Below are 55,494 nucleotides of genomic sequence, written 5' to 3' on the forward strand. Positions count from 1 at the left end.
ACCTCTGGTGTGCCAGTTGTCCTGCCAAGGGCACGGCTGGTTAGCTACGTTCGGAAGGGATAACCGCTGAAAGCATCTAAGCGGGAAGCCTGCTTCAAGATGAGGTATCCCACCCCACTTTGTGGGGGTAAGGCCCCCAGCTAGACGACTGGGTTGATAGGCCGGAAATGTAAGCCCGGTAACGGGTTCAGTTGACCGGTACTAATAGGCCGAGGACTTGACTACTAAGCTGCTACGCGTCCACTGTGCAACTCTGAACAAGCGAACACCCGTGAACGTGTGCCGGGTTTGTTTGATATGTTCATAGAGTTACGGCGGTCATGGCGGAGGGGAAACGCCCGGTTACATTCCGAACCCGGAAGCTAAGCCCTCCAGCGCCGATGGTACTGCACTCGTGAGGGTGTGGGAGAGTAGGACGCCGCCGGACAATCTTCCAGAAAGGGCCACCCCATCACGGGGTGGCCCTTTCTGCGTTACCCCCATCCGATGGTTGATCGACTCGGGAACACCGAAACCGCGGTATCCGGGGCCGCCTGACACCCCGAGTTCGCGAAAACCGAGTCGATCAACGCCGGGCTGGCTGAGGATCGCCATCGGGCTGCCTGAGGCTCGCCGCTACGCTCTGCGGTTGGGCGACGCGCTGATAGTCCTGGTCTTCTCCGGCTGCGTGGCAGGGATCCTGGGGATCCTGTGGTGGCTGGCGTCCCGGGTACGACGCCGCGGTATCGGTGGTGAGGTCATGGGCCCGTTCGAGGAGATGTGGCATCCGGCCGCACACCGTTTCCGTGCCGAGATCCGAGTGCAGGACACCCGGGTGGTGCCCATGCCACCGCAGGGTGGCCGGCGCCACGGCCAGGGCCGTGATGCCGGCGAGTAGACGTCAGAGCCGGTAAGACGTCAGCACCGGTGAGACCTCGGAGCGGGTAGGACGTCAGGAGGGCTTGGGCCCGCAGACGTAGCGGGGTTCCGCGTCGTAGCGCCAGGTGAACTTCTCCCGCTTGACCACCGCGCCGTCCTTCTTGATGACCCGGAAGGCGTCCTGGGTGAAGCCGTTGATGCCATTGGTCGCGATGCACGAGGCACCGGGTTCCAGGTGGATCAGCTTCGGCGTGGTGATGTTGCGACGCGGTCCGTACTCCGTTTTCACGCTGTCGTAGATCTTCGTGCTCCAGATCGACACGGTGATCGTGCTCGACGTGTACGAGGTGTCGATGAGGACGCCGTACTCCGTGTTGTTGCGGAATTTGAAGTCCAGGTCCGGCCAGAAGATCGTCGACTCGATGACCGCCGGGTAGCGGTCGAACCAGTACGAGTGGGGCTTGTGCTCGACGTCCTCCAGTCCGGCGTAGTAGGTCGCGTTGAACAGCGTGGTGGTGAACTGTGAGGTACCGCCGCCGACGCCCGGCACGAGCTTGCCGCCGAGGATGACCGGAGCGTCCCGGTAGCCCTGGGCGTAGCCGCGCTCGCCGGTGTGACCGTTCAACGAGAACGTCTTCCCGGGCAGGACGACAGTGCCGTCCACCTGCTTCGCGATGGTCGCGATGTTCTGGCTGCGCGACGAGGCCATACCGCCGGTGAAACGGGTGGTGAAGGTGGACACCCGCTCCTTGATGCCCAGGCCGGCCAGCTTCTCCGCGGTCAGCTCCGGTGGCGTCGGCTTCAGCTCGCCGGTCACCTCGCGGCCGTCCGCCTTCGGCAGGACCGCCAGCAGGTCCCGACCCAGGGTCGTGGTGTCCAGCTGCTGACCGGGTTGCCCATCCTTGGTGGTGGGCCGGCCACCGGCGATGGCCATCGTGGCGTTCTTTGGTGGCGCCTCGATGGCGGCCAGGCCGTCGCCGAGCGCCGCCCGCAACCGCTTGACGTCCACCGACGGAGTCAGCTTGCCGGCCTTGTCGGCGGTGAATCGCAGGCTCTTCGCGATGGCGGCGGGCGGGACCTGCACGGAACCCTTGTCGGTACGAAGGGTGACCGGTTTGGCGACCGCAGGCTTGGCCAACTCGGTGACCAGCCGGTCCAACTCCTCCGGGGTCGTCGCCGGGTGGCTCTCCACGAGTGGCACGGTGACCGGGGTGCCGGCCAGCCAGCCGGCGCGCACCACCTCGGCCGAGCGTTGCGGTTCCAGGCTCAGCCCCGGCTTGGGCTGCACGACCTTCGGCGTGGTGCCCTGGTAGGTGATGGCCGGCATCGTCATTCCCTGGGCCTGGTTGCCGAGCACCTTACGAAGCGCGTCGTCCAACCGGTCCACGTCGACGGTGACCACTGGGTCGACCGTGCGGGAGCCGACCAGGCGGCTGACCGCGTGCGCGTCGGCGGCGGCCGCAGCCGCGACGGTCGCCGGCACGTCGACCGCCAACCCCACCTCGGCCGGGTTGATCTCGGCGATCCGCCCGTCGATAGTGATCTTCAACGGACCGGCGAGAGCTGCCGCCCGCCGGTCCAGCTCGGCCCGCAACTCCCGGTCGGCGTCCGCGCGGCTCCGGCCGCCCAGTTCGGTGCCGAGCACGGTGGTGCCACGAGGAACGTCACCGGCGTACGCCCAGGCTCCGGCACCCGCCACGGCGGCGAGGACGCCACCGGTGACACCGGCGGCGAGCAGCATCCGTACCCGGCGGGGCCGGCTCGGGCCACCCTCCGGCTCGCCCGGGGCGGAGGTCGTCACCGAGCCGTCGTCCGGCCAGGTGACCGCGGTGACCTGCACGGTGGGCCGGTCGTCGGCGGGGGGACTGTTTTCGCCGTACAGCGTCACTGCAACCTCGATCGCCAGGGTGCCGCGGGAGGTACGCCCTCCCGGAGGCACCTACGGTAACCAATACCCGGCCGTCCCTGCGATTGCGCCCATCCGGTGCTGCTGGCGCGTGTCGCCCGGCGTGTCGTCGGCGCGCCGGGGGCGCTGCCGGCGGCCAACCGCAGACGTGGCACGGTGACCGGGTGGACACTGCGGAGCGGGTGTTGGCGTACGGCGGCGGTTGGTTGGACCGGGCGGGTCCCCTACGCACCGATCCGGCCCGGTTGAGCGCGCTGCTCGCCGAGTCGGGCACCGTGGTGGTGGCGCTGTGGCGGGACCGTTGTCTCGTCGACGCGGACGGGCCGGTCCGGCTCAGCGCGGAGCGGGCGTCGCTCGTCCGGTCCGCCGCGGGTGAGACGGTCTTCCTGGGGCTCGACGGTGACGTGGCCACGTTTGCCGTGGACCTGTCCGCACTCTCCGAGCGGGCCGCCGTCGAGATGGCCGGTGCGGCACGTTCCGTCGACGTGCGGGCACTGGTCGGGCGGCTCGAACCGGGTGACGCGGCCGTCCAGGCGTACGCCCGGGGTTTGTTGCACTGGCATCGGCAGCAGCGATACTGCGGGGCGTGCGGGTCGTCGGCCGTCGCGGACGGCGGCGGACACATGCGCACCTGCACCGGCGGTGACTGCGGGCGTCTCCTCTTCCCCCGGATCGAACCGGCGATCATCGTGCTGGTCGAGGCGCCCGGCCCACCGGGTCGGTGTCTGCTGGCCCGGCATGCGGGTGCGGCCGAGGACGCGTTCTCGACGCTGGCCGGCTTCGTGGAGGTCGGCGAGAGCCTGGAGGACGCGGTCCGTCGGGAGATGGCCGAGGAGGCGGGCGTGACCGTCACCGACGTGACCTACCAGGGGTCGCAGGCGTGGCCGTTCCCCGCCGGTCTGATGGTGGGCTTCCGGGCCACCGCCACGTCCGACGAGATACGCGTCGACGGTGAGGAGTTGCTGGAGGCGCGCTGGTTCACCCGGGCGGAGCTGCGGGAGCGGGTGGCCTCCGGCCGTACGCTCGGGCGGGTGGACGCCATCGACCACCGCCTTCTCGAGGACTGGTTGGCCGGGGTCTGAGCGGTTGGGCTGCTCCTGAGCCGCGCCAAACCGCCGGCCCTACCCTCGGCTGAACGGGCACGGCTCCAAGCGCCGGCGGTACGTCGTAACGCCGGCGCTTGGAGCCTTTGCTGGCTCAGAGCCGAGCCAGCGCCCGACGCAGCGGGTCGAGACCCAGCGCGCCCAGGTCCAGTGCCTGCCGGTGGAACTCCCGCAGGTCGAAATCGGCGCCCTTGCGGGCCTTGGCGTCCTCGCGGGCCTGGAGCCAGATCCGCTCACCCACCTTGTACGACGGCGCCTGCCCCGGCCAACCCAGGTAGCGGTTGAGCTCGAAGCGCAGATTCTCGTCCGGAACCCGGCAGTGCGCCCGCATGAACTCCCAGCCCAGCTCGGGCGTCCACCGCTCGCCCGGGTGGAAGCCGAACGGATTGTCCTTGGGAATCTCCAGCTCCAGGTGCATGCCGATGTCGACGATCACCCGTGCCGCGCGCATCGCCTGACCGTCGAGCATGCCCAGTTTGTCGCCCGGGTCCTCCAGGTAACCCAGCTCGTCCATCAGCCGCTCCGAGTAGAGAGCCCAGCCCTCGCCGTGCCCGGAGACCCAGCAGAGCAGCCGCTGCCAACGGTTGAGCAGGTCGGCGCGGACGGCGGTCTGCCCCACCTGAAGATGGTGACCGGGCACGCCCTCGTGGTAGACCGTGGTCACCTCTCGCCACGTCGAGAAGTCACTGATGCCCTGCGGCACCGCCCACCACATCCGACCCGGGCGGGAGAAGTCCTCACTGGGACCGGTGTAGTAGATCGCGCCGTCGCTGGTCGGGGCGAGGCAGCACTCGATGCGCCGGACCTGCTCCGGGATGTCGAAGTGGGTGCCGTGCAACTCGGTGATCGCCTTGTCGGCGAGGGCCTGCATCCAGTCCCGGAACGCCTCCTTGCCCTGGATGGTCCGCGCCGGGTCGGCGTCCAACCTGGCCACGGCCTCGTCGACGGTGGCACCGGAGCCCGCGATGCGTCCCGCGACGACCCGCATCTCCGCCTCCAGGCGGGCCAGCTCCGCGAAACCCCAGGCGTACGTCTCGTCCAGGTCGACCTTGGCACCGAGAAAGTACTGCGAGGCGAGCTCGTAGCGCTCCCGACCAGCGGCCTGCTTGTCCCGCCCGTGCGGGGCGAGTTCGGTACGCAGGAACTGGCCGAACTCGGCGGTCGCCGCAGTCGCCGCCGCCGCCCCCCGCCGTAGTTCCGCGCCGAGCGAGCCCTCGGCGCCCAGCCGCTCGACCAGCCCGTGGAAGAAGTTGTCGCCGGTCGGGTCGACCCAGACGTCGCACTGCTTGGCCACCTCGACCAGCTGCACCTTCGAGCTGACCTGACCGGAGGCGAGCGCCTTACGCAGGGTGGTCTTGTAGCCGTCCAGCGCGGCGCCGAAGCCGTTGAGCCGGGCGGCGATGTTCGCCCGATCGTCGCTGGTCGCGGTCGGCATCAGGTCGAACACCATGCGGATCTCGTGCAGTCCGCTTTCGATCACGCTGATGCCGCTTGTGGTCTCGCCGGAGTCGTACCGGGCCAGGTCCAGGCCGAGCCGTTCCTGCATGGCCTCCTTGGCGATCCGCTCGGACTCGGTCTGCGGCTCGGTCACCTCAAGCTCGGTAAGCGTCCGGCGGGTGAGGTCCGCGCGCGCCCGGTAACCCTCAGGTGAGAGATCGTCGAGTTGGTCTTCATGGCCGGCGATGCCGACGAAGGTCGCGCCGGTGGGGCTCAACGGCGCCCACTCGGCCACATAACGGTTGGCGATTTCATCGATTCGTCCCACGCTGCGACCCTACGTGACCACCCCGCCTTCGTGTCGACGACGTTTGGCGTGTTCAAACCACTGACGTGACGAGCGGCGCAACGGCCGAAAGGCGCGCGACTTTGTCGGAGGGGTCCGGCAGAGTGTCAGGGGTGACTGCGGATACCACTCCTGACAAGGCACCGGTTCGCGCCTGGCTGCCAGGCTTCGTCGCCCTCGCCGTGATCTGGGGTTCCAGCTTCCTGTTCATCAAGGTCGGGGTGGCCGAGCTGCACCCGGTCCAGCTCACCCTCTACCGGGTCGTCGCCGGCGCGTTGACCCTCCTGGTTGTCCTCGCCGTGCTGCGCGACCGACTGCCCCGCGAGCCCCGGATCTGGGCGCACCTGACCGTCGGCGCCGCGTTCGGCGTGGCCGTGCCGTTCACCCTGTTCGGCTACGGCGAGCAGCGGGTCGAGTCGATGCTCGCCGGGATCTGGAACGCCACCACGCCCCTGATCGTGCTGCCGCTGGCGGTGCTTGTCTTCCGCACCGAGCGGCTGACCGTGCGCCGCGCGATCGGGCTCGGGCTCGGCTTCCTCGGGGTGCTCGTGGTGCTGGGGGTCTGGGAAGGCATCGGCGGCGCGCACTTCACCGGGCAGTTGATGTGCTTCGGCGCGGCCGCCTGCTACGGCGTCGCCATCCCGTACCAGAAGCGGTTCGTCGCCGGCAGCTCCTACTCCGGCCTGTCGCTCTCCGCGGCGCAACTCCTGCTGGCCGGCGTGCAGCTGGCCATCGTCACCCCGTTCGTCGCCGGCCTGCCGCCGCTGCCCACCGAGTTGTCCGCCGGGGTGGTCGCCAGCGTGCTGACCCTCGGCGCGCTCGGCACGGGGCTCGCCTTCGTCATCAACATGCGCAACATCCGGGTGGCCGGCGCGAGCACCGCGTCCACCGTCACGTACCTGATCCCGATCTTCGCGGTGCTGATCGGAGCCATGGCGCTCGACGAGCGGCTCAACTGGCACCAGCCGGTCGGCGCGCTCATCGTGCTGCTGGGGGTCGCGGTCGCGCAGGGCGTGTTCGGGCGCCGGAAGTCCCGCCCGGTGGTCGGTGTCGGCGCTCCCGCCGCCCCAGCCGCCGAGCCCACCGCACCCGCCGCCACCCTCACCGCCGAGCCCGCCCGCCACTGACCGGCTCGGCTCGGCTCGGCCCGGCCCGGCCCGGCCCGGCTCGGCCCGGCGCGGCTCGGCTTCGCGCGGCGCGGCTCGGCTTCGCGCGGCGCGGCTCGGCTTCGCGCGGCGCGGCTCGGCTTCGCGCGGCTCGGCTCGGCTTCGCGCTGCTCGGCTTCGCGCGGCTCGGCGCGGCGCGGCTCGGCGCGGCGCGGCTCGGCTTCGCGCGGCTCGGCTTCGCGCGGCTCGGCTTCGCGCGGCTCGGCGCGGCGCGGCTCGGCGCGGCTTCGCGCGGCTCGGCTTCGCGCGGCTCGGCTCCGCGCGGCTCGGCTCCGCGCGGCTCGGCTCCGCGCGGCGCGCGGCGCGCGGCGCGCGGCGCGTGATCGACTCGGCTTTATTGAATTCGGGGTGTCCAAGGCAGTAGGACAGGCCGATTTCCTTGAAGTCGAGTCGATCAAGGCCGAGCGGCCGGTCGAGTCGATCAAGGCCGAGCGGCCGGTCGAGTCGATCAAGGCCGAGCGGCCGGTCGAGTCGATCAAGGCCGAGCGGCCGGTCGGGCGATCTGCGCCGAGCGGCCGGGTCGGGCGATCAAGGCCGAGCGGCCGAGCGGCCGGGTCGCCGGGCGAGCAGAGCCGCCGTGGTTGGACGCGACGTTGGTCAGGCTCGCTCGTGGGTCCAGGCGACCAACTGCTTGGCCGACCAGGTGTTGACCACCGAGTCGACGGGGACGCCGCAGAGGGCGGCCCGCTCACAGCCGAACCGCTGCCAGTCGAGTTGGCCGGGCGCGTGCGCGTCGGTGTTGATGGCGAACCGGCAGCCAGCCTCCAGCGCACGACGGATCAGGCGCTTCGGCGGATCCTGCCGTTCCGGTCGGGAGTTGATCTCGACGGCGGTGCCGTACTCGGCGCAGGCGGCGAAGACGGCATCCGCGTCGAAGTCGCTCTCCGCCCTGGTCCGGGCGCGGTGCCCCCGGTCACCCGGCCCGGTCACCCCGGCCGGGCGGGACGAGACCATCCGGCCGGTGACGTGACCGAGGATGTCCAGGTGCGGGTTGGCGACCGCGGTCAGCATGCGACGGGTCATCTTCGCCCGATCGTCCTTGAGGCCGCTGTGCACCGAGCCGACCACCACGTCCAGCCGGGCCAGCAGCTCGTCGTCCTGGTCGAGGGAGCCGTCGGCGAGGATGTCCACCTCGATGCCGGTGAGGATCCGGAAGCCCTCGGGCAGCGCCGCGTTCACCTGCGCCACGTGGTCGAGCTGCCGGCGCAGGCGGTCGGCGGTCAGCCCTCGGGCCACCGTCAGCCGTGGTGAGTGGTCGGTAAGCACCAGGTATTCGTGGCCCAACTCGACCGCGGCCAGCGCCATCTCCTCGATCGGCGAGCCGCCGTCGGACCAGTCCGAGTGGGTGTGGCAGTCGCCCTTCAGAGCGGCGCGCAGCGCCGTGGCCTCGGCGTCGAGGTCACTGCCCTCGGTTGCCACCAGTCGGCGCAGGTAGACCGGCTCCTCACCGGCCAGCGACTCCGCCACGCATCGGGCCGTCACGTCGCCGACCCCGGCCAACTCGGTGAGCGTGCCGTTGTCTGCCCGCGCGGCCACCTCGGTCGCCGGCAGACCCGCCAACGCCTTCGCCGCCGACCGGAACGCTCGAACCCGGTACGTCGCCTCGTTTGCCCGCTCCAGCAGGAAAGCGATGCGGCGCAGGTCGGCGATGGGGTCCCGGGCCTTCATCCCACCGAACCTAGTCGCTGCGGGACCGGTCAGGGAGCCTTCGGGCAGCCGTTTCTGCGCTGCCACGCGACGACCTCGGCGGCCGGTTCCCGATTGCCACCACCGCGCCAGGAATCCAGGTACCGAGCCGGCCAGAGCACTCCACGCCGGATCCACCAGCCGTCCTTGCCCTTGCACGGTGGCGAGATGCCGAAGTGCACGTGGCAGACGTTGTTGGCGTTGCCGGTGCGGCCCACCTTGCCGAGCTGCTGCCCGGCGCGGACCCGCACCCCGGCGTCGACGCCGCTGGACACGACGCTCAGGTGCGAACCGTAGTAACGCACCCCGTCGTCGCCCAGCAGGGAGACCGACAGGCCGCCGTTGTCCGGACCCTGCGGCCCGCCCTTCGTATACCTGTCGACGCGACTGACCTCGAGCACCGTCCCGTCGGTCACCGCGACGAACGGTTCACCGCAGTTGGCGAAGAGATCCGTGGCGGGGTACGCGCCGTGTGTCGGGTGGTAGTCCACGTTGCCGGCGCGTACCGGAAAGACATGCCGCACCCCGGCGCGGGGTGCCGTGGCTGACGGGCTGGCCGACGACGGCTTCGGGCGGGCCGGACCGGTCGCCGTCGGCGTGGCCTTCGGCGTGGCTGTCGGCGACACCGCCTGGTCGGCGGTCGCCCAGACCGCCGACGGCGTCGTCGGAGCGGCGTCGCTCGGCGCTCCCGGTCGGGTGGTCGCGCAGCCGGCGGCCAGCACCGGGGCGAGAAGCAGCAGGATCGGGTACACCGGACGCGCGCGGCGGCTGATCGTCGGCGAGGGCATCCGGTCATCCTTTCAGAGCCGGTACCGTGAGCACGAGTGGCGCGCGTGAGGGAGGGCAGCGACGGTGACCATCGCCCGACCCGATCCTGGCCCGGATCCCGGTGCCGCGCACCAGGCGGCGCGTATCCCGTCGGGGCTCTTCCCGGCCGGTCCCCCGTCCCGCCCCACCTACCGCGAGCCGCACCCGGTCACCGGCGGTGGCGTCGCCGCCGGCGGTGGCGCGGCGGCCACCTGGCTGCTGCTGTTCGGCCTGCTCGGCACCGATGTGACGAGCTACGCGTGGTGGACGGTGTTGGCGGGTCTGCTGGCGTGGGTGACCGCGTTGGTGCTGGTCCGCCACGGCGATCGTGGGGTCGCCACCGGGGTGGCCATCGTCACGGCGGGTGGCTGGAGCATCGCCGCTGCCGTGGTGGCGGTCCGCTGGGCCACCAGCGGCGACTGGCCGCTGTGGTGATCCGGAGGGCTGCGGACGGTTGCGCCGTGTGCCCGGTTGGCTGCGTAGCGAACGCTGTCTTGACGTAGCCGCCGAGACTCGGCACGCTCGGGGCCATGGCCTGGACCACACCGCGACAGGACCCCGATCGCAGTCGACGCCGCCTGCAGTTGCTTGCCGAGTTGGCGGGCGCCCGCGCGGTCCGTCAGCGCAGCCGACCCCAGCGGCAGCGCACCGAGCGTCTGCGCGAGCTCATCGCTACCCGCCGTCGAGTAACTGGCTGATCAGACTTTGTCAGGAATGACCGACCTCTCGGGGCGTTGACGAGTCGCCTGCCGACCCGACCGGCTAACGTGCACGCGTAACGAGTCGACGCTGTGTCGAGGGCTATTGGGGGGACCGTGTCGTACTTCGCTGCGGCCGTGGTGCGCGACGACAGTGGCTGGACCGCCGCCGAGGTCAGCCTGCGTGGCGCCACCGACATCGACGAGGTCGCCGAGCGGCTGCGTGACGTCGACCAGGAGGCCGACGTGTCGCTGCTCTTCGTCGAGGCCGATGACGCGTACCTGGTGATCCTGCGTCTCGACGAGGGCGAGGACCTGCGGGTGTTCGGTTCGGATTCCGCGTACGCCGAGGAGTCTCCGCTGGGCGCGCTGCTGGTCGGTGACCTGAAGACCTCGGTCACCGGGCTCGACGGCGACGAGGAGACACGCCCGGCGTCCACCGGTGACGAGGAGAGCGAGCTGCCCGCCGTCGATCCGGAGGCCGATCCGGTGGGTGAGGCCGATCTGCTGACCAACCTGGGCATCTCCGCGCAGAAGCTGCTGACCCTGTGCACGCACGAGGGGATGCTGCCGGCGGATGTCACCTCCGAGATCTGCCAGGTGCTCGGCTGCGCCGACGAGGTCGAGGAGCTGCGTGAGGTCTGAGCCGGCGGACGCCACCGACCCGGCACTGGAGATGATCCGACCGGGGCAACCGACTCCCGGTGTGGTGGGACGTGCCGGACCGGGCGCGCACGAGGGCCTGGCCGACCCGGGTGCGGTCGGCCGTCGCCAGCGGCACGAGCTGTGGATGCGCCGCGCCCTGCAGGTCGCCGTCACCGGCACCGCCGGCGCGGCGGCGGGCACCACCGACGTGGACGACGTGCCGGTGGGGGCGGTGCTCTACGGACCGGACGGGACCGAGTTGGCCATCGGGCGCAACGAACGGGAGCTGACCGGCGACCCCACCGCCCACGCCGAGGTGCTGGCCCTGCGCCGGGGTGCCGAGCGGACCGGCCGGTGGCGGCTGGACGGCTGCACCCTGGTGGTCACCCTGGAACCGTGCACCATGTGCGCGGGGGCGCTGGTGCTGGCCCGGGTCTCCACGGTCGTCTTCGGCGCGTGGGAGCCCAAGACCGGCGCGGCCGGATCGCTCTGGGACGTGCTCCGCGACCGCCGGCTCAACCACCGGCCCGAGGTCTACGGCGGGGTGCTGGAGACCGAGAGCGCGGCCGTCCTGCGCGCCTTCTTCCGCTGAGGTCGTCGGCTCAGGCCGCGGGCAGGGTGACCGTGACGATCAGGCCGCCCGCCGGGCGGGGCTGCGCCTCGACGGTGCCACCGTGTGCGCGGGCCACCGCGCGGACGATGGACAACCCCAATCCGAAGCCCCGCGCACCGGCGACCCGCTCCCGCGACAGCCGGCGGAACGGCTGGAACATCGGTTCGATGTCGTAGCCGGCGATCGCCGGACCGGTGTTGGTCACCGTCAGGGTGGCCTGGCCGTCGGTCCGGCCGGTGCGCACCTCGACCCAACCGTCGGCGCGCAGGTTGTGCCGCACCGCGTTCTCCACCAGGTTGACGGTGAGCCGTTCCACGAGCACCGGGTCACCGCTGACCGGGGCCGGTGCCAGCGACCGGCGTATCGGGACATCGGGTGCCTGCTTCTCAGCCTGGTCGATGACGTGCGCACAGACCTCGGCCAGGTCGATCGGCGTACGGTCGGTCAGCTCGTTCTCCGAGTCGGCAAGGGTCAGCAGGCCATCGATCAGCCGTTCGTGCCGCTCGTTGATCGCCAGCAACGACTCACCCAGCCGACACGTCTCCGCCGAGGCCTCCGGCCGACTGACCGCCAGCTCCACCAGGGCACGGTTGAGGGCCAGTGGGGTACGCAGCTCGTGCGAGGCGTTCGCCACGAACCGGCGCTGCCCGTCGAAGGAGCGGTCCAACCGTTCCAGCATCTCGTCGAACGTGTCGGCGAGTTCGCGTACCTCGTCGCGGGGGCCGGTGAGCGCGATCCGCTCGTGCAGACCACGGCCGGCGGTGTCCGCGCCGGCGATCCGCCGGGCCGTGTCGGTGACCTGGTGCAGCGGCTGCAACGCCCGGCCGGCGAGCAGCCAGCCGAAGGCGATCGCCACCGCCGACACCACGATCAACGCGATGCCACCCTGGGTGAGCAGGGACTCCAGGGCGTTGCGCTTGGCCTCGTCCTGCGCCTCCTGCAACAGGGCGCGCACATTGTCGATGTTCTGTCCGCTGGGCGTCGTGGGGGCGGTCTTCGGCAGGTCGCTCAGTTTCACCCCGAACGGCTGGGGCATCCGCTGATCCACGAGCACGTACGTGACGGCCAGCAGGACCACACCGGCCAGCAGGAAGAGCCCGCCGTAGATCAGGGTGAGTCGGGCGCGGATGGTCAGGCGCTTCATCGGATCTGATACCCCGCTCCGGGCACCGTCTCGATGACCGGCGGGTCGCCGAGCTTGCGGCGCAGCTTCATCACGGTGACCCGGACGACATTCGTGAACGGGTCGATGTGCTCGTCCCAGGCACGTTCCAGCAGGTCTTCGGCGGAAACCACGGCGCCGTCGGCGCGCAGCAACTCGACGAGCACCGCGAACTCCTTGCGGGACAGCGCCACGTGCCGGTCGTCGCGGCGTACCTCGTGCCGGGCCGGGTCGAGCTGGATACCGGCGCGACGCAGCGTCGGCGGGGCCGCCGGACGGGCGCGCCGGGTCAGCGCGTGCACCCGAGCCGACAACTCGACAAGGGCGAACGGCTTGGTCAGGTAGTCGTCGGCGCCGAGCGCCAACCCCGCCACCCGCTCCCGGACCGCTGCCGCCGCAGTCAGCATCAGGACCCGGGTCTCCCCGCCCGCGTCCACGATCGCCCGGCACACGTCGTCGCCGTGCACCACCGGCAGGTCCCGGTCCAGGACCACCACGGCGTACTCGTTGACGCCGAGCCGCTCCAGCGCGGCGTCACCGTCGTACGCCACGTCGACCGCGAACGACTCCCGACGCAGCCACTCCGCGATGGCGTCCGCCAGCACGGTCTCGTCCTCGACCACAAGCACTCTCACCCCTCCATGGTCCTCGGGGTGCGGTAACGGCGGCGTAACCGCTGACGGTAACGCCGGGGATACGTCCGCTGCCGTGCACTGGGTGCCGACTCCGACGAGTCGCGTCGGACCCACAGCGGAGGTGGACACCATGCGGCGACAGATGCTCGCGATACCCGTCCTGCTCGCCCTGGCGTTGGCCGGGTGCGGCGGGGGAGGCGACGACGGCGGCGGGGTGGCGACCGCCGGTGGGGCGACGACAAGCGCCACGGCGAGCGGCGCGCCGGTCAGCGACTCGGACAAACAGCTCGCCTTCGCCAGGTGCATGCGGGAGAACGGGGTGGACATGCCCGACCCGGAGGCGGGCGGCCGTCCGGGCTTCCGGTTCGGCGCGGACGTGGATCGGCAGAAGGTCCAGGCGGCCATGGAGAAGTGCCAGGACAAGCTGCCCAACGGTGGGCAGGGACCGCAGCTCAACCCCGAGCAGGCCGAGCAGATGCGCGCGCTTGCCAAGTGCATGCGGGAAAACGGGGTGCCGGACTTTCCGGACCCGGACGCCGACGGCAGGGTCCGCATCGGGCAGGGGGGCAACGCGATCGACATCAGCGACCCGGCCATGAAGGCCGCGATGGAGAAGTGCCGGCAGAACGCGCCACAGTTCGGGGGCGGCCGGTGACCGGCGTTTCCCGACGCGTACGGCTGCGCGCCGCCGTCATCGGCGGCATCGTCCTGCTGGTCGCCGCCGTGGGCGTGAGCGCCGCGGTGGGCTTCGGCGGCGGCGGAGACCGTGCCGAGGCCGGCGGCGCACCACCGGCCACCGCGACCGTCACCCGGCAGACCCTCGCCGACTTGGAGACCACCGAGGGCAAGTTGGGGTACGGGGCGACGCGTACCGCCACGGCGCGGCTCAGCGGCACCGTCACCGCGTTGCCGCCGACCGGGTCGACGGTGCAGCGGGGGCGGGCGCTCTACTCGGTCGACAACGAGAAGGTGGTGCTCCTCTACGGCGGGTTGCCCGCGTACCGGACGCTCGCCCCCGGCATGGAGGGCCCCGACGTCGCGCAGTTCGAGCGGAACCTCAGGGCGTTGGGCCACACCGGCTTCACCGTCGACGACGAGTACACCGGCGCCACCGCCGACGCCGTCCGCGACTGGCAGGAGGACCTCGGCCTGCCCGAGACCGGCCGGGTCGAGGCGGGCCGGATCGTGTACGCCGACCGGGAGGTCCGGGTGGAGAGCCACCAGGCGGACGTCGGTGATCTCACCCAACCCGGCCAGGCGGTGCTCGCCTACACCGGCACCAGCCGCCTGGTCACCGTCGAGTTGGACGTGGACGACCAGCGGCTGGCCAAGCGCGACGCGAAGGTCACCGTGCGGCTGCCGGACGCCCGGACGGTGGCGGGCACGGTCAGCACGATCGAGACCGTCATCCAGGCCGGCGCGGCCGGAGAGAACGGTCAGTCCGGCGACGCCGAGACGAAGATCGAGGTGACCGTCGCGGTCGCCGACCCGAAGGCCCTGGCCGGCTTCGACCGGGCCAGCGCCGACGTCGTGTTCACCGCCGCGGAGCGCCCGGACGTCCTCACCGTGCCGGTGTCGGCGCTCCTCGCGCTCGCCGAGGGCGGGTACGGCGTCCAACTCGCCGAGGGGGAGGCGAGCCGGGTCGTCGCCGTGACCACGGGCCTGTTCGCCGACGGCCGGGTGGAGGTCACCGGCGCGGACCTCACCGAGGGCACGACGGTGGTGGTGCCGAGATGACCGGCGACGTGATCGTGCTCGAGCGGGTCAGCAAACGGTACGCCGGCGACGTTGTCGCCCTGGATGACGTGTCGTTGCGGATCGGCCACGGGGAGCTGGTGGCGATCGTCGGACCGTCCGGGTCGGGCAAGTCGACGATGCTGCACCTGATCGGCACCCTGGACCGGCCGTCGTCGGGCAGCGTGCTCATCGACGGGTACGACGCGGCGAAGCTGACCGACCGGGAGCTGTCCGCTCTGCGGGCCACCCGGATCGGCTTCGTCTTCCAGCAGTTCCACCTGGCCCCCGGCGTCCCGATCGTGGACAACGTGGCCGACGGGTTGCTCTACTCCGGCGTACCCCTGCGACGGCGGCGCGAACGCGCGCAGGCCGCGCTGGTCCGGGTTGGCCTGGGCCACCGGCTCGGGCACCGGCCGCACGAGCTGTCCGGCGGGGAACGGCAGCGGGTGGCCGTGGCGCGGGCGGTGGTCGGCGAGCCGACGGTGCTGCTCGCCGACGAGCCGACCGGCAACCTGGACTCCGCGTCCGGTGCCGGGGTGCTGGAGTTGCTGCACGAGCTGCACCGGTCCGGCACCACCGTCCTGGTGATCACCCACGACCGGGAGATCGCGGAGGGGCTGCCCCGGCAGGTGCGGATGCGCGACGGCGCGGTGCGGCACGACTCGGCCGCTACGCCGGGCGGGGTCGGCTGATGGCGACGTTGACCCCGGCCCGGCTGGGACCGGCGGACGTCCTGCGGGTCGGCGGGGTGGGCCTGCGGACCCGTCCGCTGCGGGCGTTCCTCTCCGCGCTGGGCATCGCCATCGGTATCGCGGCGATGATCGCGGTCGTCGGGATCTCGTCGTCGTCCCGGGCGGAGCTGGAGCGCGCGCTCGACGCGCTCGGCACCAACCTGCTCACCGTCGAGCCGGGCAACACCCTGTTCGGGGCGGACGCCCAACTGCCCGACGAGTCGGTCGCCATGATCGGGCGGATCGGCCCGGTGACCGAGGTGTCCGCGACCGGGCAGGTCGCCGACGCCAAGGTCTACCGTTCGGATCGGATCCCGGCCGCGCAGACCGGTGGCATCGCCACCCGGGCCGCCCGGCTGGACCTGCTCGGCACCGTCGGGGCCGAGCTGACCAGCGGCACCTGGCTCAACGAGGCGACCGCCCACTATCCGGCGGTGGTGCTCGGCGCCACCGCGGCGCAACGGCTCGGGATCATCGCGGCCGACCCGCAGGTGCAGGTGTTGCTGGGTGGGCGGGCGTTCAGCGTGGTCGGCATCCTCGCCGCCGCGCCACTCGCTCCGGAGCTGGACACCGCGGCGTTGGTCGGCTGGCCGGCGGCGACCGACTACCTGGGCTTCGACGGGCACCCCACCACCATCTACACCCGGGCGCGGGAGGCACAGGTCGAGGCGGTCCGCGCGGTGCTCGGCGCGACCGCCAACCCGGAGGCGCCGAACGAGGTCGAGGTGTCCCGTCCCTCGGACGCGCTCGCCGCCGCCGAGGCGACCGACGACGCGTTCACCGGGCTGCTGCTGGGCCTGGGCGCGGTCGCCCTGCTGGTCGGCGGGGTCGGCGTGGCGAACACCATGGTGATCTCGGTGCTGGAACGGCGGGCCGAGATCGGCCTGCGCCGCTCGCTCGGCGCGACCCGTGGACAGGTACGGACCCAGTTCCTCGCCGAATCGCTGCTGCTCTCCGCACTCGGCGGGATCGGCGGGGTGTTGCTGGGCATCCTGGTCACCTCGGGGTACGCGTTCTCCCAGGACTGGCCGACAGTGGTGCCGGCCTGGGCGATGCTCGGCGGGGTCGGCGCGACCCTGCTCATCGGCGGTTTCGCGGGCCTGTACCCGGCGGTGCGGGCCGCCCGCCTCGCGCCGACGGAGGCGCTGGCCGCCGTCTGACCGGCGCGCCCCGATGCGAAAGAGCGGGATGACGGATCGCGCCCGGCATCCCGCTCTTCGGGGTCCTGCCGTTCGAGCGGTCAGGCGACGATCGTGTCGAGGGCGATCTCGACCATCTGGCTGAAGGTCTGCTCCCGCTCCTCGGAGGTGGTCTTCTCGCCGGTCTTGATGTGGTCGCTGACGGTCAGCACGGTCAACGCGCGGGCCTTGAACCGGGCGGCGATCGTGTAGAGCGCCGCCGACTCCATCTCCACCGCCAGCACGCCGTAGTCGGCGAGGGTGTCGTAGAGGTCCGGCCGGTCCGTGTAGAAGGCGTCCGCCGCCAGGATCGGCCCGACGCGCATGCTGATGCCGCGCCGCTCGGCCACCTCGACCGAGGTACGCAGCAGCCCGAAGTCGGCCACCGGCGCATAGTCGATCAACCCGTCGAAGCGCATCCGGTTCATGTTCGAGTCGGTGGACGACCCGATCGCGGCCACCACGTCGCGCAACTGGAGGTCGGTGCTGAGGGCGCCGCAGGAGCCGACCCGGATCAGCGTCTTCACGCCGTACTCGTTGATCAACTCGTGGGCGTAGATGGAGGCCGACGGCATGCCCATGCCGGAGCCCTGGACGGAAACCTCGACGCCGTTCCAGCGGCCGGTGAAGCCCAGCATGCCCCGAACCGTCGAGTAGCAGGTCGCGCCCTCGAGGTAGGTCTCCGCGATCCACTTGGCCCGCAGGGGGTCGCCCGGCATCAGGACCCGCTCGGCGATCTCGCCCGGCTTCGCGCCGATGTGCGTACTCATGGCAAAGATCCTGCCAGGCCGGCGCGGGCGATACCGGTTCGGCGTCCGAACCGGCGGTCCTGTACCCTCGTCGGCGGTGGCGTGTCCGAGCGGCCTAAGGAGCACGCCTCGAAAGCGTGTGAGGGTTAACGCCCTCCGAGGGTTCAAATCCCTCCGCCACCGCTCACGAAGTGCAGGAACGCCCGGTTGATCCGCGAGGATCGACCGGGCGTTTTCGGTAGGTTGCCCCAGTTCACAGGCCAGACTGGTCGGCGTAGTTGCCGCCGGCGATCTCCCACGAGACGAAGTCCCAGTAGTTGTCCCCGATCATCGCCGGCGCATCCCACTCCTCGATGACCCGCCGCATCTCTTCCTTGGCGTCTTCCCAGTGGTCCGGGTCGCCACCGACGATCGCGGGCGCAAGGCTGGCGACCAGGCGTGACGAGCGGGCATACAACTCAAGCGACGAGTTCACGAACGTCCGTGACGGGATGTCGTCGACGACCAGCACCGCACCCGTGCCTGGATCGAGAAAGAATTCGCCCCCTAGCCCGTCGGTGGCGTATCCGAACCGCACCATTCCATCCCGCAAGGTGAGATTCGGGCCGAGGAGAAAGAGGTCATATTCGTCGAGCCGCAGTGCCTCGGGCAGATCGACGCCGGCCAGCCGCTCGCGCAACTCCGGCGACAGCCAATCCCACCCGTCGAGTTCGTCCAAGGATGCCATGGAAGGCAATCTATCGAACGTCAACCAGCCGCGCTGGCTCCCTTGCGGAGGGGACGCGGCTGGCTCGCCTGAGGGATTCGGTCGCACCGGCGTCTGGTGATGCTGGAAGGCGTCAGCGACGGATGGTTGGGAAGGGGCGGCATGTTCAGATCGGGTTTGCGTGCGACGACATTGGCGGCGGTCGCGGCGGTGGCGGTGGGGGCGGCACCCGCTGTCGCCCAGGCTCAACCGTCCGCGGCGACAAGCGCCGCCGCCGGGCGGTCTTCGGTCGTCGGGATAGGGCATTTCGTGTACGACGAGCCCAACACGGTCGGACATCGGATCTTCTTCGGCGTCTACGCGGTGGCTGCCTCCGACGGATCGGCGCAGGGCCAGTTCCTGTACCGGCACGAGCGGGCGGACGGCACGCTGGCAGCGCAGGGACGGGCCGACGTGACGTGCCTGCGGGTCACCGGAAACGTCGCGGTGTTCACCGCGATCGTCCCGGAGGGTCAGGGCAGCGCCAGGAACCACGGCTTCTACGTGAAGATCATCGATGGGGGAAGAGGGCCGGACCAGATCGTCGACGCTTAGGCGACGAATGGGAGCGAGCGACCGCCGACCGGCTGCTTCGACCCCGAGACGGACCTTCCTCCGGGATCGGCGACGAGACCCCGGTACCCGATTCTCGCGGGCGGGTACACCGTACGTGCCGCTGCGCCGAGCCGAGCGGGTGCCGTCGAGTACGCCGAGGCGCTCACGCCGGCTCAGCAACGGCTCGCCGACGACATGGTCCGGGTCTGGAGCGACTTCGCCCGGACGGGCCGGGCCGGTTGGCCCCGACTGCACGGTACCGCCCCCTACGTGCGGGTTTTCGCTGATGGCGGGGCATCGGGCACGACGACCTTCGCCGCGGCCCACTCGTACGACTCCTGACGGTCGTTGCGCTGACGCCGTCGCCCGGCCGCGCGTGAAGGGCGTTGGTCAGCACGGGCCCGCACCCTCCTCGAAGAGGCGGCGGGCCCAGTCGGCGTACCCGGCGATGGTTTTTCGGACCGTGCGGCCGTCGTGCAGGAAGAGGTACGCGCGGTCGCCGCTGCCGGCGAGCAACCCGTCCAGCCGATGCGTCCCCTGTGGAGCGCGCAGTCGGGTGACCAGTGGGTAGCGCGCCCAGACCTGGCCGATGGGCGACCCGGCGGTGATGCCCTCCGGTGTCCGCATCGGGTCACCGACCCAGAGCAGCACCAGTTTGTCCTCTACGAAGACCGGGCTGACGGTGTCGTGACCGACAAGCGTCGGCCCGCAGGCATCCATATTGGTCAGCAGGATGCCGCGTCGGGCCAGCTCCTGCTCGGTGTCACCGAACTCGATGTTGCGCAGGCCGTTCAGGTCGATGATCTCCACGCTGCCGGTGGGCCGGCCGCCCGGGATCGGCCCGGTCGGCGGCACTCCGCTGCCAGCGATCGAGGCAGCCGTCATCAGCGTGGCAATAAACGCAAATTGTCGCAATTTCATGGAATCCCCCAGTCCCCAACGGGATGGGAGCGTTCAGGTTGCTGCCGGTCCCCGTATTTCTGAACGCCCTGCGGGATGTGTCTCGAAAAAGCCGGTGTTGTGTCCGCGGATGGTGGCTGCCGGGTGCAGGAATGCGAAGGCGCGGTCAAGTAGCGCGGCCCGGCCGGCGGTGCCGTCGGACCGCAGCCATTCCTGCGAGACCGTGTCGAGGATCGCGGCCGCGGCGTTGGTGAGTAGTTCCGCGTCGAACGAGTCGAGGTGCACGCCCGGTCGATCGCGCAGCGCGTCGCTGACGTGTCGGCGCCACTGTGCCCGCTTCTGATAGAGGCGGGCACGCAGCGACGGGGTCGATTCGATCAGGCGGAGGCTGGCCAGCGCCTGCTCGGACGTGTGGATCTGCTGCTCCCACTGGCGTAGCACCTGGTGCAGGGACTGCCACGGGTCCTCGTCGGCGGGCCGTGCGCGGATGTCGTCGACGACCTGTTCGCCGGTGACGTCCACCCCGCCGAACACGGCGTCTTCCTTCGCCGGGAAGTAGCGGAAGAAGCTCCGTTTGGTCAGCCCGGCGGCCTGGGCGATCTCGTCGACCGTTGTCTCGTCGAACCCGCGTGCCGCGAACAGGTCCAGCGCCACCCGGGCGAGCTCTGCGCGAACCGCGCGCCGCGTCCGTTCACGTAGTCCGTCAGCCACGCACCGAAGTCTACTTCACAACATTGCATGTCGATCCTGTCACCCGGTGTCGTATATTGATGGCGACCTGAGCAGAGGGAGGCGACGGCGATGACGCTGAACGGCAAAACCGTCCTGGTGACCGGTGGCACTGGCGGAATCGGCAAGGAGACCGCCCGCGGGCTGGCTCGGCTCGACGCTCGTGTCGTCCTCGTCGGGCGCGACCCTGGCCGGGCAAGCGCTGCCGCCGTCGAGCTCCAGCGCGACACCGGCAATGGCAACATCGACACGCTTACCGCCGACCTGACCCGGCGACGTGATCTGCGTCGACTGGCCGACCGGGCGACCGCTCGGTACGGCAGCGTGGACGTGCTGATCAACAACGTCGGCGTGGCCAGGGAACGACGCGAACTGACCGAGGACGGCATCGAGGCCGCCTTCGCCGCCAACGTCATCGCGCCGTATCTGCTGACCCGCCTGCTGCTGCCGGCGCTGCAAGGTGTCCCAGCGGCCCGCGTCATCAACATCACCGGCGGCATTCCCCGAGGACGAATCGACCTCGACAACCTGCAAGGCGAGAAGTCCTATGTCGGGCTGTCGTTCTACAACCAGACCAAGTTGGCGCTGATGGCGATGAGCTACACGTTCGCCGAACGCCTGACCGGGACTGGCGTGACCCTCAACGTGGCCTACCCCGGCCACGCGTACACGTCGATGAACCGGGGCCTGACCATCAGCACCTACCCGACGCTGGCGCGGCCCATCGTCCCGCTGCTACGTCTGGCGCTGCCGGTCCTCTACGGACACCGAGCGATGGTCAAGGCGTCAAAGTCGAGCATCTACCTCGCCGCCAGCCCGCAGGCGCAGGAAATACACCGGACCTACGTCAACAGCCGGTCCCAACGCACCCCATGGCCCGAGGCGGTCCTCGACAAGCACAACCGCGACACCATCTGGGCGCTCTGCGAGAAGTTGGCCGGCTAGGCCGACGTGGCGCTCAGTCACCAGCACGTCTGCGGAGCACGCTGCCCGCGCTCAGCGAGACGTGCCCCCACCGCGGGCCGCGGCACGCTGGTCGGGCCAACTCGCACGGTCAGCGGTCGCCCTCCCACTGCTCGACCAGTTCGTCCCAGTAGTCGGCGCTGAGCCGACGCCGCCCGTGTGCCAACCAGCCGGTGGTGTTTCGTTCCAGGTGCAACCCCAGCTCGGCGAACGGGTCGATCCACGCACCCGGCTCCGCGCCGAGTCGCGTCAGCGCCACGTTGATCGGCCACTGCTCGCGCGGGGCGTCGAGGACGTCGTCGAACTGTGGACCCCACGACAGCGTCCCGCCCAGCCACACCGCCGCCGACTGGTAGCCGTCGCCGCCGAAGAACTCCGCCTCCAGGTACGCCACCGGACCCGACGTGGACCAGGCCGACAGCAACTCGACAAGCGGCGGCGACAACACCAGCCCGAACGGCTGCTCGGCGCTGGGATCGTCCGCCGCGTAATCCGGTAGCGACCCGGTCAGCTCGATCATCAACTGCGGGGTGATCGGCAGCAGCGCGAAGTCCTGGCGCAACTCACCGAGGACCGCGTGATCCAGCTCGGCGGTCTGCTCCCGGAGCAGCTCGGCGTCCGCGACCACCGCGCTGAGCTGGTAACCCATCAACCTCTCCGTCGTCCACAGCCTGTGGATAGAACATGTGTACGACGAGATCGTGCGCCCGTCGGCTCTCTGAACGGTACCGGTGCGACAGGCCTCACCCACCGACCATTCCCCGCGTCGAGGCCGACTCAGATCTTGGACAGTTTCGTTCAGGCGGAACGGAAACTGTCCAAGATCTCGCTGGGCGCGCGCTCAGCCGGAGGGGCCACCACGTCGTCGGAGCCGCTCAGGCCCGCCGGGCGAGCTGACTGACGAACGCCCGCCAGGCCGTCGGCGCGAAGGTGAGCGTCGGGCCGCTCGGGTCCTTGGAATCCCGTACGCCGACCACGTCGGGCAAATTGTCGGCGACCTCCACGCACGCGCCGCCGTTGCCGCTGCTGCGGCTGCTCTTGCGCCACCGGGCGCCGCCGTTCAGCTCCATGACTCCGCCACTTCCCTGATGAGATCGACCGACTGCCAGTGGGACAGCGCCTCCCCGCGCACGTTCTCCCATGCCGCCATCATGGCCGCGATGTCCTCGGGGTCGCTAGCGACTTGGCCCTGGAGTTGGTTGTCCAGGTAGCCCGCGACCCGGTGGTCATGGCTGTGCGCGATCACGAACGGCCCGTTGAGGCCGGCGTAGGCGCCGACCGCGCTGGGCACGACATGCACCCGGATGTGTGGCTCGGCGCAGGCCGCCGCCACGGCCAGCAGTTGCTCGTGCATCGTCGACCGGCCGCCCACCGGGCGGCGGAGGATCCCCTCGTCGATGACCGCCGTGAACTGCGGCGGGTCGTCGCGCTTGAGCACTCCCTGTCGGCCGAGCCGGACCGTGAGGTGCCGCTCGATCTCACCCCGGGGGATCAGGCCCGCGCCGCCCAGGACGGCGCGGGCGTACGCCTCGGTCTGGAGCAACCCCGGCAGGACGGTCGACTCGAACCAGCGCAGTGACACCGCCTCCCGCTCGATCTCCTGCCACGGACGAAACCAAATGGGATCACGACGTCTTGAAGTGTCCGGCCAGATGTCCGACACGTCCTTGTGGAGGGCCTCGGCAGCCGCCAGGCGGTGCCGAGCATGCGGGATGCGGCCCTCGGCCAACCACCGCCCCACGGTCTTCGGGTCGACGCCGACGGTCTCGGCGAGAGATTCGGTGGTGTGCCCGGTGTCGCTGAGCGCCACTCGCAACGCGTCGTTCACGGCCCCTCCATCGAGATGTTTCGAATATCTGAGGACCATATCGCTACGCGGTGTATCTGTCTGGTGACGCACCCGAGGGTGGCCTGTAGAAGACGGCGCGACCGGTGGAGGCGCAGCAGCCCGGCGGTGGGCGTCAGTCAGAGGGTCGCCCCGGCGGGGAGGGCGGGGCGACCCTCTTCCACCGCCGAAGGAGGCCCGCCCATGCCCCGCCGCCACCGGGATCACGTACCGACTCGCCCCACCTGGCGCTGCGCGGCATGCGGCATCGCCTGGCCCTGCTCGGCGGCGAAGCTGCGGTTGCTCGGCGAGTATCGACACGACCGGCTGGCGTTGACCGTCTACCTGGCGACCCTTTACGCCGAGGCCGGCGAACACCTCACCGACGTCGACCCGGCCCGCCTGACCGAACGCTTCCTCTCCTGGGCCCGCGCCCGCGCCTGACCGAGCTGCCGCGCCCGGTCCGCCTACCTGTAGAGCTGCCCCACCTGTGGGACAGCTCTACAGTCGCGAATCCTGGGCATGCTTCCTGGGCGACTGCGGCGACTGCGGCGACTGCGGCGACCGCGGCGACCGCGGCGACCGCGGCGACCGCGGATGTCAGGGTCGCCAGATTGCCAATTCGATGTCCCCTTGCCGCTCGGCGAAGCGGCCGTCTCGTGCTGCCGTCGTCAAGAGATGGCGCAGATCCGCCGAGAAGGCCGGGAGCCGGTCGCCGAACAGGTGCGGTGCCGAACTGGACAGCGAGAACACCGCCGAGGTGACCTCGTCCACGGAGCGTTCCACGGCGGTCCCCTGTTCGACAGTGATCCGGGTGGGGCCGCTGAAGCCCGCCCCGCGCATGATCTCGGCCTCTCCGGATGGGGTGCCCGCCGGCAACAACCCCTGGCCGGCCCGGCGGATCGGCCCCAGGTAGCTCGCTACCAGGTCGTTGATCTGCTGCCAGGGTGCTCGGGGGTAGGGCAGCGGGTCGTCCCCGGTCACGCCCTGATGCGTGTTGGCGCCCACGTGGACCCAGGCCCCGTCGGGCGTGAGCATGTCGCGGACGCGACGAGCCACGAGCGGGCGGTCCATCCAGTGGAACGACTGGGCGAACGTGGCCACCCGGAAGGTGCCCAGGTCGGCCGGCAGGGCCTCGGCGCGTAGGTGTCGCCACTCGACGTTGACCACCCCTGCACCGTCAGCTCTGCGCCGCCCCTCCGCGAGCATGTCCTGATCGGCGTCGACGCCCAACGCCGCCTCGAACAGGGGCGCGAGCAGCAGCGTCAGCGATCCGGGTCCGCAGCCCACGTCCAGGAGTCGACCGGTGCCGTCGAGGTCGAGCGCGGTACGGATGGCATCGGCGAGCGCGGCCGGGTAGGGCCGCCGTCCAACGCTGTAGTGGCGGGCGCTGCCCGCGTACAAGGTCTCGTCCCACTGCCACGCCGCCTCGGTCACGACGTCGATGAGACCATGGGCCGGGTTGTGCCGTCTCGCGTGAACTGCTGCGGACGCCGACCCATGTTGATGTCCGTCAGCTCACATGATCACCCTGAGCGACCGAGGGGACACCTGACTGCCGAGGCCCCAGCCGCGGTGGGCGGCCCGGACGAGCAACACGGCCGAAGGGTCCGAGGTCGATGAGCAGGTACAAACGGACCAGCGGTGACGTCGTCCGGTGGCCGGACAACCCCGACGCTCGGGCAGCGCTCGCGGCGTGGCTCGCCGACTCTTCGGCGTACCTCCCGGGTGATTCTCTTGATTTTCGCGGCGCGGACCTCAGCTGTCTCGATCTCCCCGGCGCCTGTCTGGCCAATTCCCAGCTGGTCGGCGTTCGGTTCGAGGAGGCCAACCTCGGGGCCGCCAACCTGGCAAATGCCGAGGCGCGGGGCGCGGATTTCTCCGCTGCCGACCTGGCCAAGGCGGACCTGGTCGGTTGCGTGGCGGGTGCGGCGCGGTTCCGTTCGGCCCGGTTGTTCGCGGTGCAACTCGATGACGCTGTGCTGAACGGCGCCGATCTCGGTCACGCGATCCTCAATTCCGCCCCGGTCTTCGTCCACGAGGGCGCGACCCGGTCCCCCGGCGGCGGTGACCTCGAAGTGTGGCTCTCGGCGCAGGGCGCGGAGAGTGTCTCCGGTGGTGGGCTGACGCCGAGACGACTCAGGGCCGGTCCCCGTGAGGGCCGGCCCTGTCGTTGGTGCAGCTCAGGCGAGCGGAGGATACGAGATTCGAACTCGTGAGGGTGTAAACCCAACACGCTTTCCAAGCGTGCGCCCTAGGCCTCTAGGCGAATCCTCCGCGAGCCAGGATACAGGCCCCCGCCGGCCGGGCCACCCCACCACCCCCTGAAGATCGACGGGCGGTCGGGTAGGCTTGGCGACACCTCCCGTGCGGCGGTATCTCGTGAACCTCCCCAGGGCCGGAAGGCAGCAAGGATAAGCGAGCTCTGCCGGGTGCACGGGAGGCCTTTTTGTCTGTGGGCCGGTTGATCCACTCGACATCCATGATGTCGGGGCATCCCGGGCCTGCGGACACCCCGATTTCCAGGAAGCCGAGTCGATCAAGCGCGGCGGCCAGGTCGATCAAGCCCGAGGGTCCAGGTGCCCCGGCGGGGTGGGTGGTCACCCGCGCCCGACCGGCGCAGAATGGCTCGGTCGAGAGGAGGCGGGACGAGTGACGCTGGCGCTCTACCGCAAGTACCGGCCGCGTACCTTCGCTGAGGTCATCGGCCAGGAGCACGTGACCGAGCCGCTGTCGCAGGCGTTGCGCAGCGGGCGGCTCAACCACGCCTACCTCTTCTCCGGCCCTCGTGGCTGCGGCAAGACCACCAGCGCCCGGATCATGGCCCGCTCGCTCAACTGTGAGCAGGGCCCCACCCCCGAGCCGTGCGGCAAGTGCGCGTCCTGCCGCTCGCTGGCCACCGACGGTGCCGGCTCGATCGACGTGATCGAGATCGACGCGGCCAGCCACGGTGGTGTCGACGACGCCCGTGAGCTGCGCGAGCGTGCCTTCTTCGCGCCGGCCAGCAGCCGCTTCAAGATCTACATCATCGACGAGGCGCACATGGTCTCGACCCAGGGCTTCAACGCCCTGCTCAAGCTGGTCGAGGAACCCCCGGAGTACGTCAAGTTCATCTTCGCCACCACCGAGCCGGAGAAGGTCCTCGGCACGATCCGGTCGCGGACCCACCACTACCCGTTCCGGCTGTTTCCGCCGAAGGTGGTCCGCCCGTACCTGGAGCAGCTCACCCAGGCCGAGGGCGTCGCCGTCGAGCCGGCGGTCTTTCCGCTGGTGGTCCGCGCCGGTGGCGGCAGCATGCGGGACAGCCTCTCCGTGCTCGACCAGCTCATCGCCGGCGCCGGCCCGGAGGGAGTCAGCTACGCCCGGGCCGTCGCGCTGCTCGGGGTCACCGACTCCGCTCTGATCGACGAGATGTGCGACGCGCTGGCCGCCGGTGACGGTGCGGCCGCGTACGCCACCGTCGACCGGGTCGCCGAGGCCGGCCACGACCTGCGCCGGTTCGCCGCGGACCTGCTCGAACGGCTCCGCGACCTCATCGTGATCCAGCAGGTGCCGGACGCCGCCGCGAAGGGCCTGATCGACGGCCCCGCCGACCAGATCGAGCGGATGGCAGCCCAGGCCGCGCAACTCGGGCCGGGCACGCTCTCCCGCTGCGCCGACATCGTGCACGACGGTCTGATCGAGATGCGTGGCACCACAGCGCCCCGCCTGCTGCTGGAGCTGATCTGCGCCCGGATGCTGCTGCCCGGCGCGGACGACTCCACAGGTGGCCTGCTCCAACGCCTGGAACGCATGGAACGCCGGCTCACCCTGAGCGGCACCGACGCGCCGCCGGCCGCCGCCGGCTCCGCTCCGGCCGCCCACCCGGGAGTACGCCCACAGCCGAGCCCTCCGGTCCCGGCTGCCGCACACCCCGCACCCGTCAACGCCCCGACCTCCGCTCCGCCGTGGGCGGTCGACCCGGCCGCGTCCCCGACCCAGAGCGCCGCGGGCTCGGGTGCTACCTCGGTCTCCGGAGCGACTGCCTCGCCCGGTCAGGTCCCGGGCGCACCGGCTCCGACCTCGGGTGTGCCGGTCTCTGGTGTGCCGGTCTCTGGCGTGCCGGCCTCTGGCGCCCCGGCCTCTGGCGCCCCGGTTTCGCCCGCTCGGGCCTGGGGCGCTCCGGCCTCGCACGCTCCGGCCCCGGGTGTGCAGGCCTCGCACGCTTCGGCCTCGGGTGTGCAGGCCTCGCACATCTCGGCTGCCGACTCGCCGATCCCGGCGTCACCCGGTGCGTCGGCCGTCGCGGGGTCCGCACCCGTCTCGCCCGCCGGCCCGGCCCCCCGTCGCGTCGTACCGCCATCGGCGGTGCTCCCCGACCCGGCCACGCCCCAGCCGCCCCGACCGGGAGCGCCGGCCGCGGCGCTGGACGCCGTCGCGGTCCGCCGCGTCTGGCCCGATGTGGTCGGCAAGGTCAACCGGACCAACAAGCGGATCGCCGCCCTGATGCGCGACGCCGTGGTGCGTGAACTCGACGGCGACATGCTGGTGCTGACGGTGAAGTCCACCGTGCTGGCCAAGATGATGGCCGATCACGCGGCGGTGCTCACCGACGCGCTCTACGAGGAGTTGGGCGGGCGCTGGCAGATCCGCTGCGAGGTCGCCGGCGAGCGCGGTGGCGTCTCGTTGTCCGGCCCGCAGCGCGCGCAGTCCGCCGCGCCGGCTCGACCCGCCGCCCCGGCCCCTGCGGCGACCGCCGCGCCGGCTCGACCCGCCGCCCCGGCGAATCCGACCGCCGCGCCGAACGCTCCGAGCGGGAACGCCGTTGCCGGCCCGCCGAGCGCACCGCCCGCCGCGCCGAACCCGTCGGCCGCGGCCAACCTGCCGGGTGGGCCGCCCAGCGCGCCCTACCCGAGCAGCGCCGCCAGCCCGGCGACTGCACCGCCCGCCGCGCCGAACTCGACAAGCGTCGCCGGTTCGGATGCCCGTGGTGGCCTGCCGGGAGGCGCGGTTGCGCGTGCCGGTGGGGGCGGGGAGGGCTACGGCGCGCACGGCTCGGGTCGGCAGGGCGGAACGCAGCCCGAGCCAGCGGACGCACAGGGCCCGGCCCGGCCCGGCCCGGCACAGCCGGGTGCCTCGGCAGACGACGAGGACGACTGGCCGGCGGCGGCCCGCCCTGGCGGTGGCGAACCGACCGCCGAGGCGACCGATGACGAGGACTGGCCGGAGGCCGCTCGTCCGGGTGGCGCATCGGCGGGGAACGACCCCGGCCCGGATGCTGGACCGGGTGGCCCCGGCTCGGCACCAACCCCGACCGGCCCGAACAGCGGCGGCGCGAACGGCAGTGGCGCGAACGGCAGTGGCCCGACCGGCAGTGGCAGTGGCCCGCACGACAGTGGCGCGAACGGCAGTGGCCCGACCGGCAGTGGCAGTGGCCCGAACGGCAGTGGCCCGAACGGCAGTGGCCCGACCGGCAGTGGCAGTAGACCAGGCGGCAGCACTAACGGCAGCGGCGCGAACGGCAGCGGCGCACCGGTGAGCAGCGCCATCGCCGCGGCTCGCGCGGCGGCGGCGGGGCGCGGTGTGCGTACCGGATCGGCGGCCCGGCCCGTCGCGGACGCCGAGTGGGCGGGCGAACCGCCCTACGACCCGGACTTCGACGGCCCGGTGCGGGGTGGTCGACCGGGTGGCGCGGCACCGGCGACACCTGTCTACGAGGGGTTCGATCCGGGCGACGAGCCGTTGGACGAGGTCATCGACGAGAAGACCGCCCGGGAGTCCAGCGAGGAGCAGGCGGTACGGCTGCTGCGCGAGACGTTCGGCGCCGAGAAGATCGACGAGGTCGACGCCCGCTGACGACCCCGCCCCACCTCGGCTCGGCGATCTTGCAGTTTCGGTCGCCTTTTTGCGCAGGATGTCTCTTATGTCGAGGCAGAAAGTGCAAGATCGCGCAGGGGGCGTGTCTCGGCCAGCAGGACGCCCAGGCAGCAGGCCCAGAGGGGGAAGGGCAGCACGGCTACCCGTTCCATGCCGCCCACCCCGATCCCCATGCCCTGCTGGGCGAAGAACAGCACCGTCCCGACCAGCGCGATGATCCCGGCGGCGAGGGTGATCCGTCGCCACCGGCCGAGCGTCGTGCCGGCCGGTGCGAAGCCGGCGAGGAGTAGACCGACGTTGCCCGTTCCCATGATCAGGAACGCGCCGAGGACGTGCAGGTTCTCGTCGACGTCGGCCGGGTAGCGGGCCGCCAGGGCGTACCCGCCGGTCGCCAGCAGCAGGAGGATCTGCGCCGTGCGCACCACGCCGCCGCGACCGAGAAGCCGCCAGGTCAGCAGGAGCCCGGCGGCGAGCAGCACGGCGGTGACCAGCATCGCGGCGTTCATCAGCGGGTGCCAGGGCGAGCACACGTAGCGGGGTCTGGTGGTGTCCCAGATGCCGCAGTGGGCGTTGCCGAGGTCGCTGATGTTGTGGGTGGCCCAACCGTAGGCCGGCTGCCGCCAGCGCAGTCCGGTGATCAGGCTGGCGACGAGGAAGACCGGTGCGGCTGCCACCCAGCACAGCGCGCCGGCCCGGCCGGTGCGGTTGAGATTCATGCCGTTGAGCACACCAGCGCGACGGGTCCCGGCGCACTACTGGCAGATGGCCGTTTCGGGGTAGTGACAGCTGTACCCGGAGGGCTCGCCGTGGGGCACACACCGGACGGGGGCGTGGTCGGTCCCAGCGGATAGGCTGGGCGGCGGCCGAGCAGACGAGTGCGAGAAGGAGCCATCCGTGCGCCCAGGTGGACAGCCGAACATGCAGCAGATGCTGAAGCAGGCGCAGAAGATGCAGCAGCAGATCGCCGCCGCCCAGGCCGAGTTGGCCGAGGCCGAGCTGACCGGCACCGCCGGCGGTGGGCTGGTCACCGCGACCGTCTCCGGCGCCGGTGAACTCAAGGCCATCAAGATCGACCCGAAGGCCGTCGACCCGGACGACGTGGAGACGCTTGAGGATCTGGTCGTCGCGGCCGTGCACAACGCCGCCGAGGCGGCACGAGAGTTGACCGAGCGCAAGATGGGTCCGGTCGCCGGCGGCATGGGCGGCCTCGGCCTGCCCGGTTTCTGAGCCGGCAGATGTACGAAGGTGCCATCCAGGACCTGATCGACGAGTTGGGCCGGTTGCCGGGCGTGGGTCCGAAGAGCGCTCAGCGGATCGCGTTCCACGTCCTGTCGGCGGATCCGGCCGACGTCAACCGGTTGGCCGGCGCGTTGCGCAAGGTCAAGGAGCTGGTCCGGTTCTGTACGACCTGCTACAACGTAGCCGAGTCCGAGCAGTGCCGGATCTGCCGAGACCCGCGACGCACCGACGAGGTGCTGTGCGTGGTGGAGGAGCCCAAGGACGTGGTCGCCATCGAGCGGACCGGTGAGTTCCGCGGTCGTTACCACGTGCTGGGCGGCGCGATCAATCCGCTGGAGGGGATCGGCCCGGACAGCCTGCGCATCCGGGAGCTGATGATCCGCCTCGGTGGTGGCGGCATCCGGGAGTTGATCCTGGCTACCGACCCGAACACCGAGGGCGAGGCGACCGCCACCTATCTGGCGCTGATGGTGAAGCCGATGGGTATCTCGGTGACCCGGCTGGCCAGTGGGTTGCCGGTCGGCGGCGACCTGGAGTACGCCGACGAGATCACCCTGGGCCGGGCCTTCGAGGGGCGCCGGGCCGTCTGAGTCGTACCGCGCGGGGGTGGTGGCGTCGTCGACGGCGCCGCCCCCGTTCCGGTGTCCGGCCGGGCACGGATCGATGTGTCGCACCTTGTCTGCGTCGTGCCGTTGACTGTCAGACCTTCTCGCAAGGTGTCGGCTTGGTAGCGATTGCCTAACGCCCGTTCCGCTTGACGTGTGACATGTCATAGCCTCCCGCACACGGACCGAGCCACAGCTCGGCGTGGTCATGCGCATGACAGAGGTGAGAGATGCAGGCGAGAAGGCTTAAAACGGCCGTGGCCATCGCGGCCGTTGCCGCTCTGGCGGTCGGCGCGGCCGGCTGCGCGGAGAGCGAGCGCGGCGACAGTGGCGAGGCCAAGACTGGCGGCACCTTCATCTTCGCGGGTGCCGGTGACCCGAAGAACTTCGACCCAATCTTCAACGATGACGGTGAGTCGTTCCGGCCGGTCCGGCAGATGTTCGACACCCTGGTGAGCCACAAGCCGGGCACCGCGGAGCTTCAGGGCGGCCTGGCGGAGAGCTGGGAGCACGACCCGGAGGGCAAGGTCTGGACGTTCAAGCTCCGCCAGGGCGTGAAGTTCCACGACGGTACGCCGTTCAACGCCGCCGCGGTCTGCTTCAACTTCGACCGCTGGTACAACATGAAGGGCGCTGCCGCCCAGTCCCAGATGATCTACTACATGGACGTCTTCGGGGGCTTCGCCAAGAACGAGAGCGAGTCCGCCGGCAAGCCGGTCTACAACAAGTGTGAGGCGCAGGGCGACGGCACCGCGGTCGTCACGCTGAACCAGTACAAGGGCGCCTTCCCGGGGGCCTTCGCGCTGACCTCGCTCTCGATCGCGAGCCCAGAGGCGCTCAAGAAGTACGACGCCAACACGGTGAAGCAGAACGGCGACTCGTTCGAGTACAGCGCCTTCGCGACCACCAACCCGGTCGGCACCGGCCCGTTCACCTTCGGTGGCTGGGACAAGGCCAAGAACGAGATCACCCTGAACCGCAACCCGGACTACTTTGGCGACAAGGCCAAGGTGGACAAGATGATCATCAAGATCATCAAGGACGAGAGCACCCGCAAGCAGGAGCTTCGTGCCGGCACCGTCCAGGGCATCGACTTCCCGGCCCCGGCCGACCGCAAGGCGCTCGAGGGTGAGGGCTTCCAGGTCGTCAACCGCCCGGCGTTCAACATCCTCTACCTCGGCCTCAACCAGAAGAACCCGAAGCTGAAGGACCTGCGGGTGCGCCAGGCGATCGCCTACGCCCTCAACCGCCAGCAGCTGGTGCAGACCAAGGGTCCGGGTGGCGCGAAGGTCGCCGACGAGTTCCTGCCGGACACCGTGCTCGGCTACGCCCCGGACGTGCAGAAGTACGAGTACAACCCGGAGAAGGCCAAGCAGCTCCTCAAGGACGCTGGCGCCGAGGGTCTGACGCTCAACTTCTACTACCCGCCGGACGTCACCCGGCCGTACATGCCGAACCCGCAGGAGATCTTCACCGTCCTCGCCAACGACCTGCAGGCCGTCGGCATCAAGGTCAACGGTGTTCCTCGCCCGTGGAACGGTGGCTTCAAGGACGACGTGCAGCAGTTCGGCAAGCACGACCTGCACATCCTCGGCTGGACGGGTGACTACAACGACCCGGGCAACTTCGTCGGCACGTTCTTCGGCCGGGGCAAGGTCGAGTTCGGCGACCAGTCGATGACCGAGATGTTCGACGCCATCGCCAAGGCTGACGGCATCGTCGACGACGCGGGCAAGAAGGCGGCCTGGGAGCAGGTCAACCGCGACATCGCCGCCAAGTGGCTGCCGGCCGTGCCGGTCTGGCACGCCCCGCCGGCCATCGTCGTCACCAAGGATGTCAAGGGCCTGGTGGCCAGCCCGTTGACCGACGAGCGGTTCAACACGGTCAGCATCAGCAAGTGACGTCCCTCGGCTGAGGCCGTAGGCGTGATCGGCCCGGGTCCGGGGTTCCTCCCGGCCCGGGCCGATCCGCGATATTTGAGAGTCTGGTGTGTGAGAGATGTTGCGAGTCATAGTTCGCCGCCTGTTGCAGCTGGTGGTGACCCTCATAGCGCTGTCGGCGCTGATCTTCATCTGGCTGCGGAACCTGCCCGGCGGCCCCATCGAGGCACTGCTCGGCGAGCGGGCGACGCCCGAACGTCGCGAGCTGCTGACCAAGGCGCTCGGCTACGACCAGCCGATCCTGGTGCAGTACGGCAAGTTCATGCAGCGGGTGTTGACAGGCGATTTCGGCAACTCGATCCGGACCGGTGACCCGGTCACCGAGGTGATCAGCCGCGCCTTCCCGGCCACCATCGAACTGGCCGTCGCCGCGATGATCATCGCCGTCGGCCTCGGTGTGCCGCTCGGCTACCTCGCCGCCCGCTGGCGCGGACGGTGGCCGGACAACCTCACCATCGCCGGCACCCTGCTCGGCATCTCCATCCCGATCTTCTTCCTGGGCTATCTGCTCAAGGACGTCTTCACCCAGAACATCCACTGGTTCCCGCCGTCCGGGCGGCTTACCACCGGACTGGAAAACACGAACGTCACCGGGTTCTTCGTGCTCGACGGCCTGTTGACCCGCGAGTTCGACGCCAGCGCGGACGCGTTGTGGCACCTGATCCTGCCGGCGATCACCCTCGCCACCATTCCGCTGGCGGTGATCGTGCGGATCACCCGCGCCAGCGTGCTCGACGTCCTCGACGAGGACTACGTACGGACCGCCGAGGCGAAGGGCCTGCGTCACCGTACGATCCGCGGCCGGCACATCCTGCGCAACGCCCTCCTGCCCGTGGTCACGACCATCGGCCTGCAGACCGGTGCGCTGCTCTCCGGCGCGGTGCTCACCGAGAAGGTCTACAACTGGGGCGGCATCGGCACCCTGATCACCGACTCCATCAGCGGCGGCCGGGACTACCCGGTGCTCCAGGCGATCATCCTGCTGGCCGCGCTGGTCTTCGTGGTGGTCAACCTGCTGGTCGACCTCTCCTACGCCTTCATCGACCCGAGGGTGCGTGTGCGATGAGTGACCCGATCACCCAGGCCGGCACTCCGGCTCCCCGTCCCGGGGACGACAAGCCACGTCCCGGCATGAGCGAGCGCAGCATCGGCCTGCTCGGCGACCGCAAGAAGGCACGGCTCGACGAGCTGGCCCAGGCGAGTGCCTCCGACCGGGGCGGGATCAGTCTCGTCCGCGACGCCCTGCGCCGGCTGCGGCGCAACCCGGTCGCCGTCGTCGGAGCCGTGATCGTGGGGCTGTTCGTCCTGGTGGCGATCTTCGCTCCGCTGATCGCACCGCACGACCCGGTGCAGCGCTTCGACGAGCTGACCAAGGGCCTCACCGTGGACACCATCCCGGGGGCCAGCAGCGGGTTCCCGCTCGGCTCCGACCCGCTCGGCCGGGACTTCCTGTCCCGCATGATCTACGGCGCCCGGCAGACGCTCTTCGTGGGCGTGCTCGCGACCCTCATCGGTCTCGCGCTCGGAGTGCTGATCGGCGCCATCGCCGGGGCCTTCGGCGGCTGGGTCGACGTGGTCCTGATGCGGCTCACCGACGTGATGCTGGCCCTGCCGAGCCTGCTGCTCGCGATCACCCTTGTCGCGATGGCCAGCCGGTCGACCCAGTGGACCGTCATCTTCGCGGTGGCAATCGTGAGCGTACCGATCTTCGCCCGGCTGCTGCGCGGCTCGATGCTGGCCCAGCGCGAGAGCGACCACGTGTTGGCCGCCCGCGCGCTCGGCGTCAAGGAGCGCAACATCGTGCTGCGGCACATGTTGCCCAACTCGTTGACCGCGGTGATCGTGCAGGCGACCCTGACCTTCGCGGTGGCTATTCTGGACGCCGCGGCGCTGTCCTTCCTGGGTCTCGGCGACCCGGACATCAACCGCGCCGAGTGGGGTCTGATGCTCGGCGTGGACGGTCAGCGCTACTTCGAGGTCCGCCCGGAGTTGGCGTATTATCCCGCGCTCGCGATCATCGTGGTCGCGCTCGGCTTCACCCTGCTGGGTGAGGCGATGCGCGACGCGATCGACCCGAAGAACCGGCGGTGACCACGGTGAGCGCTGTCAGCGTGCCCGGACCCCGTCTCGGGCGAGCGCGAGGAGTGAGCTTGCGAGCCCCGCAGTCGCGAGCGAAGGACCACAGCAGTGAGGAAGTGACTCGATGAGCCTGCTCGACGTCCGTGACCTGAGCGTCGTGTTCCAGCGGCGCGGCGAGCGGCCCTTCACCGCCGTGGACAAGGTCAGTTTCACGGTGGAGCCGGGGCAGACCGTCGGCCTGGTCGGCGAGTCCGGCTGCGGCAAGAGCGTGACCAGCCTGGCCATCATGGGCCTGCTGCCCAAGCGCGGTAACAAGGTCACCGGTGAGGTGCTCTTCGACGGCACCGACCTGCTGAAACTGCGACCCGACGACATGCGCGACCGACGCGGCCGGGAGATCAGCATGATCTTCCAGGACCCGCTCTCCTCGCTGAATCCCGTCATCCCGATCGGGGTCCAGGTGGCCGAGGTGTTGGAGCGCCACCAGGGCCGGGACCGCAAGCAGGCGCTGCGCGAATCGCGGGACCTGCTGGACGCGGTCGGCATCCCCGACCCGCAGCGGCGGCTCAGCGAGTATCCGCACCAGATCTCCGGTGGGATGCGTCAGCGCGCGCTGATCGCCATCGCGCTGGCCTGCAAGCCTCGGCTGCTGATCGCCGACGAGCCGACCACCGCGCTCGACGTGACCATCCAGGCGCAGATCCTCACCCTGCTCAAGCAGTTGGTCGACGAGACCGGCACCGCGCTCGTCATGATCACGCACGATCTGGGCGTGGTGGCCGGGCTCTGTGACAGCGTGAACGTCCTCTACGGCGGCAAGGTGGTCGAGCGGGAACGGCGGCACGAGCTGTTCGCGCACGCCCGGCACCCGTACACCCACGGGCTGCTCAGCTCGGTGCCCCGGCTGGACTCTCCGCGCGGTGAGCGACTGCACGCGATCCGCGGGTCGGTTGCCGACAACATCCCGTGGGTCGAGGGGTGCGCCTTCGCGCCGCGCTGCGACAACGTCGTGGACGCGTGCCTGGAAGGGCCGCCGCCGCTCGAACCCACCGCCACCGGAGGCGACCTCCGCTGCAACAACCCCGTCTCCGAGGAGGTGGCGGTCCGATGACCGAACAGACCGAACCCCTGATCGAGCTGCGCGACGTCAAGGTCCACTTCCCGATCAAGAGCGGCCTGCTCTTCGACCGCACCATCGGGTACGTCTACGCGGTGGACGGGGTGTCGCTGAGCATCCGCAAGGGCGAGACGTACGGCCTGGTCGGCGAGTCGGGCTGCGGCAAGTCGACGTTGGGTCGTGGCCTGCTGCGGCTCGTCGAGCCGACCGAGGGCGAGATCGTCTTCGACGGCATCGACGTGCGTTCGCTCAAGGGCGAGGCCATGCGGCAGGCCCGCCGCCGAATGCAGATGATCTTCCAGGATCCGCTCTCCAGCCTCGACCCCCGACAGTCGGTGGAGTCGCTGTTGGTGGAGGGGCTCAAGGCGCACGGGTTGGCCGGCGACAAGGTCGAGACCAACCGGAAGCTGCGCGAGACGCTGGAGGCCGTCGGCCTGCCCGCGTCCGCCCTCGGCAAGTATCCGCACGAGTTCTCCGGCGGCCAGCGCCAGCGGATCGGCATCGCCCGCGCGTTGGTGCTCAACCCGGACCTGATCGTCGCCGACGAGCCGGTCTCCGCGCTCGACGTGTCGATCCAGGCCCAGGTGCTCAACCTGCTGGAGGACCTGCAGAACGAGCGTGGCCTGACGTATCTGATCATCGCGCACGACCTGGCGGTGGTGCGTCACATCGCCGACACGGTGGGCGTCATGTACCTCGGCGGGCTGGTGGAGGAGGCGTCCAGCGACGACCTCTACCGCGAGCCGATGCACCCGTACACCCGGGCGCTGATGTCCGCGGTGCCGGTGCCCGACCCGCTGGTGGAGGACCGCCGGGAGCGGATCCTGCTTGCCGGTGACCTGCCGTCGCCGACCAACCCGCCGTCGGGCTGCCGGTTCCACACCCGGTGCCCGTGGGCGCAACCCACCCGGTGCGCCGACGAGCGGCCGGAACTGCGCGACGTCGTCGGCGGACACCGGGTGGCCTGCCACTTCGCCGAGGACATCGCTGCCGGTCGGATCCGGCCGCACGAGGTCGAGGTGGAGCTGGTCCGCCCGAGCGAGGGCACCGGCCCCGTCGACCCGCCGGGCGAGTTGATCCCCACCCCGTGACGCAGCCGGGGGCCGTCCGGGAACGGGTGGCCCCCGGGCAGCGCGTGCTCCGGGTGGCTCAGCCCTCGGGGCGGTGCAGCAGGCCCACCGCGACGCCGTGTACCGCGTCCAGTCCCGCCGGGTCGGCCAGCGCGACCGACGTGCCGGTCACCGCGTACCACTCGTCGGCGTCCTTGTACTGCACCCGCAGGGTGACCTTGCCGTCCGCGTACTCGGTGCGCAGCGTCAGGTCACCGGTGACCACGCCGACCTCGTCGGTCATCACGCCGCCGGGGCCGGGCACGATGTCGGTGGTGCGGCTCTGCGGGCCGGCCGCGCCCCCCGAATCCGCGACCATGCCGGCACCCGGCACGGCGGCGGGCGTCTCGGCGGCGCCGTCCGCGGTCATGCCGGCGGCGGCCGGGACGCCTCCCCCGGCGGCGGTCACGTGTCGCTCCCCACTCAACAGCCCTCCAACATGTCGGTCAGGGCGGCCTTCTCGGCGCTTGTCACCGTCAGCCGCCAGTAGTGCTTGACCGTCACCCAGTCCTGGGCGTACTTGCACCAGTACGATCGGTTTGCCGGCTTCCACTGGGACGGGTCCTGGTCACCCTTTGCCCGATTGGAGGACGCGGAAACCGCGAAGAGCTGCGGACGGGTGGTGTCGTTGGCGAAGTCACCGCGCTTCGCGTCGTCCCACTCGTCGGCACCGGAGCGCCACGCGTTGGCCAACGGCACCATGTGGTCGATGTCCACGTCGGAGGGATCGGAGAAGCTGCGACCGTCGTACACGCTCTCCCAGCGCCCACCGACCACGTTGCAGCCGGAGAGCTTCACGTCCTTGCCGTCGCGCTGGAGGATGCTGTCCCGCACGTCGCAGTTCTTGCCGGTGTCCCGCCAGTGCGGGAAGTGGTCCCGGCTGTAGCCCTTCATCGACCCGGCGGTGGCCACGGTGAGCTGGCTCAGCTGCTCTGCCGCGTTGCCGCCGTCGTTCGACGACGGTGGTGTGGTCGGCTCGTCCTGCGGGACACAACCGGCCACGCCGAGTGCCAGCGCCGCGGCGAGCGCGATCACCGCCGCTCGCGGTCCTGATCTGGTACGCACAGACGACACCTCTCCAGCTTGCGGTCTCCCGGCGATTGCGCACAGTACCCGGGAATGGTTTCGGCGTTTCGTGGCGTCTCCCACATGATGCAAGGCAGATTGGTGGGATGACCGCACCCGTACCGGCGCCCGCCCTCAGGATGGGCACCACCGCCGGCCGGGGCACGCTGCTCGCCGCCGTGCTCGCCTCTGGCATGGTCTTCCTCGACAGCACCGTCGTCAACGTGGCCCTGCCGAAACTCGGGCAGGATCTCGGCGCGAACGTGGCCGATCTTCAGTGGACCATCAACGGCTATCTGCTGATGCTGGCGGCGTTCGTGCTGCTCGGCGGCGCGCTCGGGGACCGCTTCGGTCGCCGGCGGATCTTTCTCATCGGGGTGGTCTGGTTCACCGCCGCCTCGGTGCTGTGCGGGCTGGCCCAGGACACCGGCATGCTGATCGCGGCCCGGTTCCTCCAGGGCGCCGGTGGCGCGCTGCTCACGCCCGGGTCGCTGTCGGTGCTCCAGGCCAGCTTCCACCCCGACGACCGGGGCCGGGCAATCGGTGCCTGGGCCGGGCTGTCCGGGGTGTCCACCGCGCTGGGACCGTTCATCGGGGGCTCGCTGATCGACACGCTGTCCTGGCGCTGGATCTTCTTCCTCAACCTACCGATCGCCGTGCTCGTGGTGCTGGCCGCGCTGCGCTGGGTGCCGGAGAGCCGGGACGAGAGCGCCTCCCGGACCGCGGGGCCGGGTCGGACCCGACGGCGCTTCGACGTCGGAGGAGCACTGCTCGGCGCGCTCGCGCTGGCCGGCGTCACGTACGCCCTGATCGACGCGCCGGCGCGTGGCTTCGACTCCGCCCCGGTGCTGATCGCCGCGCTGGTCGGGGTGCTGTCCGCGGTGACGTTCGTGCTGCTGGAACGACGGCGGGGCGATGCCGCGATGCTGCCCACCGGGCTGTTCAGCAGCCGGCTCTTCTCGGTGCTGAACATCTTCACCGTGGTCGTCTACGCGGCGCTCGGCGGCTTCACCTTCTTCTTCGCCGTCTACCTACAGAACGTGGTGGAGTGGTCGGCCTTCCGCACCGGCATCGCGTTGCTGCCGATGACCCTGCTGCTGTTGGTCGGGTCGGCCCGAGCCGGAGCGTTGTCGGCGCGGATCGGGCCGCGGCTGCCGTTGACCATCGGGCCGGTGGTGGCCGCGGTCGGTCTGCTGCTGCTGCGCGGCGTCGGCCCGGGCGCGTCCTACTGGACCGACGTGCTGCCCGGGGTGCTGCTCTTCGGCATCGGGCTGACCCTGGTGGTGGCACCGCTCACCGCATCGGTGCTGGCCGCCGTGCAGGACCGGTTCTCCGGGGTGGCCAGCGGCTTCAACAACGCCGCGTCCCGGGCCGGCGGACTGCTCGCGGTGGCGGCGCTGCCGCTGCTCGTCGGCCTGTCCGGCAGCGGCTACGCGCAGAAGGCCGAGCTGACCGACGCGTTCCGGGGCGCCATGGTCTGGTGTGCGGGGCTGTTGCTGGCCGGGGCCGTGCTGGCCCTCGTGCTCGTGCACCGGCCGCCCCGCGCGGCCCCACCGTCGCAGCCCTGCCACTCGATGCCCGCGGCCACACCCCCGAGGTAGGCAACCACCTCGGGGGCGCGGCGCGTCAGCTGCGGGCGCGGTTGACGGCGCTGGTGACCGCCTTGATCGAGGCGGTGACGATGTTGGCGTCGGTGCCGACACCCCAGACCGTCCGACCGTCGACCTCACACTCCACGTACGCGGCGGCCTGCGCGTCCCCACCCGAGGAGAGCGCGTGCTCGTGGTAGTCGAGCACCCGCACGCCCACCCCGACCGACTGGAGCGCGTTGACGTACGCGTCGATCGGGCCGTTGCCGATCGCGGCCAGGGACCGCTGCTCGCCGCCCACACCGACCTGGGCCTCGATCTCGACCTTGCCGTCGGTGGTGCCGATCGTGTAGCTGCTCAGCCGGACCGCCGGGTCGGGCTGGTGGTCGAGCAGGTAGTGCGTCGCGAAGATCTCCCACATGGCGCTGGGGTCGACCTCGCCGCCGTCGTGGTCGGTGACGTGCTGCACCACCCCGGAGAACTCGATCTGGAGCCGGCGCGGCAGGTCCAGTTGGTGCTCGCTCTTCATGATGTACGCGATGCCACCCTTGCCGGACTGCGAGTTGACCCGGATGACCGCCTCGTAGGTGCGGCCCAGGTCCTTCGGGTCGATCGGCAGGTACGGCACGGCCCAGGTGTGCTCGTCCATCGGCACCCCGGCGGCCTTCGCGTCGGCGGCGAGGGCGTCGAAGCCCTTCTTGATGGCGTCCTGGTGGGAGCCGGAGAAGGCGGTGTAGACCAGGTCGCCCGCGTACGGGTGGCGCTCGTGCACCGGCAGTTGGTTGCAGTACTCGGCCGCGCGCCGGATCTCGTCGATGTTCGAGAAGTCGATCATCGGGTCGATGCCCTGGGAGAACAGGTTGAGCCCCAGGGTCACCAGGTCGACGTTGCCGGTGCGCTCGCCGTTGCCGAACAGGCAGCCCTCGATGCGGTCCGCGCCGGCGAGCAGGCCCAGCTCGGCGGCGGCGACCCCGGTGCCGCGGTCGTTGTGCGGGTGCAGGCTCAGCACCACGCTGTCGCGGCGCGGCAGGTGCCGGTGCATCCACTCGATCGAGTCGGCGTACACGTTGGGGGTGGCCATCTCGACGGTGGCCGGCAGGTTGATGATCAGCGGCCGGTCCGGCGTGGGGTCGATCACGTCGATCACCCGGGAGCAGACCTCCAGCGCGTACTCCAGCTCGGTGCCCGTGTACGACTCCGGCGAGTACTCGTAGAAGATCTCGGTGTCCGGGGTGTGGATCTCCGCGTACTTCTGGCAGAGCCGCGCGCCGGTCGTGGCGATGTCGGCGATGCCGTCCCGGTCCAGCCCGAAGACCACCCGCCGCTGGAGGGTGGAGGTCGAGTTGTAGAAGTGCACGATGGCCCGCTTCGCGCCGCGCAGCGACTCGAACGTCCGCTCGATCAGGTGCTCCCGGCACTGCGTGAGCACCTGGATCGTGACGTCGTCCGGGATCATGTCCTGTTCGATGAGCTGCCGGACGAAGTCGAAGTCGGTCTGGCTGGCCGACGGGAAGCCGACCTCGATCTCCTTGTAGCCCATCTGGACCAGCAGCTGGAACATCCGCCGCTTGCGCTCGGGCGACATCGGGTCGATCAGTGCCTGGTTGCCGTCGCGCAGGTCCACGGCGCACCAGCGCGGCGCGGCGTCGACGTGCCGGGTGGGCCAGGTGCGATCCGGCAGGTCGATCCGGAACTGCTCCCGGTACGGCTGGTAGCGGTGGTACGGCATCCGGCTTGGGCGTTGCCGAGCGATCGGATCGGTCTCGGCGTCGGTGACAGGTTGAGCCATCTCAGAGTGCTCCCTGGAACATGTGGCGTCAGCAGATCGGAAGGTGTCGGCAGGATGCCGGGCAACGGTGCGCGGCGGTGCCGAGAAGAAAATCGGATGTGCTGGACGGCGCGATGCGACTCCGCGACGAGGTGCCGGCCGGTCAGGCCTCGTCGCGGCGGCTAAGGAGGAGCAGCGCCCGCCACATGACCACGTAACCCTACGTGATGAGGCGGAGGGGGGAAAGGCAGGTCCGGACTATGGGACCAGTGTTCCGGCCTGTTCCGGGGCCTCGGCACCCAGTCGTGGAGTCCGTTCGGCCCAGGCCACCACCGGTACGACGGCCAGCCCGACGAGCACGAAGATCGCTGCGGCCGGTAACCAGCCCCACCCGCCGGTGGTCACCCCGAGCGCGGTCAGACCGGCCGGGGCGATCAGGTACTGCACCTGGGAGCCGAGCCGGAACGCCCCCACGTACGCGCCGCGCTGGGCGGCCGGCGGCAGGGTGGCGGTGAGCCCCCAGGCGCCCGCTGACTCGATCAACTCGGCCAGGATCAGCACCAGGGCGGCGGCCACCAGCACCGCCACGGTGAGCAGGCCCCGGGTCAGCCCGGAGAGCGGCAGGACCAGACAGAACAGGGCGATCAGCAGGGCACCCCGGCGGGAGGCTCGGGCCGCGCCCGGCGCGGTGTCGGCGCCCCGGCTCAGACGTACCTGGAGCAGCACGACCAGGACCGTGTTGAGCAGCACCAGCCCGGCGATCACCGTCTTCGGGGCATCGGTGTGGGTGAGGATCCAGAGCGGCAGCACCGTCAGGTAGAGCGTCTGGTGTGCGGTGAGCAGCCCGGACAGCAGGGACACCGCCACGAACGGGCGGTCGCGGAGCACGGCGAGCCGACCCATCGGCTCCACCGGCCGGGTGACCTGCGGCAGCCGGGGCAGTCGCCGCACGAAGAGAGCCGTCACCAGGAAGACCGTCGCGATGAACCAGACCATTCCCCGGTACGCCGCCATCGTGTCCACCGTCAGCACCACGCCGCTGATCACCGCACCCAGCCCGAAGCCGACGTTCAGCGACGAGCGCTGGTACGCCATCGCGGTGACCCGTTCGGCCGGGGGCAGCGCGTTGATCGAGTAGACCTGCACGGCCACGCCGCTCGCGGCCTCCACGGCGGCCAGAGCCACCACCACGGCGAGGAACCCGGCGAAGCCGCCGACGAACGGGTACGTCGCGAAGAGCGCCGCGTTGAGCACCAGCCCGACCACCCAGACCCGCTGCGGTCCGTACCTGTCGGTGAGTCCGCCCAGCGGCACCGTGCCCAGCAGCGACACCCCCGCCGCGATGGACAGCCCCAGCCCCACCTGGGCGGCGCTGAGCCCGAGCGCCCGGGTGAAGAAGACGGCGCTACCGGCGTGGAACAGCCCGCTGCCGACGGCGTAGACCATGGCCTGCACGGCCAGGGCGCGGGTCAGCCCGGCCGGCGGTACGACGTCTCGGACGGCGGTACGGATCGATTCTCTGGTCCCCATGGTCGGGAAGTGAATCGGGTCCCCAAGACCTCGGTCGAATCTTTTAGGCTGGACCGAATCCTGCTCCTGGGGGGCGTGTGTCCGAGTTGCGGTTCAGCCTGGCCGACGTTGCGGGAGTGCGGCTCGCCGTGTCACCGGTCAACGAGACGGTCATGAGCATGTGGGCGCTGGCCAACCCGGTCCGCTACGCGGTGCACCTGCCCTGGATCGACCGGGCACGGGTGACGTTGCGTCGTCCCGAGGTGGCCGACCGGGTCCGGCCTCTGGTGGGGTTGGTGGTGCCGGGTCGCTGGCTGCCCGACTTCCTCACCCCGGCGGCCCGACCGAACGTGGAGATGGCCGAGCAACTCGACCAGATCGCGGCGACGCCACCGGCCGTGGTGGCCCAGGACCTGCTGGCCACCACCTGGCAACGACCGCTGAGCCCGTTCGGGCGGGCCCTGCTGGCCGACCCTGGCGGGCTGCTGCCGCAGGTGGTCGACGCGGTGCGGGTCTGGTACGACGAGGCGATCGCCTCGGACTGGCCGCGGATGCGGGCGCTGCTCGACGCCGACGTGGCGTACCGGGCCGCGCAGCTCGCCGAGAGCGGCGCCGGTGGGTTCTTCGAGCAGCTCCACCCGAGCCTGCGCTGGCACGGCGACCGGGTGGTCAGCGACGACACGTTCGAGCGGGACTTCGACCTCCGCGGTCGCGGGCTGGCGCTGAACCCGACGGTCTTCACCGAGCAGCACGTGCTGTGGAACCTGCTGGAAGATTCGCTGCCGGCCGCCGCGTACCCGGTCCGTGCCGTCGGGACGCTCTGGGAGGCGACCGGGCCGCCGCCCGGCGACCCACTGGCCCGGGTGATCGGCCCCGGCCGGGCCGCGCTGCTGCACCTGCTCGAGACGGCACTGACCACCACCGACCTGGCCCGACTCACCGGGATGTCCGCCGGAAACGTCTCCCAGCACCTGACCGCGCTGCACGCCGCCGGCCTGGTCTCCCGGTCCCGGCAGGGTCGGCACGTCCGGTATCGCAACACCGAGGTCGCGGCCGTCCTGCTTCGCGCCAGCGGCGGCGGGTAGGTCCGTTGACCGGTCAGCCGAGCAGGAGTTCGGCAAGCGGTCGACGGCGGCGCAGACCGGTCTCCTCGGCGACGAGGTCGGCCGGGAGGCTGAGCGGGTCACCGAGTTGCCCCACCGCGAGCACCGCGTACGGCCGCACGTCGGCGGGGAGGTGCAGGTCGGCGCTGAGTCCGACGCGATCCACGGTGAGGACCTGGCGCACGTGCAGCCCGAGCGCGGTGGCCTGCACGGTGAGATGGGCGACCGCCTGACCCAGGTCGTAGGCGACCCCGTCGGGTGGCGCGGCGTCGGGCGCGGTGTCGCCGTCGACGTGCGCGGCGAGCAGCAGGGCGGCGGCACGGTGTGCCCAGCGTTGGTCGCGCTCGGGCAGGTTGACCAGAATCCGCTTCCAGGTCTCGTCGTCGCGGTGGCCGAGGGTGAACCGCCAGGGTTGGCGGTTGCCCAGGGACGGCGCCCAGCGGGCCGCCTCCAGGAGGAGGGACGCGTCCGGGGCGGTCAACCCCTCGGTGGGGTGGAACGCCAGCGGACTCCAACGGTAGGCGAGTAGCGGAGTGAGATCGGCCATACTCCGGATCGTCCCTTATGGGCGATTAGCTCTCCTGGGGTGGGGTGACCAAATGTGGGCAAGGGCACCCGTAACGGGATGAAGATCAGGGCGTTCCCGCGCTTGGGCTGTCCGACGGGTCAGGGGTCGGCGGCGCGGCGGTGTCCAGCGGGTCCCGGTCGACCACCATCGGGCCGGCCAACTGCACAGTGGCCGGCGCCGCCCCCGGCGGTGCGGCCAGCCGCAGCGTCCCCGCCCCGGTCCGCACCCCGGTCGGAGTGCCGTCCCGCTCGTAGCAGTAGATGCCCACCTCCACCGGAGCGTTGAGCGACGCCGAGGTGGAGTCCACCGAGTAGCAGGTGCCGGTGAGGCCCTCGGGTGGGCTGGCGGGAGCCACCGCCAGCGGTGCGCGCCGGTCGGTGAGCACGTCCAGCCAGTCGGTGAGCGGATGCTGGACCCGGGGGTCCGACCGGCGGGGGATCGCGTCGTCGCGCTCACCGAGACGTACGCAGCTCGCCGACTCCGGTCGCCCGGCCGAGGGCAGGGCGCACTGGAACAGCCCGTCGTTCGTGGCGGCTATCGAGACGTCGGCAGTGCCACCCCATGCGCCACCCGGCACGTCGACCCGCCAACTGCCGTCGTTCGCGCTGGTGAACGTGATGGTGCGAGTCGGCTGACCGGTCTGGCTGTACGCGTACTGCGCCACCAGGTGGCGATCCTGGGCAGCCGCGGCCAGGGCGGCCAGGTCGTCCCGCGCGGTGTCCACCGCGACCGGCCCCGGATCGGCGGGCGGCGGGGCCGGAGGCCGCGCATCGGCGCAGGCGACCAGGAGAGCCGGCAGGGCGAACACGAGCGGCCCGAGCACGCGGACGGCCGGGCGGATGAGGACGGGCACCGGCCCATTCTGGTGGGTCCGGACTGCTGGTGGGCGCCAGCGGGTGACGGCTCGTGCCGGCGTGTCGGACGGGTCGTCGCCGCGTACCGCCGGGGTTGGTGGGAGCGGCCCGGCCGCCCCGCGCGGGCCGGATGGTGGGATCACCTGACCCGGCGTCGTTACCCGCCGGATACCCTCAGGGGGACTGACACGCGCCGCCGGCCCCGGTTCCGGCGGCGTCGGCACGCTCAGGGTCGCTGGGAGGGAGTGCACCGTCGTGGCACTCGTGGTGCAGAAGTACGGCGGGTCCTCCGTCGCCAACGCCGAGCGGATCAAGCGGGTGGCCGAGCGCATCGTCGCCGCCCGCAAGGCCGGCGACGACGTGGTGGTGGTGGTCTCCGCGATGGGGGACACCACCGACGAGCTGCTGGACCTGGCCAACCAGGTCAGCCCGCTGCCGCCGGGCCGCGAGCTGGACATGCTGCTCACCGCCGGGGAGCGGATCTCCATGGCGTTGCTCGCCATGGCCATCCACAACCTGGGGTACGAAGCCCGCTCGTTCACCGGCTCGCAGGCCGGCGTCATCACCACCTCGGTGCACGGCCGCGCGCGGATCATCGACGTCACCCCGGGGCGGCTCAAGGGCGCGCTCGACGAGGGGTCGGTGGTCATCGTCGCCGGCTTCCAGGGCGTCTCGCAGGACACCAAGGACGTCACCACGCTGGGCCGGGGTGGCTCGGACACCACCGCCGTGGCGCTCGCCGCCGCCCTGCACGCCGACGTCTGCGAGATCTACACCGACGTGGACGGCATCTTCACCGCCGACCCACGGATCGTGCCCAACGCCCGACACATCCGGCAGATCACCTACGAGGAGACGCTGGAGCTGGCCGCGTGCGGCGCGAAGGTGCTGCACCTGCGTAGCGTGGAGTATGCCCGTCGGGCGGGGTTGCCGATCCACGTCCGTTCGTCATACTCGACCAACACCGGCACGATGGTCACCGGATCGATGGAGGACCCTTCCGTGGAGCAGGCCCTGATCACCGGCGTCGCGCACGACCGCAGCGAGGCCAAGATCACGATCGTCGGGGTGCCCGACGAGCCGGGTGCCGCCGCGCGGATCTTCGACACCGTCGCCGGCGCCGAGATCAACATCGACATGATCGTGCAGAACGTCTCCACCGAGGGCACCGGTCGGACGGACATCTCGTTCACCCTGCCCAAGGCCGACGGCCCCACCGCGATGGCCGCGCTCAGCAAGATCCAGGAGCCGGTCAAGTTCAAGGGCCTGCTGTACGACGACCACGTCGGCAAGGTCTCGCTGATCGGTGCCGGCATGCGCTCGCACCCGGGTGTGGCCGCCGGCTTCTTCGCCGCGCTCGGCGCCGCCGGGGTCAACATCGAAATGATCTCCACCTCCGAGATCCGGGTCTCCGTGGTCTGCCGCGACACCGACCTCGACGCCGCCGTCCGCGCCATCCATGACGCGTTCGAGCTGGGCGGCGACACCGAAGCCGTGGTCTACGCGGGGACGGGTAGGTAGCGCCGATGACGGCGCTGCCCACCCTCGCCGTGGTCGGAGCGACTGGTGCCGTCGGCACCGTGATGTGTGAGCTGCTCACCGGTCGTCGCAACGTCTGGGGTGAGATCCGGCTGCTCGCCTCCGAACGCTCGGTCGGCAGGCGGGTGCGCTGCCGGGGTGAGGACGTCGTCGTCCAGGCGCTGACCCCGGAGGCGTTCGACGGGGTCGACGTGGCGATGTTCGACGTGCCCGACGAGGTCTCCGCCGAGTGGGCGCCGATCGCCGTCGAGCGCGGTGCGATCGCCGTCGACAACTCCGCCGCGTTCCGGATGGACCGGGACGTTCCGCTGGTCGTTCCGGAGATCAACCCCGAGCAGGTCCGCAACCGGCCCCGGGGCATCATCGCCAACGCCAACTGCACCACCCTCGCGATGATCGTCGCGGTCGCGCCCCTGCACCGCGAGTACGGCCTGCGGGAGCTGGTGCTCGCCTCCTACCAGGCGGTCTCCGGTGCCGGCCAGGCCGGCGTGGACATCCTGCACGACCAGCTCACCAAGGTCGCCGGGGATCGCGCGCTCGGCTCGCGCACGGGCGACGTCCGCCAGGCCGTCGGCGACGACCTCGGTCCGTTCCCGGCCCCACTGGCGCTCAACGTGGTGCCCTGGGCGGGCTCGCCCGCCGACGGTGGCTGGTCGTCGGAGGAGATGAAGATCCGCAACGAGTCGCGGAAGATCCTCGGCCTGCCCGACCTCAAGGTGTCCGCCACCTGCGTCCGGGTGCCGGTGGTCACCGCTCACTCGGTGGCCGTGCACGCGGTCTTCGGCACCGAGGTGGATGCCGAGGGCGCCCGCGAGGCGCTGCGCAACGCGCCCGGGGTCATCCTGGTCGACGATCCCGCCGCCGGGGAGTTCCCGATGCCGATCGACGCCGTCGGCACCGACCCGTCCTGGGTCGGCCGGATCCGCCGCGCCCTGGACGACCCGCGTGCTCTGGACTTCTTCGTCACCGGCGACAACCTCCGCAAGGGCGCAGCCCTCAACACCGCCCAGATCGCCGAACTCCTGGCCAAAGAGTTCCGCACCCCCTAACCCCACCCCACCCCACCCACCCCCCACCCCTCCCTGCCCTCCCTCCCTCCCCTCCCTCCCCACCCCCCGCTACGGCGATCTTGCAGTTTCTGCCGTGACATAAGGGGCGTAACCGACACAAAACGGCGACCGAAAGTGCAAGATCGGCGGGGTGGGTCAGGCGGCGGAGAGGTGGACTCCGTCTCGGCCCTGGCGTTTCACCGCATAGAGGGCCTGGTCGGCTCTGCGGAGCGTCCGGTCGGGGGTTTCACCGGGACGGGGCAGTGCGACGCCCACGCTGATCGTGCGGCCGATGCGCCGGGCCGCCTCGGTCAGCCGTTCGGCGATCCGGACCGCCTCCTCGGGGCGACTCACCTCGATCACCGCGACGAACTCGTCGCCACCGATCCGGTACAGCTCGTCGCCGTGCCGGAGCGCCTCCTCCAGGGCGCGGGCCAACCCGACGAGCACCCGGTCGCCGGCCTGGTGGCCGTACGTGTCATTGACGATCTTGAAGCCGTCCACGTCGATCGCCAGCAGGGCCGTACGTCCCGGGGTGGCCGCCGCGATCCGCTGCCCGAACGGGCCGGTGTGCCGTAACCCGGTCAGCGGGTCGGAGCTGGCCTGCTCCCGCAGTCGGGCCAGCGTGCGGAGGCGGTCCAGGGTGGTCCAGGCCTGCCCGGCGAGCAGTTCCATCAGGCTGACCGTTGTCGGGTCCGGGTGCAGGGCGCGTTCGTCGGCGACCAGCAGCATCCCGCCGGCCTCCGGTGACCCGACCGGAACGGCGACCACGGTCTGCGCCCCCGCCTGGGTCAGCGGCCGGTAGTCCTCGGTCGGGGGGTGCCCCGCCTCGCCCAGCGTGTACCCGGCGCCGTAGCGGTGTGCCCGGTCGACCATCCGGGCCAGGGCCGTCGGGCCGGCCTCGGTCAGCTCGGCGCGGATCCGGGTCTCCAGGTCGCTCGGCGTCGCCGGGGGAGGGCCGATTTGGCCGGCGACGAGCAGGAGCGCGGTGGAGAGGGTGGAGACCTCCCGGGCGGCGCGGGCCGCCGCGTCCAGCAGCTCCGCTTCGGTGAGTGCGGCGGAGAGTGCGGCGGTGTGCCGGAGCAGCTTCTCGCTGCGGCTCTCCTCGGGCGGGCCGCCGAGTGCGGCGATCCGCGCGCCGAGCCGGTCGGCCAGCCACTGCGCCGTCTCCCGCCACAGCTCCAGGTCGGCTGGCTCACTCCACTGCAGGTCGAGCACGCCGATCGCCCGTCCGGTCGGGTCCAGCACCGGCACGCACAGCTCGGCGGTCACGTCCGGGCGTACCGGAAGGTAGTCCGGGTCGGCGGTGACGTCCGGGACGACGGCGGGGGCGCCGGTGGCGTACACCCGTCCGACGATGCCGGTTCGCGCCGGCACGGTCGCGAAGACCTGCCAGGCCCCGGTCGCCGCGACACAGCGCAGACGGTCGTGGGCCGTGAGCAGCACGGAGATCGTCGCGTGGGTGTGCCGGGACAGTGCGGTGACCGTCCACCGACAGGCCTCCGGCACGCTCGACGCCATCGGGAGGCGGGCGATGACGTCACGGCTGACTCGCTGATGATCCACTCGCACGTCGTTCCAGGTAGGGGAGGGGCCGGCCGGCGCCGAGCCGCGAGATCAAGCGTACTCACGGTGGCGGGAACCTCCGGCTTCGTACACACGTGCTATCCACAGGCTGTGGACACGGCCTGTGGGCGGTGCCACCGAGTGTCGGAGTTGACGGTTGCGTTTGCGCATGCCAATAATAGTTGGCATGAGCCAAGGTGAGCTATGGGAGAGCTGAGCGGCGACCGGCTGGTCGAGGTCCTTGCCACGCTGGCCAGCCCGCACCGACTGCGGGTGCTCGCCGCGCTGACCGGTGGACGCGCGTACGTCTCGCAGCTCGCCCGCGATCTGGGCATCAGCCGCGCGCTGCTGCAGGTGCACCTCAAGAAGTTGGAGAAGGCCGGGCTGGTCACCGCGCATCTGGAGTTGTCCGAGGACGGCAAGGCGCTCAAGTACTACGAGACCGCGCCTTTCTCGTTGCACCTCACGCCCGACGTGGTGGCGGCCGCCGCCACCACCCTGAGCACCGCCGGAGACGGCGATGCCGTACCGAAAGGAACAAGTTAGATGGACGTCACCGCCTCGGTCTTCCTCGTCGTCGTCGCCGCCCTGCTCATCTCGGTCGTCTGGTATGCGGGCGTCCGCACGCGGACGGCGGTCGCCGGCGAACTACAGCGGCAGTACGCCGAGCAGGCCGCCGAGACCCAGCGCCTGCTCACCGACGTGAGCGCGCAGTTGGCCGACCTGAACCGGCGCACCGCGGACATGCAACGCATCCTCAAGGACGCCGAATGACAGCCCTCGGCCTCAGCCCGCCGGTCACGCTCCTCAACGTTCCCAACGCCATCACCGCCGTCCGCACGGCGGGTGCCGTCGGGCTCGCCGTGGCGGCGCTGACCCAGCGCAGCGCGCACCTGCTGATCGCCGCCTACCTGCTCTACTGGATCGGCGACATCCTCGACGGTGCCGCCGCCCGGAGCCTGGGACAGGAGACGCGTACCGGCGCGGTCTTCGACATCGTCGCGGACCGTGCCTGCACGTCGGCCTGCGCCGCCGCGCTTATCGTGCTGCGGCCCGCCGCGGCCCTGCCGATCGCGGTGTTCCTCGTTCAGTTCATGGTCATCGACCAGTTGTTGAGCCTGATGTTCCTGCGCTGGCCGCTGCTCAGCCCGAACTACTTCGCCCGCGTCGACAGGCGCGTCTACCTGTGGAACTGGTCTCCGCCGGCCAAGGCGCTGAACACCGCCGCGGTGGTGCTGCTGGCGATCTTCGCGCCGATGCCGGTGGCCGTCACATTCGCCCTCGCGGTCGCCGCGGTGAAGATCGTCTCGTTGGTCTGCGCCGCCAAGCTGCCGGCGGGACTCCCGCGTACCCGACCATGATCGCCGTTCTGGTGGCCGCCGGCGTCGGGCTGCTGTCGGCCTTCCTGCCGTTCACCCCGGCCGAGCCGTACCTGATCGCGACAGTGGCCACGACAAGCGCGCCGCCCGTGGCGCTCGGCGTGGCCGCCGCTGCCGGGCAAACTGTCGGCAAGGTCCTGATCTTCCTCGGCGCGCGCGGCGCGATCCGCTCGACGTGGCTGCAACGGCGGCTCCGCGGACGTCCGCCCGCCGCGCCGGCCCGACCGGGTCGACTGGGCACGATGCTGGCGCGCCCAAAGGCGGCCGGCGCGCGACTCGTCGAGGTGCTGGAACGCCCGCACCAGTCGACCGGGATGCTGCTGGTCAGCGCCATCAGCGGCCTGCCTCCGCTGCTGGCCGCCAGCGTCTACCTGGGACGCACACCCATGCGTCCGGTCACCTTCGCGGTGACGTGCCTGCTGGGCCGGGCGATCCGCTTCGTGACTGTCGCGCTGGCCCCGCAACTCGCCGGCTACTGAACCGGCGACCGTCGGCCCGACCGCGACGACAGGCCGGACGCGCCGGACTGCCACCGGACGGCCTCGCCAGGCACCTCGTTCAGGCACCCAGGAACACCGCGCCCAGCGATAGCGTGAAGCTCCCGGCGCCGAGGAGGCGAGCCCATCCTGAGGGAGCCTGTCGTGGTGCTCTGGTACGTCGCGTACGGCTCGAACATGCACGCCGCACGCCTGGCGTGGTACATCGGTGGTGGCTGCCCGCCCGGTGGGGGGCGCACGTACCCGGGCTGCCGGGATCGGCGCCCACCGAGCCGGTCGGTCCCGGTGTCGCTGCCCGGCGGGATCTACTTCGCCGGCGAGTCCCGGGCCTGGACCGGGGGCATGGCCTTCTACGACCCGCACCTGCCGGGCGAGGCCGCCGCCCGCGCCTATCTGGTCACCGAGGAACAGTTCGCCGACATCGCCGCCCAGGAGATGTACCGCCCGGCGGGTGCCGCCGCCGACCTGATTCCCGCGACCGGGGCGGCGATCGAGGCGGCCATCACCGACGGACGGGCGACGCTCGGCCCCGGCCGGTACGAGACGTTGGTCTGCCCCGGCAGCCGCAGCGGCGTCCCCCTGCTCACCTTCACCGCACCCGAGGGGGCGTCGGCCACCCCGTGCCGGCCGCCCGCGCCGATCTACCTCGGCATGATCGCCCGTGGTCTGCGAGAGGCACACGGCTGGCCGGCCGAGCGGATCACCAGCTATCTGGCCGCCCGGCCCGGCGTGGCCGACGGATGGCGCCCTGACGCCGTCGCCGCCCTGGTCAGCGAGGTGCTGGTCGACGTGTGACCGCCGGGCGGTCCCGGCCCGCACCTCGGCCCGGCACGTGGCCCGTCGGTGGGCAGGCCGTCAGCCGAGCAGGAACTCCCGCAGCGCGGGAGCGAGCGTCGCCGGCGGCACGTCGTGGTAACCACCGTCGAGGCTGATGGATCGGCCGCCCGGGACCGCCTCGGCCGCGGCCACACTCGCATCCCTCAGCCACTGTGGACTGCCGGTGCTGTGCACCCCGAGAGTCGGCACCGTGATCGCCGCCAGCCGGTCGGTGGGCAGTCGCCCTCCGGCGGTGACGATCGAGTCGTACACCAGGGTGTGCGCGATTGCGGTCAGTCCGCCCCACATCGGCTGCGACCGCATCCCGGTGATCTGCTCGGCCGGCAGCCCCACCGAGTCGCTGAGGAAGAGCCCCACCGCGCCGTCCCGGTCGTCGGCGGCGATCAGCTCGATGAGCTGCGGGGTGATGTCCTTGCGGACGCCCACGTGCGGGCCGACCTGGAACGGTGGCTCGAACAGCACCAACCTGGTCACCGGAAGGCCCTGCGCGGTGGCGAGGGCGGCCAGGACCGCCCCGGAAGAGATGCCGTAGACGGCGGCGGAACCACCCGCCGCGGCGATCAGGGCGGCCAGGTCGTCGATCTCACGACCGATCTCGTACGGTGCGGTGTCGCCGCTGAAGCCGCGCCCCCGACGGTCGTAGCTGAAGGTGGTGAGATCCGTCGCCAGTGCCGCACCCAGGTCGCGGGTCGCGTTGCGATCGCTGAACGCGCCACCGACCAGGATGATCGCCGGCCCGGCACCTGACCGTTCGAACGCGATGGGTGTGCCGTCGGCCGACCGCACCTGCTCCGCCACCGGTGTCGTTCCGCTCACGATGTCGCCCCCAGCCCTCGTTGGTCGTCCCGTCCTTTCTAGACCCTGCGTACGACGTTGTCCGGCAGACCGCGGCAAACGGACGCTCGATCCGGGCTGCGGGCGTACCCGCAGTTCCGATCCGCCGCCTGGGTCGCCCCCGCGGCGTCCGGATGAGAGGCTGTCGGGGCAGGCGGCCATCCCCAACCGCCGCCAACCGCGACCCTGACGACGGTGTCGCTCGACGGCCCGGTCGACCCAGAGGCCGGGCCCCGCGCGGGCACCGATTCTTCCGAGGAGATCCATGTCCACAACCGGGATGCGACGGGCCGCTGTCGGCCTGACCGCGCTCGCGGTGGCCGCGTTCGGCGCGGTCGCCACCAGCCCCGAACAAGCCGACGCGCGACCGAAGCCGGTCGACGTCACGCTGCTGGCCCTCAACGACTTCCACGGCAACCTCGAACCGCCGAGCGGGTCCAGCGGCACCATCGCCGGGCAGGCCGCGGGCGGCGTCGAATACCTGGCGACCCACCTGGCCGAGCTGCGGGCCGCCGCCAAGAAGAAGAACACCATCACGGTCGCCGCCGGTGACCTGATCGGCGCGTCCCCGCTGCTCTCCGCCGCGTTCCACGACGAGCCGACGATCGAGGCGCTGAGCATGGCCGGGCTGGACTACGCCAGCGTCGGCAACCACGAGTTCGACGAGGGCGCCGCCGAGCTGCTGCGGATCCAGAACGGCGGCTGCCACCCGGTGGACGGCTGCGCCGACGGCACCCCCTACCGGGGCGCCGGCTTCAAGTACCTCTCCGCGAACGCCTTCAAGACCGCCACCGGCAAGCCGCTGCTGGCTCCGTACGCGATCCACAAGGTGCAGGGCGTCAAGGTCGGCTTCATCGGGATGACCCTGGAGGGCACCCCGCAGATCGTCAGCCAGCAGGGCGTCGCCGGCCTCACCTTCGCCGACGAGGCGGACACCGCCAACCGGTACGCTCGCGAGCTGCGCCGCAAGGGCGTGGAGACGATCGTCGTGCTGCTGCACGAGGGCGGCGCCCAGGCGTCGACCGGTGGGATCAACGACTGCGTCGGCATGACCGGGCCGATCGTGGACATCGCCAACCGGATGGACCCGTCGATCGACGTGGTGGTCAGTGGGCACACCCACCAGGCGTACAACTGCGACATCAACGGCAAGCTGGTCACCAGCGCCAGCTCGTTCGGTCGCCTGGTCACCGACATCGACCTGAAGATCGACCGTCGGAGCGGTGACGTCGTCTCCGCCGCCGCGAACAACGTCGTGGTCAGCCGCGACGTGGCGAAGGACCCGAAGCAGACGGCCCTGATCGACAGGTACAAGACGGTGCTCGGTCCGGTCGCCGACCGGCAGGTCGGCGTGACCAGCCAGGCGATCACCCGGAGCCAGGAAACCCTCTTCGGTACGAGTCTGGGTGAATCCCCGCTGGGCAACCTGATCGCCGACGCCCAGCTCGCCGCCACCGACGACGAAGAGGGCGCGGTCGCCGCTCTGATGAACCCGGGTGGGGTCCGCGCCGACCTCGACGCCGGCCCGGTCACCTACGAGGAGGCGTTCACGGTGCAACCGTTCGCCAACAACCTGGTGACGCTGGACCTGACCGGCGCACAGCTCTACTGCGTGCTGGAACAGCAGTTCGTCACCAACCGGACGCTGTACCCGTCGGCCACCGTCGGCTACGTGGTCGACCCGAACGGCACCACCGGCACGGTCGCCGACCCGTGCGCCGGCACCCGGGTGGTCCGAGACAGCCTCACCCTCGGCGGGACCGCCGTCGACACCGCCGCCACCTACCGGGTGACGGTGAACAACTTCCTGGCCGGCGGCGGCGACGGCTTCAGCGCCCTCACCGGCGGGACCAACCAGGTCACCGGCCAGATCGACCTGGACGCGTTCGTGGCGTACCTGACCGCGCAGTCGCCGGTCTCCGCCCCGACGCTGGACCGGATCCGCACCACCGCCGAGGTCCCCGCCGCCTGACGGCCGACCCCGCGACATCGGGCCCCGGAGCACCCGCTCCGGGGCCCGACCCGTCCCAGGCGCTACCGTGCCTCCCCGCGCAGCCCGCAATCCGCGCGCCTCGCGCCTCGCGGCCCGCGCCTTGCGCGCTCGGTTCAGCCGCAGCCCGCAGCCCGCAGCCCGCAGCCCGCAGCCCGCAGCCCGCAGCCCGCAGCCCGCAGCCCGCAGCCCGCTCGCGCCCGCAGCCCGCGTCCCGCGCAAGATCGC

General features: G+C 71.1%; 55 protein-coding genes, 2 tRNA genes, 2 rRNA genes and 1 other RNA gene. 36 read left to right on the forward strand and 24 right to left on the reverse strand.

Annotated elements, in window-relative coordinates; all coding sequences use genetic code 11:
• The 3 genes from ACFYPM_RS05165 to ACFYPM_RS05175 all read left to right on the forward strand — a co-directional run.
• Positions 1-225, forward strand: a 23S ribosomal RNA gene (locus ACFYPM_RS05165); the annotation flags it as partial.
• Positions 226-310: 85 nt separating this feature from the next.
• Positions 311-427, forward strand: a 5S ribosomal RNA gene (rrf, locus tag ACFYPM_RS05170).
• A 201-nt stretch (positions 428-628) separates the two neighbouring features.
• On the forward strand, positions 629-877 hold the full coding sequence (locus ACFYPM_RS05175) for a hypothetical protein (RefSeq protein WP_387191493.1): 249 nt from the start codon (positions 629-631) through the stop codon (positions 875-877).
• A 54-nt stretch (positions 878-931) separates the two neighbouring features.
• Here the strand turns inward: ACFYPM_RS05175 and ACFYPM_RS05180 are convergent, their stop codons facing one another.
• Positions 932-2,746 (reverse strand): VanW family protein, encoded by a 1,815-nt coding sequence (locus ACFYPM_RS05180; protein ID WP_387191495.1) that lies wholly within the window; start codon positions 2,744-2,746, stop codon positions 932-934.
• Positions 2,747-2,928: 182 nt separating this feature from the next.
• Here ACFYPM_RS05180 and nudC point away from each other — a divergent pair, with 182 nt between their 5' ends.
• Positions 2,929-3,846, forward strand: a complete 918-nt coding sequence (nudC, locus tag ACFYPM_RS05185; protein WP_387191497.1) for an NAD(+) diphosphatase — start codon at positions 2,929-2,931, stop codon at positions 3,844-3,846.
• Positions 3,847-3,961: 115 nt separating this feature from the next.
• On the opposite strand, the gene ACFYPM_RS05190 is transcribed toward nudC, so the two are convergent.
• On the reverse strand, positions 3,962-5,632 hold the full coding sequence (locus ACFYPM_RS05190; RefSeq protein WP_387191499.1) for a DUF885 domain-containing protein: 1,671 nt from the start codon (positions 5,630-5,632) through the stop codon (positions 3,962-3,964).
• A 131-nt stretch (positions 5,633-5,763) separates the two neighbouring features.
• Here ACFYPM_RS05190 and ACFYPM_RS05195 point away from each other — a divergent pair, with 131 nt between their 5' ends.
• The gene (locus ACFYPM_RS05195; protein WP_387191501.1) at positions 5,764-6,777 is read left to right on the forward strand and encodes a DMT family transporter; all 1,014 of its coding nucleotides are present in this window, start codon (positions 5,764-5,766) and stop codon (positions 6,775-6,777) included.
• Positions 6,778-7,413: 636 nt separating this feature from the next.
• On the opposite strand, the gene ACFYPM_RS05200 is transcribed toward ACFYPM_RS05195, so the two are convergent.
• Together ACFYPM_RS05200 and ACFYPM_RS05205 are read right to left on the reverse strand one after the other, a co-directional pair.
• Positions 7,414-8,484 carry a PHP domain-containing protein gene (locus ACFYPM_RS05200; protein WP_387191503.1) on the reverse strand — a complete coding sequence of 357 codons (1,071 nt, stop codon included), beginning with the start codon at positions 8,482-8,484 and terminating at the stop codon, positions 7,414-7,416.
• Between the two features lie 29 nt (positions 8,485-8,513).
• Entirely contained in the window at positions 8,514-9,290 is a 777-nt protein-coding gene (locus tag ACFYPM_RS05205) for a M23 family metallopeptidase (protein WP_387191505.1), read from the reverse strand.
• 70 nt (positions 9,291-9,360) lie between these two features.
• Between ACFYPM_RS05205 and ACFYPM_RS05210 the strand changes: the two genes are divergently transcribed.
• From ACFYPM_RS05210 to ACFYPM_RS05220, 3 genes are all read left to right on the forward strand, one after another.
• The gene (locus tag ACFYPM_RS05210) at positions 9,361-9,744 is read left to right on the forward strand and encodes a hypothetical protein (protein WP_387193325.1); all 384 of its coding nucleotides are present in this window, start codon (positions 9,361-9,363) and stop codon (positions 9,742-9,744) included.
• Between the two features lie 380 nt (positions 9,745-10,124).
• Positions 10,125-10,652: a tRNA adenosine deaminase-associated protein gene (locus ACFYPM_RS05215; RefSeq protein ID WP_387191507.1), complete on the forward strand. Its 528-nt coding sequence runs from the start codon at positions 10,125-10,127 to the stop codon at positions 10,650-10,652.
• Positions 10,653-10,683: 31 nt separating this feature from the next.
• Complete coding sequence (locus ACFYPM_RS05220; protein ID WP_387193328.1) at positions 10,684-11,244, forward strand: nucleoside deaminase; 561 nt, start codon at positions 10,684-10,686, stop codon at positions 11,242-11,244.
• Positions 11,245-11,254: 10 nt separating this feature from the next.
• Here ACFYPM_RS05220 and ACFYPM_RS05225 read toward each other — a convergent pair whose 3' ends face one another.
• A complete protein-coding gene (locus ACFYPM_RS05225) occupies positions 11,255-12,409 on the reverse strand; it encodes a sensor histidine kinase (protein ID WP_387191509.1) in 1,155 nt (384 codons plus the stop codon).
• Positions 12,406-13,062 carry a response regulator transcription factor gene (locus ACFYPM_RS05230; protein WP_357255565.1) on the reverse strand — a complete coding sequence of 219 codons (657 nt, stop codon included), beginning with the start codon at positions 13,060-13,062 and terminating at the stop codon, positions 12,406-12,408. Before ACFYPM_RS05230 ends, ACFYPM_RS05225 begins: the two co-directional genes overlap by 4 nt.
• 130 nt (positions 13,063-13,192) lie before the next feature.
• Between ACFYPM_RS05230 and ACFYPM_RS05235 the strand changes: the two genes are divergently transcribed.
• From ACFYPM_RS05235 to ACFYPM_RS05250, 4 genes are read left to right on the forward strand one after another with little or no spacing between them, the layout of a single operon-like run.
• On the forward strand, positions 13,193-13,717 hold the full coding sequence (locus ACFYPM_RS05235; RefSeq protein WP_387191511.1) for a hypothetical protein: 525 nt from the start codon (positions 13,193-13,195) through the stop codon (positions 13,715-13,717).
• Entirely contained in the window at positions 13,714-14,799 is a 1,086-nt protein-coding gene (locus tag ACFYPM_RS05240) for a peptidoglycan-binding protein (RefSeq protein WP_387191513.1), read from the forward strand. The genes ACFYPM_RS05235 and ACFYPM_RS05240 overlap by 4 nt, the downstream gene beginning before the upstream one ends.
• Positions 14,796-15,491 (forward strand): ABC transporter ATP-binding protein, encoded by a 696-nt coding sequence (locus ACFYPM_RS05245; protein ID WP_387191515.1) that lies wholly within the window; start codon positions 14,796-14,798, stop codon positions 15,489-15,491. The genes ACFYPM_RS05240 and ACFYPM_RS05245 overlap by 4 nt, the downstream gene beginning before the upstream one ends.
• The gene (locus ACFYPM_RS05250; protein WP_387191516.1) at positions 15,491-16,690 is read left to right on the forward strand and encodes an ABC transporter permease; all 1,200 of its coding nucleotides are present in this window, start codon (positions 15,491-15,493) and stop codon (positions 16,688-16,690) included. The genes ACFYPM_RS05245 and ACFYPM_RS05250 overlap by 1 nt, the downstream gene beginning before the upstream one ends.
• Before the next feature lie 80 nt (positions 16,691-16,770).
• On the opposite strand, the gene deoD is transcribed toward ACFYPM_RS05250, so the two are convergent.
• Entirely contained in the window at positions 16,771-17,478 is a 708-nt protein-coding gene (deoD, locus tag ACFYPM_RS05255; RefSeq protein WP_121652465.1) for a purine-nucleoside phosphorylase, read from the reverse strand.
• 75 nt (positions 17,479-17,553) lie between these two features.
• On the opposite strand from deoD, the gene ACFYPM_RS05260 reads away from it, so the two are divergent.
• A tRNA-Ser gene (locus ACFYPM_RS05260) sits at positions 17,554-17,640 on the forward strand.
• A gap of 70 nt (positions 17,641-17,710) precedes the next feature.
• Here ACFYPM_RS05260 and ACFYPM_RS05265 read toward each other — a convergent pair.
• The gene (locus tag ACFYPM_RS05265) at positions 17,711-18,184 is read right to left on the reverse strand and encodes an SUKH-4 family immunity protein (RefSeq protein WP_387191518.1); all 474 of its coding nucleotides are present in this window, start codon (positions 18,182-18,184) and stop codon (positions 17,711-17,713) included.
• Positions 18,185-18,472: 288 nt separating this feature from the next.
• Between ACFYPM_RS05265 and ACFYPM_RS05270 the strand changes: the two genes are divergently transcribed.
• Positions 18,473-18,757, forward strand: coding sequence for a hypothetical protein (locus tag ACFYPM_RS05270; RefSeq protein ID WP_387191520.1), 285 nt, complete (start codon positions 18,473-18,475; stop codon positions 18,755-18,757).
• Positions 18,758-19,147: 390 nt separating this feature from the next.
• On the opposite strand, the gene ACFYPM_RS05275 is transcribed toward ACFYPM_RS05270, so the two are convergent.
• Together ACFYPM_RS05275 and ACFYPM_RS05280 are read right to left on the reverse strand one after the other, a co-directional pair.
• Positions 19,148-19,642 (reverse strand): hypothetical protein, encoded by a 495-nt coding sequence (locus ACFYPM_RS05275; protein WP_387191522.1) that lies wholly within the window; start codon positions 19,640-19,642, stop codon positions 19,148-19,150.
• A 69-nt stretch (positions 19,643-19,711) separates the two neighbouring features.
• The gene (locus tag ACFYPM_RS05280) at positions 19,712-20,368 is read right to left on the reverse strand and encodes a TetR family transcriptional regulator (RefSeq protein WP_387191523.1); all 657 of its coding nucleotides are present in this window, start codon (positions 20,366-20,368) and stop codon (positions 19,712-19,714) included.
• Positions 20,369-20,458: 90 nt separating this feature from the next.
• Here ACFYPM_RS05280 and ACFYPM_RS05285 point away from each other — a divergent pair, with 90 nt between their 5' ends.
• Positions 20,459-21,331: an SDR family NAD(P)-dependent oxidoreductase gene (locus ACFYPM_RS05285; protein WP_387191525.1), complete on the forward strand. Its 873-nt coding sequence runs from the start codon at positions 20,459-20,461 to the stop codon at positions 21,329-21,331.
• Between the two features lie 109 nt (positions 21,332-21,440).
• On the opposite strand, the gene ACFYPM_RS05290 is transcribed toward ACFYPM_RS05285, so the two are convergent.
• From ACFYPM_RS05290 to ACFYPM_RS05300, 3 genes are all read right to left on the reverse strand, one after another.
• Positions 21,441-21,998 carry a hypothetical protein gene (locus ACFYPM_RS05290; protein WP_387191527.1) on the reverse strand — a complete coding sequence of 186 codons (558 nt, stop codon included), beginning with the start codon at positions 21,996-21,998 and terminating at the stop codon, positions 21,441-21,443.
• Positions 21,999-22,224: 226 nt separating this feature from the next.
• The gene (locus ACFYPM_RS05295; protein WP_387191529.1) at positions 22,225-22,419 is read right to left on the reverse strand and encodes a DUF397 domain-containing protein; all 195 of its coding nucleotides are present in this window, start codon (positions 22,417-22,419) and stop codon (positions 22,225-22,227) included.
• Positions 22,410-23,177 carry a Scr1 family TA system antitoxin-like transcriptional regulator gene (locus ACFYPM_RS05300; protein ID WP_387191531.1) on the reverse strand — a complete coding sequence of 256 codons (768 nt, stop codon included), beginning with the start codon at positions 23,175-23,177 and terminating at the stop codon, positions 22,410-22,412. The genes ACFYPM_RS05295 and ACFYPM_RS05300 overlap by 10 nt, the downstream gene beginning before the upstream one ends.
• A 201-nt stretch (positions 23,178-23,378) precedes the next feature.
• Here ACFYPM_RS05300 and ACFYPM_RS05305 point away from each other — a divergent pair, with 201 nt between their 5' ends.
• On the forward strand, positions 23,379-23,618 hold the full coding sequence (locus tag ACFYPM_RS05305; protein ID WP_357370967.1) for a flavin reductase: 240 nt from the start codon (positions 23,379-23,381) through the stop codon (positions 23,616-23,618).
• Positions 23,619-23,774: 156 nt separating this feature from the next.
• On the opposite strand, the gene ACFYPM_RS05310 is transcribed toward ACFYPM_RS05305, so the two are convergent.
• Positions 23,775-24,611, reverse strand: a complete 837-nt coding sequence (locus ACFYPM_RS05310) for a class I SAM-dependent methyltransferase (RefSeq protein ID WP_387191533.1) — start codon at positions 24,609-24,611, stop codon at positions 23,775-23,777.
• A gap of 182 nt (positions 24,612-24,793) precedes the next feature.
• On the opposite strand from ACFYPM_RS05310, the gene ACFYPM_RS05315 reads away from it, so the two are divergent.
• A complete protein-coding gene (locus tag ACFYPM_RS05315; protein ID WP_387191535.1) occupies positions 24,794-25,393 on the forward strand; it encodes a pentapeptide repeat-containing protein in 600 nt (199 codons plus the stop codon).
• On the opposite strand, the gene ACFYPM_RS05320 is transcribed toward ACFYPM_RS05315, so the two are convergent.
• Positions 25,367-25,451: transfer RNA gene (locus tag ACFYPM_RS05320), tRNA-Ser, on the reverse strand. The two genes, ACFYPM_RS05315 and ACFYPM_RS05320, sit on opposite strands and share 27 nt — an antisense overlap.
• Positions 25,452-25,533: 82 nt before the next feature.
• Here ACFYPM_RS05320 and ffs point away from each other — a divergent pair.
• Positions 25,534-25,623: signal recognition particle sRNA small type (gene ffs, locus ACFYPM_RS05325), an RNA gene on the forward strand.
• A 203-nt stretch (positions 25,624-25,826) separates the two neighbouring features.
• Positions 25,827-29,009, forward strand: a complete 3,183-nt coding sequence (locus tag ACFYPM_RS05330; RefSeq protein WP_387191537.1) for a DNA polymerase III subunit gamma and tau — start codon at positions 25,827-25,829, stop codon at positions 29,007-29,009.
• 65 nt (positions 29,010-29,074) lie between these two features.
• Here ACFYPM_RS05330 and ACFYPM_RS05335 read toward each other — a convergent pair whose 3' ends face one another.
• Complete coding sequence (locus ACFYPM_RS05335) at positions 29,075-29,746, reverse strand: DUF998 domain-containing protein (RefSeq protein ID WP_387191539.1); 672 nt, start codon at positions 29,744-29,746, stop codon at positions 29,075-29,077.
• A 202-nt stretch (positions 29,747-29,948) separates the two neighbouring features.
• Here ACFYPM_RS05335 and ACFYPM_RS05340 point away from each other — a divergent pair, with 202 nt between their 5' ends.
• From ACFYPM_RS05340 to ACFYPM_RS05370, 7 genes are all read left to right on the forward strand, one after another.
• Positions 29,949-30,257, forward strand: a complete 309-nt coding sequence (locus tag ACFYPM_RS05340) for a YbaB/EbfC family nucleoid-associated protein (protein WP_238433593.1) — start codon at positions 29,949-29,951, stop codon at positions 30,255-30,257.
• A gap of 8 nt (positions 30,258-30,265) precedes the next feature.
• Complete coding sequence (gene recR / locus ACFYPM_RS05345) at positions 30,266-30,859, forward strand: recombination mediator RecR (protein WP_357255522.1); 594 nt, start codon at positions 30,266-30,268, stop codon at positions 30,857-30,859.
• A 245-nt stretch (positions 30,860-31,104) separates the two neighbouring features.
• Positions 31,105-32,775, forward strand: coding sequence for an ABC transporter substrate-binding protein (locus ACFYPM_RS05350; RefSeq protein WP_387191541.1), 1,671 nt, complete (start codon positions 31,105-31,107; stop codon positions 32,773-32,775).
• 97 nt (positions 32,776-32,872) lie between these two features.
• The gene (locus tag ACFYPM_RS05355; protein ID WP_357255516.1) at positions 32,873-33,880 is read left to right on the forward strand and encodes an ABC transporter permease; all 1,008 of its coding nucleotides are present in this window, start codon (positions 32,873-32,875) and stop codon (positions 33,878-33,880) included.
• Between the two features lie 65 nt (positions 33,881-33,945).
• A complete protein-coding gene (locus ACFYPM_RS05360; protein ID WP_387193331.1) occupies positions 33,946-34,905 on the forward strand; it encodes an ABC transporter permease in 960 nt (319 codons plus the stop codon).
• A 112-nt stretch (positions 34,906-35,017) separates the two neighbouring features.
• Positions 35,018-36,004 (forward strand): ABC transporter ATP-binding protein, encoded by a 987-nt coding sequence (locus ACFYPM_RS05365; RefSeq protein WP_387191543.1) that lies wholly within the window; start codon positions 35,018-35,020, stop codon positions 36,002-36,004.
• Positions 36,001-37,101 (forward strand): ABC transporter ATP-binding protein, encoded by a 1,101-nt coding sequence (locus ACFYPM_RS05370; protein ID WP_387191545.1) that lies wholly within the window; start codon positions 36,001-36,003, stop codon positions 37,099-37,101. Before ACFYPM_RS05365 ends, ACFYPM_RS05370 begins: the two co-directional genes overlap by 4 nt.
• A 58-nt stretch (positions 37,102-37,159) precedes the next feature.
• Here the strand turns inward: ACFYPM_RS05370 and ACFYPM_RS05375 are convergent, their stop codons facing one another.
• Both ACFYPM_RS05375 and ACFYPM_RS05380 read right to left on the reverse strand, forming a co-directional pair.
• Entirely contained in the window at positions 37,160-37,549 is a 390-nt protein-coding gene (locus tag ACFYPM_RS05375) for a hypothetical protein (RefSeq protein ID WP_387193334.1), read from the reverse strand.
• On the reverse strand, positions 37,543-38,184 hold the full coding sequence (locus ACFYPM_RS05380; RefSeq protein WP_387191547.1) for an HNH endonuclease family protein: 642 nt from the start codon (positions 38,182-38,184) through the stop codon (positions 37,543-37,545). The genes ACFYPM_RS05375 and ACFYPM_RS05380 overlap by 7 nt, the downstream gene beginning before the upstream one ends.
• Positions 38,185-38,291: 107 nt before the next feature.
• On the opposite strand from ACFYPM_RS05380, the gene ACFYPM_RS05385 reads away from it, so the two are divergent.
• Positions 38,292-39,785 (forward strand): MFS transporter, encoded by a 1,494-nt coding sequence (locus tag ACFYPM_RS05385; protein WP_387191549.1) that lies wholly within the window; start codon positions 38,292-38,294, stop codon positions 39,783-39,785.
• A 25-nt stretch (positions 39,786-39,810) separates the two neighbouring features.
• Here ACFYPM_RS05385 and leuA read toward each other — a convergent pair whose 3' ends face one another.
• The gene (leuA, locus tag ACFYPM_RS05390) at positions 39,811-41,562 is read right to left on the reverse strand and encodes a 2-isopropylmalate synthase (RefSeq protein WP_387191551.1); all 1,752 of its coding nucleotides are present in this window, start codon (positions 41,560-41,562) and stop codon (positions 39,811-39,813) included.
• Positions 41,563-41,799: 237 nt separating this feature from the next.
• A complete protein-coding gene (locus ACFYPM_RS05395) occupies positions 41,800-43,071 on the reverse strand; it encodes an MFS transporter (protein WP_387191552.1) in 1,272 nt (423 codons plus the stop codon).
• A gap of 77 nt (positions 43,072-43,148) precedes the next feature.
• On the opposite strand from ACFYPM_RS05395, the gene ACFYPM_RS05400 reads away from it, so the two are divergent.
• Complete coding sequence (locus tag ACFYPM_RS05400) at positions 43,149-44,135, forward strand: DUF5937 family protein (RefSeq protein WP_387191554.1); 987 nt, start codon at positions 43,149-43,151, stop codon at positions 44,133-44,135.
• A gap of 13 nt (positions 44,136-44,148) precedes the next feature.
• On the opposite strand, the gene ACFYPM_RS05405 is transcribed toward ACFYPM_RS05400, so the two are convergent.
• Positions 44,149-44,700 carry a nitroreductase family protein gene (locus tag ACFYPM_RS05405; RefSeq protein WP_387191556.1) on the reverse strand — a complete coding sequence of 184 codons (552 nt, stop codon included), beginning with the start codon at positions 44,698-44,700 and terminating at the stop codon, positions 44,149-44,151.
• A gap of 85 nt (positions 44,701-44,785) precedes the next feature.
• Positions 44,786-45,574, reverse strand: a complete 789-nt coding sequence (locus tag ACFYPM_RS05410) for a hypothetical protein (protein WP_387191558.1) — start codon at positions 45,572-45,574, stop codon at positions 44,786-44,788.
• Positions 45,575-45,830: 256 nt separating this feature from the next.
• Between ACFYPM_RS05410 and ACFYPM_RS05415 the strand changes: the two genes are divergently transcribed.
• Both ACFYPM_RS05415 and ACFYPM_RS05420 read left to right on the forward strand, forming a co-directional pair.
• On the forward strand, positions 45,831-47,096 hold the full coding sequence (locus ACFYPM_RS05415; protein WP_357255498.1) for an aspartate kinase: 1,266 nt from the start codon (positions 45,831-45,833) through the stop codon (positions 47,094-47,096).
• Positions 47,097-47,101: 5 nt separating this feature from the next.
• Positions 47,102-48,163: an aspartate-semialdehyde dehydrogenase gene (locus ACFYPM_RS05420; protein WP_387191560.1), complete on the forward strand. Its 1,062-nt coding sequence runs from the start codon at positions 47,102-47,104 to the stop codon at positions 48,161-48,163.
• A 156-nt stretch (positions 48,164-48,319) separates the two neighbouring features.
• Here the strand turns inward: ACFYPM_RS05420 and ACFYPM_RS05425 are convergent, their stop codons facing one another.
• Positions 48,320-49,684, reverse strand: a complete 1,365-nt coding sequence (locus ACFYPM_RS05425; protein WP_387193337.1) for a diguanylate cyclase — start codon at positions 49,682-49,684, stop codon at positions 48,320-48,322.
• Between the two features lie 249 nt (positions 49,685-49,933).
• On the opposite strand from ACFYPM_RS05425, the gene ACFYPM_RS05430 reads away from it, so the two are divergent.
• The 5 genes from ACFYPM_RS05430 to ACFYPM_RS05450 all read left to right on the forward strand — a co-directional run bounded on the left by ACFYPM_RS05430 (position 49,934) and on the right by ACFYPM_RS05450 (position 52,400).
• Positions 49,934-50,275 carry an ArsR family transcriptional regulator gene (locus tag ACFYPM_RS05430; protein WP_355029869.1) on the forward strand — a complete coding sequence of 114 codons (342 nt, stop codon included), beginning with the start codon at positions 49,934-49,936 and terminating at the stop codon, positions 50,273-50,275.
• Entirely contained in the window at positions 50,276-50,503 is a 228-nt protein-coding gene (locus tag ACFYPM_RS05435; RefSeq protein ID WP_357255492.1) for a hypothetical protein, read from the forward strand.
• Positions 50,500-51,090: a CDP-alcohol phosphatidyltransferase family protein gene (locus ACFYPM_RS05440; protein WP_387191562.1), complete on the forward strand. Its 591-nt coding sequence runs from the start codon at positions 50,500-50,502 to the stop codon at positions 51,088-51,090. Before ACFYPM_RS05435 ends, ACFYPM_RS05440 begins: the two co-directional genes overlap by 4 nt.
• A complete protein-coding gene (locus ACFYPM_RS05445; RefSeq protein WP_387191564.1) occupies positions 51,087-51,587 on the forward strand; it encodes a hypothetical protein in 501 nt (166 codons plus the stop codon). Before ACFYPM_RS05440 ends, ACFYPM_RS05445 begins: the two co-directional genes overlap by 4 nt.
• Positions 51,588-51,749: 162 nt before the next feature.
• Positions 51,750-52,400 (forward strand): histone deacetylase, encoded by a 651-nt coding sequence (locus ACFYPM_RS05450; RefSeq protein ID WP_387191566.1) that lies wholly within the window; start codon positions 51,750-51,752, stop codon positions 52,398-52,400.
• A gap of 60 nt (positions 52,401-52,460) precedes the next feature.
• Here the strand turns inward: ACFYPM_RS05450 and ACFYPM_RS05455 are convergent, their stop codons facing one another.
• A complete protein-coding gene (locus ACFYPM_RS05455) occupies positions 52,461-53,258 on the reverse strand; it encodes an alpha/beta fold hydrolase (RefSeq protein ID WP_387191568.1) in 798 nt (265 codons plus the stop codon).
• Positions 53,259-53,541: 283 nt separating this feature from the next.
• Here ACFYPM_RS05455 and ACFYPM_RS05460 point away from each other — a divergent pair, with 283 nt between their 5' ends.
• Positions 53,542-55,248 (forward strand): bifunctional metallophosphatase/5'-nucleotidase, encoded by a 1,707-nt coding sequence (locus ACFYPM_RS05460; protein WP_387191570.1) that lies wholly within the window; start codon positions 53,542-53,544, stop codon positions 55,246-55,248.
• Positions 55,249-55,494 lie beyond the last annotated feature (246 nt).

The sequence above is a fragment of the Micromonospora sp. NPDC005203 genome (assembly GCF_042872705.1).
In the GTDB taxonomy this organism is placed as follows: Bacteria; Actinomycetota; Actinomycetes; order Mycobacteriales; family Micromonosporaceae; genus Micromonospora.

Coding starts and splice junctions, on each gene's coding strand:
- ACFYPM_RS05200 (WP_387191503.1), bottom strand. CDS start 8,484: ATGAAGGCCCGGGACCCCATCGCCGACCTGCGCCGCATCGCTTTCCTG.
- ACFYPM_RS05205 (WP_387191505.1), bottom strand. CDS start 9,290: ATGCCCTCGCCGACGATCAGCCGCCGCGCGCGTCCGGTGTACCCGATC.
- ACFYPM_RS05220 (WP_387193328.1), top strand. CDS start 10,684: ATGATCCGACCGGGGCAACCGACTCCCGGTGTGGTGGGACGTGCCGGA.
- ACFYPM_RS05225 (WP_387191509.1), bottom strand. CDS start 12,409: ATGAAGCGCCTGACCATCCGCGCCCGACTCACCCTGATCTACGGCGGG.
- ACFYPM_RS05235 (WP_387191511.1), top strand. CDS start 13,193: ATGCGGCGACAGATGCTCGCGATACCCGTCCTGCTCGCCCTGGCGTTG.
- ACFYPM_RS05245 (WP_387191515.1), top strand. CDS start 14,796: ATGACCGGCGACGTGATCGTGCTCGAGCGGGTCAGCAAACGGTACGCC.
- ACFYPM_RS05250 (WP_387191516.1), top strand. CDS start 15,491: ATGGCGACGTTGACCCCGGCCCGGCTGGGACCGGCGGACGTCCTGCGG.
- deoD (WP_121652465.1), bottom strand. CDS start 17,478: ATGAGTACGCACATCGGCGCGAAGCCGGGCGAGATCGCCGAGCGGGTC.
- ACFYPM_RS05265 (WP_387191518.1), bottom strand. CDS start 18,184: ATGGCATCCTTGGACGAACTCGACGGGTGGGATTGGCTGTCGCCGGAG.
- ACFYPM_RS05275 (WP_387191522.1), bottom strand. CDS start 19,642: ATGACGGCTGCCTCGATCGCTGGCAGCGGAGTGCCGCCGACCGGGCCG.
- ACFYPM_RS05285 (WP_387191525.1), top strand. CDS start 20,459: ATGACGCTGAACGGCAAAACCGTCCTGGTGACCGGTGGCACTGGCGGA.
- ACFYPM_RS05290 (WP_387191527.1), bottom strand. CDS start 21,998: ATGGGTTACCAGCTCAGCGCGGTGGTCGCGGACGCCGAGCTGCTCCGG.
- ACFYPM_RS05295 (WP_387191529.1), bottom strand. CDS start 22,419: ATGGAGCTGAACGGCGGCGCCCGGTGGCGCAAGAGCAGCCGCAGCAGC.
- ACFYPM_RS05305 (WP_357370967.1), top strand. CDS start 23,379: ATGCCCCGCCGCCACCGGGATCACGTACCGACTCGCCCCACCTGGCGC.
- ACFYPM_RS05315 (WP_387191535.1), top strand. CDS start 24,794: ATGAGCAGGTACAAACGGACCAGCGGTGACGTCGTCCGGTGGCCGGAC.
- ACFYPM_RS05335 (WP_387191539.1), bottom strand. CDS start 29,746: ATGAATCTCAACCGCACCGGCCGGGCCGGCGCGCTGTGCTGGGTGGCA.
- ACFYPM_RS05340 (WP_238433593.1), top strand. CDS start 29,949: ATGCAGCAGATGCTGAAGCAGGCGCAGAAGATGCAGCAGCAGATCGCC.
- recR (WP_357255522.1), top strand. CDS start 30,266: ATGTACGAAGGTGCCATCCAGGACCTGATCGACGAGTTGGGCCGGTTG.
- ACFYPM_RS05350 (WP_387191541.1), top strand. CDS start 31,105: ATGCAGGCGAGAAGGCTTAAAACGGCCGTGGCCATCGCGGCCGTTGCC.
- ACFYPM_RS05355 (WP_357255516.1), top strand. CDS start 32,873: ATGTTGCGAGTCATAGTTCGCCGCCTGTTGCAGCTGGTGGTGACCCTC.
- ACFYPM_RS05360 (WP_387193331.1), top strand. CDS start 33,946: ATGAGCGAGCGCAGCATCGGCCTGCTCGGCGACCGCAAGAAGGCACGG.
- ACFYPM_RS05365 (WP_387191543.1), top strand. CDS start 35,018: ATGAGCCTGCTCGACGTCCGTGACCTGAGCGTCGTGTTCCAGCGGCGC.
- ACFYPM_RS05370 (WP_387191545.1), top strand. CDS start 36,001: ATGACCGAACAGACCGAACCCCTGATCGAGCTGCGCGACGTCAAGGTC.
- ACFYPM_RS05385 (WP_387191549.1), top strand. CDS start 38,292: ATGACCGCACCCGTACCGGCGCCCGCCCTCAGGATGGGCACCACCGCC.
- leuA (WP_387191551.1), bottom strand. CDS start 41,562: ATGGCTCAACCTGTCACCGACGCCGAGACCGATCCGATCGCTCGGCAA.
- ACFYPM_RS05395 (WP_387191552.1), bottom strand. CDS start 43,071: ATGGGGACCAGAGAATCGATCCGTACCGCCGTCCGAGACGTCGTACCG.
- ACFYPM_RS05405 (WP_387191556.1), bottom strand. CDS start 44,700: ATGGCCGATCTCACTCCGCTACTCGCCTACCGTTGGAGTCCGCTGGCG.
- ACFYPM_RS05420 (WP_387191560.1), top strand. CDS start 47,102: ATGACGGCGCTGCCCACCCTCGCCGTGGTCGGAGCGACTGGTGCCGTC.
- ACFYPM_RS05425 (WP_387193337.1), bottom strand. CDS start 49,684: ATGGCGTCGAGCGTGCCGGAGGCCTGTCGGTGGACGGTCACCGCACTG.
- ACFYPM_RS05430 (WP_355029869.1), top strand. CDS start 49,934: ATGGGAGAGCTGAGCGGCGACCGGCTGGTCGAGGTCCTTGCCACGCTG.
- ACFYPM_RS05435 (WP_357255492.1), top strand. CDS start 50,276: ATGGACGTCACCGCCTCGGTCTTCCTCGTCGTCGTCGCCGCCCTGCTC.
- ACFYPM_RS05440 (WP_387191562.1), top strand. CDS start 50,500: ATGACAGCCCTCGGCCTCAGCCCGCCGGTCACGCTCCTCAACGTTCCC.
- ACFYPM_RS05445 (WP_387191564.1), top strand. CDS start 51,087: ATGATCGCCGTTCTGGTGGCCGCCGGCGTCGGGCTGCTGTCGGCCTTC.
- ACFYPM_RS05460 (WP_387191570.1), top strand. CDS start 53,542: ATGTCCACAACCGGGATGCGACGGGCCGCTGTCGGCCTGACCGCGCTC.